We start from the raw sequence: 57,671 nt of genomic DNA, 5'->3' as shown, positions 1-57,671 counted from the left end.
CAGCGTCATCGACGGTTCCGGTTACCTGAACCTGCGAGGCACCTACCCGTCCGGGCAGGGCGCGTTCGGCTTCGAGGGCGTCACCCGGGTCGTCGCCACCGGTGGCACGGTAGCCGCGAACGGGTCGAGCATCGTCGTCACCGCAGCAACCAGACTCCTCCTGCTGACCAAACTCGATCGGTACGAGTCACCCACGGCCTGGGACAGCAGGCCGCTGCACGCGGCGCTGGCCGCGGTGCGCGCCGACTATGCCGAGCTGCGGACCCGGCACGTCACCCTGCACTCGGCGATGTTCGACCGCTCCCGCCTGGACCTGAACGTCTCCGCCGCCGACCGGCAACTGTCGACCACCGCGCTGATCGCCCGGCAGAACGCCAACCGCAACACCATCGATGTGGCCCTGCTGGAGCGCCTCTACGACAGCGGCCGTTACCTGTTCATCAGCTCCAGCGGCGTACTGCCGCCGCGGCTGACCGGAATCTGGACCGGCACCTGGAATGGCGCCTGGGCCGACGACTTCACCACCGATGCCAACATCAACCTCCAGGTCGCCGGCGGCAACATTCTCGACCTCACCGATGCCATGCAGGGCTACTTCAACCTGATCCTCGGCCAGCTCGCTCACTGGCGCACGAACGCTCGCAACCTGTACGGTGCCCGCGGCTTCCTGGCCCCATCGCGAACCGACGGCGAGTACGGCTACATGCTGCACTTCGACCCCGGCTTCCCCGGCCAGTGCTGGACCGGTGGCGCGGACTGGTTGCTCTATCCGCTTTTGGAGTACTACCAGGTCACCGGGGACCGGACGTTTCTGGCCGAGAAGCTGGGACCGGCGCTGATGGAGCTGGCGCTGTTCTACGAGGACTTCCTGAGCCGCACCGATTCGGCCGGCCGTGTGGTGTTCGTGCCGTCGTTCTCGATGGAGAACTCGCCGGCCAGCACGAACGTCCTGCTGGCGATCAACGCCACCGGCGACATCCAGGCCGGCAGACACGCCCTGCGGGCGGCCGTCGAGGCTGCCAACGCGCTCGGTGTCGAACAGGGCGCCGGTCGAGGTGTCGCGCGCTGGACGGCCCTGCTGGCAAAGCTCCCGCCCTACACGGTCAACGGCAGCGGCGCCCTCGCCGAATGGTCCTGGCCGGGCCTCACGGACCGCTACAACCATCGGCACGTCCATCACCTGTACGGCGCGTGGCCCCTGCACGAGATCAATCCCGAGGAGGCGCCCGGGCTGGTCACCGCCGCGCTCAGGGCCCTGGCGCTGCGCGGTGACGAGAACACCTCCGCGCACGGCAGCCTGCATCGAGCCCTCGCCTACGCTCGACTCAAGGACGGTGCCGGCGTCTACAGCAACCTGCGGAAGATCATCGGCAACAACATGATCTTCCGATCGCTGATGACAGCACACAACCCGAACCTGGAGACCTACAACGCCGATGCGGCCAACGCGCTGCCGGCCGTGCTCAGCGAAGCGCTTGTCTACACCAGGCCCGGCGTCATCGAGTTGCTGCCCGCCGTGCCCGGCCAGCTCGCCAGGGGCACCATCACCGGTGTCCGCGGACGCAATCAGGTCCGCATTCACACCCTCTCCTGGGATCTTCCTGGTCGCTCGGTAACCGTGGTACTCACCTCGACGATCACCCAGGCGATCACCCTGCTCAGCCGGCGCGGGATGGCATCCATCACCACTTCCGCGACGGTCACCCCCTCGCCGCTCGGCCCGAATGCCCGGGTGATCTCGTTGACGGCCGGGCAACAGATACAGGTCGTCGTAGGCCTGCCAGCCGCCGCCGGCGGCGTCGTTCGAATTGTCAACCGGCGCAGCGCAAAGGTGTTGGACGTCAACGGCGGCGCCACCACGGACGGGGCAACCGTCATCCAGTGGCCGTGGACTGGCGCGACCAACCAGCAGTGGCGGCTGCTGTCCAACAGCGATGGCTCATTCCGGCTGGTCGGTGTCAAGAGCGGGAAGGTCCTGGACAGTCCAGGTGGCTCGGGCCAGGGCGCGGCACTCGTTCAATGGGCCGACAACGGTGGACGTAACCAGTGGTGGAATCTCGTCCCGGCGACGACCAGCGGAAACTACCGGTTGGTCAACGTGAGCAATGGCTGGTGTGTCGGTGTCGAAGGCGGCTCCACTGCGGACGGCGCCAGGGCGGTCCAGCAACCGGTCAGCGGCGAGATCAGTCAGGAATGGCAGATTCTTGATGCCTGAGACAGCAGGTCAGAGGCACCGGTCGCAGCGGCTCCGGCGATTGGCCGCCAGACTTCCGGCTAAAGCCCTCCTGTCTTCGACCTCGTCGACGTCTGACCTTTAGGGGAGCACCCGTCAGTCGATCGCCTCTTGCGCGCCGACTCCGCAGGGCGATGGCGCGAACGGTGTGGGCTGGCTTACGAGCCCTTGGCCGTCGGACGACAGCATCGCAGGTGGTCCCGTGGCAACGCATTGACCATCTTTTATGTCGGTTGTTAACATGTGACGTCTGATGAATGTCGGACGCCGTGACACCCTCGAAGGACTCAGGCGACGTCCTCGTCAACGTTCCGCTTCTCCTGCCCTGCGATCGGCACGACCGGGCGGCTGGGGCCGCCGCTGCGTCACTCGGGCTGGATGAAGGAGACAAGATGTCTGAAGTGACACGACGGAAACTTCTCGGAGCCGGGGCGGCTGGGGCTGGCGTCATGCTGTTGCCGGCGGGTTGGACCGCAGCCGCTCGGGCCGGGTCGACTGCACCCCCACAGGTGCTGGCAGCCAACGACATGGCGTTGTGGTACGACGAGCCGGCGAGTTCGGATTGGTTACGCGCTCTGCCGATTGGCAACGGCCGGTTGGGCGCGATGGTGTTCGGAAATGTCGACACCGATCGGCTGCAGCTCAACGAGGACACTGTGTGGGCCGGCGGCCCGTATGACTCGGCCAACACCCGTGGTGCGGCCAACCTGGCGGAGATTCAGCGGCGGGTCTTTGCCGATCAGTGGACGCAGGCGCAGGATCTGATCAACCAGACCATGCTGGGCAGTCCGGTCGGGCAGTTGGCCTACCAGCCGGTCGGCGACCTGCGGCTCGCTTTTGGCAGTGCCAGCGGGGCGTCGCAGTACCAGCGGACCCTCGATCTGACCACGGCCATCGCTACCACCAGCTACGTGCTCAACGGGGTGCGGTTTCAGCGTGAGATGTTCGCCAGCGCACCGGACCAGGTGATCGTGATCCGGTTGACCGCCGACCGGGCAAACGCGATCACGTTCACCGCCACGTTCAACAGCCCGCAACGGACGACCGTGTCCAGCCCGGACGCCGCCACGATTGGCCTCGACGGCGTTTCCGGCAACATGGAGGGCATCAACGGGCAGGTCCGGTTCCTTGCTCTGGCCAATGCCACCGCGAGCGGCGGCACGGTCAGCAGCTCCGGCGGCACGCTGCGGGTCTCCGGCGCGACCAGCGTCACCCTGTTGGTGTCGATCGGCTCCAGTTACGTCAACTACCGGACCGTCAACGGCGACTACCAGGGCATCGCGCGACGGCACCTCGACGCGGCCCGCACCATCGGCTTCGACCAGTTGCGCGGCCGCCACGTGGCCGACTATCAGGCGCTGTTCAACCGGGTGTCGATCGATCTGGGACGCACGACGGCGGCCGACCAGACCACCGACGTGCGGATCGCGCAGCACGCGAGCGTCAACGATCCGCAGTTTTCCGCGCTGCTGTTCCAGTACGGTCGCTACCTGCTGATCTCCTCCTCGCGGCCGGGCAGCCAGCCGGCGAACCTGCAGGGGATCTGGAATGACCAGATGGCTCCCTCCTGGGACTCGAAGTACACCATCAACGCGAACCTGCCGATGAACTACTGGCCGGCCGACACCACCAACCTGGCCGAGTGCTACCTGCCGGTCTTCGACATGATCAAAGATCTGACGGTGACCGGCGCCCGCACTGCTCAGGTGCAGTACGGCGCAGGGGGTTGGGTCACCCACCACAACACCGACGCGTGGCGCGGCTCCTCGGTGGTCGACGAAGCCCTGTGGGGAATGTGGCAAACCGGCGGCGCCTGGCTGGCCACCATGATCTGGGACCACTACCAGTTCACCGGAGACGTCGAGTTCCTGCGCGCCAACTACCCGGCCATGAAAGGCGCTGCCCAGTTCTTCCTCGACACGCTGGTCAGCCACCCGACGCTCGGCTACCTCGTCACCAATCCGTCAAACTCGCCCGAGCTGCGTCATCACACGAACGCCAGCGTCTGCGCGGGGCCGACGATGGACAACCAGATCCTGCGTGACCTGTTCAACGGCGTCGCACGGGCCGCCGAAGTCCTCAATGTGGATGCCAACTACCGCACCCAGATACTGACTGCCCGGGACCGGCTGCCGCCGACGCGGGTCGGGTCCCGCGGCAACATCCAGGAATGGCTCGCCGACTGGGTGGAGACCGAGCGGACTCACCGGCACGTCTCCCACCTGTACGGGCTGCACCCCAGCAACCAGATCACCAAACGCGGCACACCACAGCTGCACCAGGCCGCACGACAGACCCTGGAACTGCGCGGCGACGACGGCACCGGCTGGTCACTCGCCTGGAAGATCAACTATTGGGCTCGACTGGAAGAGGCCACCCGCGCCCACAAGCTCCTCCGCGACCTGGTACGCACCGACCGGCTCGCACCGAACATGTTCGACCTGCACCCGCCATTCCAGATCGACGGCAACTTCGGCGCCACCTCCGGCATCGCCGAAATGCTGCTACAAAGCCACAACAGCGAACTACACCTCCTGCCCGCACTACCATCCGCCTGGCCAACCGGGCAGGTCACCGGGCTCCGGGGCCGCGGCGGATACACCGTCGGCGCCGCTTGGAGCAGCAGCCGAGTCGAGCTCCTCGTCACTCCCGACCGCGCCGGCCCCATCCGCGTTCGCAACCGGATCTTCGCCGGCACCTTCGAACTGCGCGACGAGACGAGCGGCAGCGCCGTCCAGCCGACGCGGATCGAGGCCGATCTCGTGCAGTTCACCGGCCAGGCCGGCCACACCTACCGCGCGTCCGGGGTCAACTCGGGGCCGGTCGAGGCTGGTGCGTACTACCGGCTCGTGGCCCAGCACAGCGGCAAGGCCGCCGACATCAACGGTGCGTCCACCGCCGCCGGCGCGTTGCTGATCCAGTGGCAGAGCGGCAGCGGACAGAACCAGCAGTTCGAGTTTCTCCCGGCGGACGGGGGCCACTTCCGGATCAGGGCACGGCACAGCGGCCTGTTCCTACAGGCCGCCAGCAACAGCACTGGCGCCGACATCACCCAGCAACCCGACGCACCCAACGCCGCCAGCCAGCAATGGCGGGTCGACGACCAGGGCGGCGGGGTGGTCAGACTCATCAACCGGCAAAGCGGTCTGGCAATGGACGTTTGGCAGGCTTCGACCGCCGACGGTGCCCGCATCTCCCAGTGGACACCCGGCACCGGCGCCAACCAGCGATTCAAACTTCAACGAATCTAGCGACTGTCTCATAGCTACAGATCGCGCAAGGGCAGGTCGGTCCACTGCGCGCCGGTGTATCGGGTGTGTTGTCAGCGCCGCATCAGTCGCGGCTCTGGCACTCACTCGGCGAGTAATCCTGGTGGTGGTTCACGGTGTGGCGAGGGCGCGTTCTTGGAGGAGGCCGAGGCTCGCGCGGCCGTACATCTATCGCTTGATCATCTTGATGCGGTTGACGTTGCCTCCGAGGGGTCTGAGCTCGCCGAAATCGCTGTCACGCCGCCTGCCCGGTCGAGTCAGCCGAGCAACGCGGTGTCAGCTGGAATCAGGGCCGAGGCGTCGCATCAGCACCGCGTACCCGCGCCCCGAGCCGACGAAGCCGAGCTTGCGGTAGAGCGCGAGAGCGGCCGGATTGGTGTCACTCACCCGGAGGCGCACCTGCTGAAAACCTGCGGACCGAGCCCTGCGGAGGGCGTGTGTGATCATGGCGGTGGCGAGGCCACGGCGGCGCCAGGGAACTCGGCTGCCCAGACAGTGCAGCACTGCGGTGGGTTTCTCCGTGTCGTCGTCGGCGAGCGCAAACAGGAAGCCGGCCACGGGGTTTTCGGCCCCGTCCGCCTCCACGAGCACCAGGCAGGACAGGTCGGGCAGGAATCGGGGGTGCGCGATGGCGTGCGCTGGCCAGGTGCGCTGGTCTGGTCGGATCGCAGACGGGCTGTCGGCGTAGGCCTCGTTGTGGGCCAGCCGCGCCAGTTCCTCGTAGCGCTCGTCGACGGGGCTCGACACCAGGCCAGGCGGCAGCACTTCGGTGGGCAGCGACTCCGGCAGCGCCAGGACCAGGTCCCGCTCGTGCCGGACCAACTCGAAGCCGTGCCGGGCCAGCAGCTCGCGTCCGACGCGATCGTTCTCAGCGCACCGGGTGCCGAGAACGGCTGCCTGCGCGGATCCGCGGGCCTGCCGCACCTGCTCGGCCTGTCCGAGGAGCCACTGGTACAACTCCGCACGGACGTCGTTCGCGGTGTCGGGACGGACCACGTTGGCCAGCCGGATCCGGAGGACATCATCGACCTCGCCCATCTCCGCGACCTCCCCGTACGCGGCGACGTCCCCGTCGTCATCGCGGCCGACCCGGGCACCCGACCCGAGATCCGGCCCGAGAGCCGCCAGCCGTGTCGTGACGTCGTCAGCGTGCTGCTCAAGGCCGACGGGCGCAGCCGCCTCGACTCGCCGGAACAGGGCTGCCAACGACCCCGCATCGGCCAGCGTGGCGGGTTCCCAAGGCGCGATCTCCATCGACGGTCATCCTATTGGGTCGACGCCTCGCACGGGGGGCCGGTCGCGCAGCATCGGGTTGTCAGGGTGGCGGCTGGACACCGAACAGGCATGTCCACAGTCAAGACAGGAACGGCTGGATGGTGTGGTCGCCGGCTTCCAACCCCTGGCGGCTCAGCATTTACCTCGACCTTTGTCGAACCGGCTGGCACCAGGTGCGAACACGCTGAAGAACCCGACCAGTTTCTCGCGCCCCTCGGCCCCGGTAAAGTGGCCGGTCTGTGGAACTCAGGACCAGCACGCGGGCCATAAGATCCGCTTCTATGGTCCGCACCACGCCTCCGCGTCCCCTAGACATCACCGCGCTCTTCCCCGAACTGCGGGAACATTCCCTCACGGCTACCCGCCTGCATCCCCGACCCGGCGCTCCGACCGTTACGGACAGCTCGGTCGGTGGACCGCTGCTGTGGCCGGCCGACGAGGTATGGCCGGTCTGCGACGACGCCGGAGCGCACGAGCCATACAACCTGACCACCCCGGCCGCCCTGCTCCGCAGGCGGGAGATCCTCGCGACCGCAGAAACCCGGGAGCCGCTGCCGGGCGGGGACTTCTTGACTGCGGAGGAGCGGGCCGAGCTCGATGCGGCCGACGCTCTGAACCTCGACGACCTGATCGAGGATCCCATCCCGCTGGTCCCGGTCGCGCAGCTGTACCGACAAGATGTCCCGGACTACGCCGGTCCGGACGGCACCGACCTGCTCCAGGTGCTGTGGTGCCCGGTGGACCACTCGGACCGGCACTACAGCCCTCGCGTCTTTCTCTACTGGCGCGACAGTTCTGCCGTCGGCCCGCTGCTCGAGGCGCCTCCCGAGCCGCCCGCGATCAGCGACACGTACCTGCCGGTTCCGTGCGTCGTGCACCCCGAACAGGTCCGCGAGTACCAATACGCCGACCTGCTCCCCGATGACCTACGCGAGCGGCTCGACGAGTGGGATGACGACGAAGACAAGAGCCGTCCCCACTATCAGAGCGACCTGTCGCTGGCGCCGGGATGGAAGGTCGGCGGGTACGCGAACTGGTCACTGACCGATCCGTACCCAATGGATTGTGCCGTCTGCGGCGCCACGATGACCTTGACTTTCACCGTGGACTCGGGCGACTGGAACGGCATGAATTGCAGCTGGCGCCCATCCGAGGAGAACCCGGCCGCGTCCCCAGACTTCGTCGGCGTGCAGATCGGGCGTGGCTATTCGCTGTACACCTTCCGCTGCCCCGAATCATTCGGTCACCCCCCTGCCACCGCTATGCAGTGACGCGGTCGCCCTCCACTGCCCGCCGGCCTCCGAAACGCATTCGACTCGACGTGAGCAGACGGGGCCTGCTCCGGCCCCTCCACGCCGGATCAACCTCGTCAGCGCGGTCGCGTTGATGGTTGCTCGCCGGTCCAGCTTTGCCTCAGGCTGTCGATCAGGCCGATGAAGACAGAGAAGGCATGGTCGACGCGTTCGCGGTCGTTGGTGGCCAGGAGATCGAGCTGCAGGCCGCGCGCCTGGGCCACGATCATCGATGCGATCAAGGGCGCTTGCTCGCTGGGGCATCCTTCTGCCAAAACTAGCCGCTGTATGAGCCCAAGCGCGTCGTGCATTGCTTGCTGAAGGAAACGCTCATAGCGCTCCGGCTCTCGTGTGGCCTGAGCGAAGACCTCGAACAACAAGCGATAGACCGGCAGGCGGTCTGCGGTCGTCGACCTCCGCCACCACGAGCCGAGGTCGGCCAGGCTGCCGGATGAGCTGGCTAGGCCGGCCGCGTCGGCCAACCGCTGGCGAAGCACATCGGTCACCTCGATGAGGAGGGCCTCCTTTGTGCCGAAGTGGTGCAGCAGGGCCCCGTGGCTGACCCCTACTGCCTCGGCCAACGGTCGCATCGCCAGATTCGCCAACCCATGCGCGAGAACGTAGTCGACCACGGCATCGAGCAGTTCGGGCCGCCGGTGCTGGTAACGCAGACGCCTACCGTCTACGTGCTGCGCGCTCATTGGTCTGAGGGTACCCACTTCCATAGTAGATTGACCATATGGTCAAGCTACTTCTAGCGTGGTCGACATGACCCCTGAGATCACCCGCCTGCACCACGTCGGTCACGTGGTCCGCGAAATGCCAGCCGCGCTCAAGCTGTATCGACGGTTAGGGTTCGCGCTGCCCACGCCGAGTTATCCCGCGATGGTGCCGCAGGACGGAGGCACACTCGAGCCGTTCGGCGCGGCCAACACCCACGCCGACTTTTCTCAGGACTTCGTCGAACTGGTGACCGTCGTCGACGGCGGAGGTAGTCGGGTGCCGGCCGACGCGCGACTGGTCCCGCTGGACGCCCCGCCCAGCGTGCTGCCATCGCTGCTGGAGCGGATCATCGCCACCAGCGCGAATCTGTCCGACTGCCTGGACCGGTACGAGGGCCTGCACATCCTGATGCTGTCCTCCTCCGATATCGAGGCGACGGCAGCTCGCCTGACGAACTCCGGGATACGACACGGCGGGGTTGACACTGTGCGACGCCCAGCAGTCCCCCGAGTCGAAACAGTCCGATATCTCGAGATCGACGGCGTCCGACCTGGCGTGGAGGCAGAAGGCAGGATCGGTGTCGCCGCGGATCTGGATCCCGGAATCCAGAGCTCCCGCGCAACCGACCATCCCAACGGTGCCGTCGGTCTCGTCGACGCAACGCTCTGCATCGCCGACTCCGAGTTGGACGCTGTCCGGACACGCTACGAGGCTTACCTTGACCACACACCCAGGGCCAACGCGCGTGGGTGGGTGTTCGATCTCGGTGCGGCAACACTGACCCTCGTGCGGGCATCCCGCCTCGCCGAGGCTCTGCCCGGACAGCAACCACCGGCACTGCCCGCCCTCGTTGCCTACACGGTCGAAGTCCGCGACCTGACCGCGACGAAGGAACTCCTCCGGACCAACGAGGTTCCGCTCTGTCGAGCAGCATCCGGAGAGCTTTTCGTGCCAGCCACCGCCGCGTTCGGAACGGTGATCGCCTTTCGTTGAATCAACAGAAACAGCCCTACACCGTTCGGAAACCAACGCACTGGTGTGCGGTCTGCGACTCGCGATCGTGGGCAGCGCCGCGCGTACACCACCTGGCTCCCCCGCCGTCGCGTCGCTTGCCTCCAGCATCCGTCGTTGCGATCCGTCGTGGGCCGCCGCGCGCTCCGTGCCCAACCCCCGGGCTCCCGCTTCCGCAAAGTGTTGCCAACCCGGCGCACGGCAGCGGTAGTCCAAGGACGATCCGGCGCACTGTCGTGGGCGAAGCCGCGGGCGGTGGCTGTCGTACCCGTGTGCAAGGCTCCAGGGCGTGGCGACGTTCGTTCTGGTCCACGGCGGCCGGGGCAGCGCCACCCCCGGCAGTACGTTCGAGTACTCGAACACCAACTACATCGTGCTCGGACTGCTGATCAGGGCGGTTACCGGTCGCAGCTACGCCGAGGAGATCCGGGCCCGGATCATCGAGCCGCTCGGGCTCACCGACACCGTCCTGCCCGGCGACGACCCGAACATCCCGGGCGTACACGCTCGGGGCTACATGAAGATCAAGGGCAAGTCGGTGGACGTGACGGAGATGAACCCGTCCGAAGCGTGCTCGGCCGGCGAGATGATCTCGACGACCAAGGATCTGGACAGGTTCCTGGTCGACTTTTCCGGTGTCTTCGAGGACGCGGTGGTGGACGCCTTCAACGCCGCCGCTGACTGCCTCTGATCCGTACCACGACCAGGTGCGGCGGGTGTCGTCGCGGCCTATCCGGCGTCGGCCGGGCCTTCCCCGGCCCGGCCGACGTCGGCGCGAGCCGGTCCGGCCGAACGCTCGGCGACGATCACCGCGATGCCGTCGAGCACACGCTGGAGGCCGAACTCGAACGCATACTCCGGCCCGTACGCCGCGCCGTGCGCTTCGCCGGCCGCCGTGCCCACCCGGGCGGCCGTCGGGTAACTGCCCGACTTCATGAACTTCTCCAGCCAGGGGGCGTGCGACTGCCACCACTGGTTGTCCGTCATGCCGGTCTCGCGCTCCAGGTTGACCATGTCCAGTGCGACCCGGGCGGCGCTCCGAACGTGCCCGAGGACCAGGGTGAGCACGGAGTCCATCTCCACGTCGTCGAGGCCGATGCCGGCCACGGCAGCCAACTCGTAGTCGTACTTGGCGAGCAGGTTGGGGCCGAGCACGGGCCGGCTGGTTTCGGCGCGCAGGAGCCACGGGTGGGCCTGGTAGAGCTTCAGGTTCTCCCGGGCGATCTGCTCGAGCCGGGCTCGCCAACCGCCGGGGATCTCCGCCGGGCGCGCCATCCCGCCGTAGAGCACGTCGACCATGACGTCGAGCAGCTCGGCTTTGCCGGGGACGTACGTGTAGACCGACATCGTTCCGACGCTCAGCGCCTCACTGACCCGACGCATGGTGAGTGCGTCGATGCCCTCGACGTCAGCGATCTCGACGGCCGCCCGGACGATCCGGTCGACGCTGAGCCCCGGCCCGGCGCTACGGCTGGTCGGCTCGCGAGTTCGCCAGAGGATGGCCAGGCTGCGGGCGGGGTCGAACTTGCCCCGTTGCTCCTTCGACATAGTGCGGCCATCCTACCGGGTGACATACCGTACCGCGTACGGGCCGACCGGCGCGGAAACGCCGGCCGACCCGGCTCGGCTCGGCTCGGATCAGGCGGCTACGACCTCATCGGGAGGATCGTCGAGGTAGGACCGGGGGTCGATAACTGGCGGGCCGACGATCGCGTGGTGTCCATGCCACGCATCGGCGCCTGGCAGGAGTACGCGGAGGTGAGCGTGCGGTCGCTGGCCCCGGTCCCGGAAGACCTCGACGCGGTAGGCCCGGGACTGACCCGCCGTACCAGCGGCCGGACGGGCCGGAAACACCCGGCCGGCCGCGGCGACGGACGGGTCAGTCCCGGGACAGATCGAGCAGGGCGTCCGCCGGTTCGGGGCTTGGCGGCCCCGCCGGCCACCAGTCCCCCGACCGTTTCCGAAAGGGGTACCAGCGGCCGTCCCGGCCGTACCGCACCTGGACGTCGCGGCCAACGGTCCACCGGTTACGCCAGCTCTTCACCTCGGGCGCGGCGCCGCCACCCTCGACCGCCTCGCGCAACGCGTCGGTGGCCCGGGCGACCAACTCCTTCGGCGGATTGAACACCGCGTCGACGGCGTCCACCCCGGCAGCGCCCGCGTACTCCCATGCGTTGATGGCGCGCGGCAGCTCGGCCGCCCGGCCGCTGGCCTCGCCGATCCGCTTCGCCGCCCGCGAGCGCGGCATCCGGGCAGCCAGCCGGACGGCGTCCGGCCAGGCGCCTGGCTCCGGCGCGAGTATCTCCTCCGGGGTCGCGGCGAGCAGGTGCCGGGCTCGGTCAGCCGCATCGGCGGCGAGCACACCGAGCGCCTCGGCGTCGATGCCGGGAGCCTCGTGCTCGGCGAGCAACGGGGCCAGCGCCATCGGCGCGCCAGACGCCGGACCGGGCGGGTCGGGCAACGGGACCGACGGGGCGGCGTACGCCTCGGCGGCCAGCGTGCCGGCGGCGCCGTCGTCCGCGGTGGCGATGGACCGGCGGGCGTTGCGCTCGCGCAGCTCCTCGATCAGCTCGGCCTCGCCGCGCCCGCGCAGCAGAAGCAACACGAACGGGTCGCGGTCGAGCAGCCAGGACGCCTGGTACGACAGCGCGGCGGCGTGTCGGCACGGATGGTCCCAGGCTGGGCAGTCGCACCGCGGTTCGAGGTCGCCGTAGCCGGGCAACAGGCGCACACCGGCGTCGTCGGCGGTGTTGACCAGGTCGCGCGGCATGTCCCGGTCGAGCAGGGCCGCGATGTGCCCTGCCTTCGCGGCGACCTTGTCGAGCAGCCGGTCCCACTCCGCCTCGCTGAGCGTGCCGATGCGCACCACGGTGTCGTGCGGGGTGTACTGGTCGCCGTCGTGGACCGGCGCGGAGAGCCGGCCCGGGGAGACCGTGATCGACCCGACCTGCCCGGCGAAAGCGTATCGGCGGCCCTTCTTGAGCTGCTCCGGGTCCAGCGCGGTGTGCTCCATCGCCTCGATCCAGGCGTTGCCCCACCAGGTGTCGGCGAACTTCCTGCCGATCCGTTTACCCGGCCCGAACGCCGGAAAGCTGCGCGCACGCCGGTCGTCCCCGGAGAGCCCCGGGTCGTCCTGCTCCAACTCGTCGTCGGAGTCGTCGAAATCGACGTCGAAGTCCACGTTGCCTTCCCTCATCCCTCGCCGCGCAGCTGCACGAGCCGGAGCAGTTCGGCGTCGGACAGTTCGGTCAGGGCGGTCTCACCGCCGGTGAGAACCGCGTCGGCCAGCCCCTGCTTGGACTCCAGCAGAGCCGCGATCCGATCCTCCAGGGTGCCCTGTGCGATCAGCCGGTGCACCTGCACCGGCTTGGTCTGCCCGATCCGATAGGCACGATCGGTGGCCTGCTCCTCCACCGCCGGGTTCCACCAGCGGTCGTAGTGAATGACGTGATCCGCCCGGGTCAGGTTGAGGCCGGTGCCCGCCGCCTTGAGCGACAGCAGGAACACCGGCACCTCGCCAGCCTGGAACCGGCGCACCATCTCCTCGCGCTGGTGCACCGGCACGCCACCGTGCAGCAACTGCGCCGGCACGCCCCGTTCGCCGAGATGGCGTTCCAGCAGCCGGGCCATCTGGACGTACTGGGTGAAGACGAGCGCACCGCCGCCCTCGGCCAGGATGATCTCCAGCAGGTCGTCGAGGAGCTGGAGCTTCTCCGACCGGCCGGTGAGCTTGCCCTGCGGCTCCTTGAGGTAGTGCGCTGGGTGGTTGCAGACCTGTTTGAGGCCGACCAGCAGCTTGAGCACCAGACCACGACGGGCGATGCCGGTGCCGCTGGCCCGGATCTCGGCCATGACCTCGGTGACCACCCGATGGTAGAGCGTGGCCTGCTCGTCGCTGAGCGAGACGAGGTGATCGGTGATGGTCTTCGGCGGCAGCTCGGGGGCGATGCCGGGGTCGGACTTGCGGCGGCGCATCAGGAAGGGTCGGACCAACCGGGACAGACGCTCGACCGTCGGGCTGTCCCGATCCACCTCGATGGGCCGGGCCCACCGCGAGCGGAACGTGCCGACCTTGTCGAGCAGCCCAGGGGTCGTCCAGTCGAGAATCGCCCACAGCTCGGAGAGGTTGTTCTCCACCGGGGTGCCGGTGAGCGCCACACGGGCCCGGGCCGGAATGTCGCGCAGCGCCTTCGCCGTGCCGCTGAGCCGGTTCTTGACGTACTGCGCCTCGTCGGCGACCACCAACCCCCAGGAATGTCCGGCGAGGGCCTCGGCGTCGACTCGCATGGTGCCGTAGCTGGTCAGCACGAACCCGCCGGTCAGGCCGTCGAGGGAGCGGGCGCTGCCGTGGAACCGGCGGACCGGTTCACCGGGGGCGAACCGCCGGATCTCACGCTCCCAGTTGCCGAGCACCGACGCCGGCAGATCACCAGGGTCGCCCCCGCGGTCGCCGGCTCGGCCTGGCGACGCAGGTGCAGCGAGATGACGGTGACCGTCTTGCCCAGGCCCATGTCGTCGGCAAGGCAGCCGCCGAAGCCGAGCGAGGTCATCCGGTCCAGCCAACGCAGCCCGCGCACCTGATAATCGCGCAGTGTGCCGTGCAGCGCGGCCGGCGGCGCCACCACCTCGGGCCCACCATCGGGCTCGGCGACCCGCTCGCACAGTTGGCTCAGCCAGCCATCGGCCACCACCTCGACCCGCTCACCCTCGACGTCGGTGCTGCCGATCAGCACCGCCGCCAGAGCGTCGTACGCCTTGAGTGGCCTGAGCTGGCGTTCCCGGGCCTTGCGCGCCAGCTCAGGCTCGACAGCCACCCACCTGTCGCGCAGTCGGACGATCGGCCTTGACTTGGCGAGCAGGTCCATCTCGGCGTCGGTCAGCGGGGCACCGGCCAGAGTGAGCTGCCAACTCAGCGGCATCGGCGCCGCCGAGCGGAAGAACCCGGCCACCTCGGTGGGCTGCTCCGGCGGCGAGCTGACCAGCACCTGTGCGTCCAGTTCGCGGGAGATCTGCGGCGGCCACTCGATGTCGATGCCGGCCTCGGTCAGCCGCGCATCGGCGCCGCCGAGCAGATCTGCCAGATCCTCGTCGAGCAGTTCCAGCTCGACCGGCGCGGCATCGTCGAGCAGCCGCTCCAGCGGCGGCCACACGGCGGCGGCACGCCGGACGGCGAGCATCGCCTCGAACGTGGCGCCATCGCCGAGCCCATGCTCGTCGCCCTCCCACAGCGCCGCCGCGTCGCTCACCAGCGTGGGGTCGGCGAGGCTGCGCAGCCGCACCACGCCGGAAACCGGCGTGCTGTCGAAGTCGCCCCGGCCCTCGAGGCGCAGCGCCACCCGCAGACCCGTGTCGACGCCGGCGGAGACCTCTCCCGCCCAGTCGCGCAGGTCGGCCGCCGGCTCGGGCTTCAGGCCGGTGAACCGGACGTCGCCGGTCAGCCAGGTGGCGGCGGGGATACGCGGCAGGGTGTCGGCTACCGCGTCGAGGAAGGCGTAGACCAGGCCCTCCGGCTCGGGCAGCACGAGTTGCTCGGCTCCCATGTCGACCGGCACGGCGCGGGCCTCGGGCGGCATCGCCGCGGCAAGGGTTCGAATGCGCTGCACGTCGGCGATGTCGAAGGGCCCCGCCCGCCAGGCGTCCCAGCCCTCCGGGGAGACCCCGGGTAGCAGTCGCCCACGGGCGGCCAGGTGCAGACCGGTAACCGCCACCGCCGACCAGAACGCGGCGGCGGGGGTGACGTCGTCGGCGTCGCGCAGCGCGAGGAGCTGACGGACCGCATCGCCGACCGGGACGGCACAGACCTGAGTCGTCGACAGCGTCACCACGCCATCGCGGGGAAGGGCGAGCTCCAGCTCCCCGCGCTCCCCCAAATCGTCGAATTCCGCCGGCAACGCTTGGCCGGTCGGGTCGTAGAAGCTGACCGCGCCGGTCCGGGGCGGGTCTCCCGGCTCGAAGACGACCGCGAACGGCCCGAGTCGCACGTGGCCTCCAGGGGTGGTTCGGGCGGGCGACGACTGCCCGCGAACGACGTGACAACACTAGCGTACAACGTACCGTATATTCCACGACGCGGCCGGCCGGTCCGGTGCCCTGCTGGCCGACCTGTCGGCCATCGGCGTGCCGCCAACCGAGACGCCCATCGATGCGGAACGGGCGCACGGCCTCCGTGGGGCCTGCGGCCGGGGGCCTCGCGACGTACCGGGGCGGGCCGCGACCCGACGACACCGCTTCCCTACGCGCCGCCGGGCTGTTTCGCCTCGTCGGCGGTGTCGGTGACCGCGATGCTTCCGCACCTCGTTAGAGAAGCCCTCGCGGATCGGAGGGACGGTTCGGCGTCAGCGCCGCCTGGATGCGGAGATCGACCGCGGGCTGCGCCTGGCAGGGGGTACGCCTCTTCTGCCCACGGTTTCTTTCGGCGGCTCACCGACAAAGCCAGCGTCACGGCCGGAACGCGGACAAGACGAGGCCGCCCCCGGCGACTCTCGTCGGCCGGGGGCAGCAGCTGCGCCTCATCGTCCCAGGCGGTGCTGGCGCGTTTCGTCAGCGGCTCAAGGACCGGTACTTGCTCATCGACAACGGCAGGAAGATCACCACCAGCACGATCGGCCAGACCACCGCCATCGTCGGGTAGTGCTGGACCGCCCAGGAGTCGCCACCCCAGCCAGGGTTGCCGAACAGCTCCCGGATCGCGCCGACGGTCGCCGACAGGGGATTCCACTCGGCGATCGCGCCCAGCCAGCCGGGCATGGTGGCGGGAGAAACGAACGCGTTCGACAGGAAGCCGAGCGGGAACTCGAGAGTCTGCACGCCGGCCACCGCCTCCTGACCTTTCATGACCAGGCCGAGGAAGATGCCCACCCAGACCAGGGCGAAGCGCAACAGCAGGATCAACCCGAACGCGGCGAGGGTGTCGCCGACGCCGCCATGCGCGCGCCAGCCGACGGCGAGGCCGGCCAGCAGCATCACCGCGAGGGTGACCACCGCGAAGAGCATGTCGGCCACCGCCCGCCCGACCAACGGGGCCAGGGGGGAGACCGGCATCGACCGGAGTCGGTCGGTGACGCCGCGGTCCAAATCGGCGGAGACGGCGAGCGTGGTGAGACTGATGCCGAACACCATGGTCATGGCGAACATACCCGGCATCAGGAACTCGCGGTAACTGCCGCCCCCGGGCACCTGCAACGCGCCGCCGAACAGGTACCCGAACATCAACACCATCACGATGTTGAACCCGAGGGAGGCGATCAGCGGCCCCGGATTACGACGCCAGTGAGCCAGGCTGCGCTGGGTCAGGGTGATGCTGTCGCCCAGCAGTGAGGGGCGGCCGTGCACCACGTCCGGCGACGCGGTGCCGGGCAGGGTCGCACTGGTCACGCGGGAACCTCCTCGACGTTCTCCGAGCGGGCCGGGCCGGCGTTCTGCTCGTCGCCCTTACCCTTCTTTCCCTTGCCCTTCTTCGCCTTCCCAGCCGCCTCGGCTTCCTCGACGGTCTGCGGGCGACGGCCGGTCAAGTGCAGGAAGACCTCGTCCAAGGTCGGGCGACGCAGCGCCACGTCCTCGACGGCAACGCCCGCGGCGTCGAGCCCTCGCAGCACCTCGGTGAGCGCCGCGGCGCGGTGCCCGACCTGGGCGCTGACGAACCGCCGATCCGCGTCGACCTCGGGCTCGGCCCCGGCCACCTGACGAAGCTGCGCGCTGGCCGCCGCAAGGTCGGCAGCGTCGTGCACAACCAGATCGATCCGGTCGCCTCCGAGCCGGGCTTTCAGGTCGTCGGGCGTGCCCTCGGCGATGACCTTCCCGGTGTCGATCACCGAGATCTGGTCGGCGAGCTGGTCGGCCTCGTCCAGGTACTGAGTGGTCAGCAGAACGGTGGTCCCCGAGCGGACCAGCTCCCGGACCGACACCCACACCTCGTTGCGGCCACGCGGGTCGAGCCCGGTGGTCGGCTCGTCGAGGAAGAGCACCGACGGCGTGAGGATCATCCCCGCGGCCAGGTCGAGCCGGCGCCGCATGCCGCCCGAGTATGCCTTGACCGGCTTGTCGCCGGCCTCGGCGAGCCCGAACCGCTCCAGCAGTTCGTCGGCGCGCTGCCGAGCATGTTTCGTACCGAGGTGGAACAGCCGACCGAAGATGACGAGGTTCTGATAGCCGCTGAGAACCTCGTCCACCGCGGCGTTCTGTCCGACCAGGCCAATGCGGTAACGGACCTGGTCGGCCTGGCGCGCCACGTCGAAGCCGGCGACCTCGGCCCGGCCCTCGTCAAAGCCCAGCAGCGTGGACAGGATCCGCACGGAGGTGGTCTTTCCGGCCCCGTTGGGGCCGAGCAGGCCGCACACCGAGCCCGGCCGGACCTGTAGATCGAAGCCGTCCAGGGCGTACTTGTCCCCGTACCGCTTGCGCAGTCCCTCCGCGACAATCGCGTAATTACCCGCTGTCACGTCGCTCCTCCCTGAGCACCACAACACCTGTCGAAGACATTTAACGTACACCATACGGTAGCGCATACGGCAGCGGTGCGCGTCGTCGGCGCGGCGACGACACCGAAGAGGGAGAACGCCCGGCGGGATCCGGTCAGCCGGGAAAGACCTGGGCCTGCGTCGTCCGGCTCGCGACGAAGACCTCGATGCCGTCGAGCATCCGCTCCAGCCCGAACTCGAAGGCGTGCTCCGGCGAGTAGGAACCACCGTGAGCGGCCCCGGCGGCGGAGCCGACGCGAGTGGCGACGGGGTAGCGCGCACCATCCACGAACGCACCGAGCAGCGGACCGCAGACCCGCCACCACTGCTCGTCCGTTAGCCCGCTCTCCCGCTCCAACACGGATGCCTCGACGGCCCGCCGGGCGGCCCCCTCGGCGTAGTCGGTGACCAGGCGCACGACCGAGTCCATCTCGACCTCGGTGAGACCGAGTCCCTCCACGGCCCGCAGCTCGTACTCGTATTTGGCTGTGGCGTGCGGACCGAGCGATGGGCGGCCCACCGGGATGCGCAGCACCCAGGGGTGCCGGCGGTAGAGCGCCCAGTTGGCCCGTGCCACCTGCTCCAGCGCCGCCCGCCACCCGGCCGGCAACTCCCCGGCGGCCAAGGTCTCCCCGTACACGGTGTCGATCATCAGCTCGATCAGCTCGGCCTTACCGGGCACGTACGTGTAGAGCGACATCACGCCCACCCCGAGCGCCTGGGCGAGCCGGCGCATGGACAGCTCGCCCAGCCCGTCCGTGTCGACCATGTCGATGGCCTCCCGGACGATCTTCTCCACGCCGAGATTGGACCTGCTGCGGGCGTCCGGGCCGCGCGCGCCCCACAGCAGGGCCAGGCTCCGGGCCGGATCGGCGACACCCCTGCCCCGGTCGTCCGGACTCATCGTCCCTCCATGGTCGGCCAAGCCGTATGACGTACGATACAACTTACGCAGACGTGCGTGTCCATCGAAAGAGCCCGACCCGCGGCCCGGCCGGCTCATCCCGCGGCGGGCATCGGCGGGCGCCAACCAATCGTCCGCAGCCAGTCGGCGAACGTGCGCAGGCCCGGGTGTCGGGCCCGCAGTGGCCCTGGACACCCTCGGCACCACCTCCACGGCAGACGCGACCATGGCCGCCTACGACAGCTTGCGGAGGCACGGCACCCTTGTGCTCATCGGCGGCGTACGACAGAACCTCACGATTCCGTACGGCGACCTGATGCACCCCCGACTCACTCTGCGCGGCTCCTGGATGAGCGACGACCAAACGGTGACCACAGTGTGGAACCAGGTCCGCTCCGGTCTGCTGGATCTCTCCGCGGTGGAGCTGTTGACGGTCGACCTAGACGACCCACCCGCCGCCCTCGACCTTGCAGAACGGACGACCGTTCGTGCACTCAGCCGCGACGCCCCGGGCCTGGCTCACGTACGGGTAGCGAGCGGACCGGATCCGCGTCTCTCCGGATCGCGGTAGCTCGTGTCCCACCGTGATTGGATCGCGGCCGACTCGGGCGCACAAACCGTGCCCCCGAGTCGGCGCGACAATCGGCAGCCCGTTACCGGCGGCCGAACTTGACACTCACCTCTGCTACTGGTCAGGCGGGTACGAACTGCCACTGCTGGTTGGTCCCGCCGTTGGCGGTCCACTGCACGACCTGCGCCCCGTCGCTGGTCGAGGCACCGGAGACGTCGGCTGCCAGTCCGCTGCTGCGGGCGACGATGGTGTAGTAGCCGTTACCGGTGGGCCGCAGGTACCACATCTGGTTGGTGCCGCCGTTTGCCGACCACTGCTGTAGTTGCAGGCCCGTCGTGGTGCTGCCGGCGTTGACGTCGAGCATCTTTCCGGAGGCGGTGTAGCGCAGGGTGTAGGCGTCCTGGGTGGTGCTGATGGTCCAGGTGGGGGTGCCGCTCTGCTGGACCGCCTTGGCACCATCGGCGGTGGAGTTGCCGGCGATGGCGAGAGGCTTGCCGCTGTTGCGGTTGACGATGCGGTAGGTGCCGGGAGTGGGCCCGGTTCCGCCGCTTCCACCGAGGTTCAGGTATTCGACCGAGTCGGTGAAGACGGTGCTGCCGGACTTGGCGGTCGACAGCTGCAGGTACACGCGGCTGCCGGTGGCGGGGGCGGTGAAGGACACCGGCTGGGTCACCCGCGAGCCGAGCGGGACGGTCAGGGTGCTGCTGCCGGACGCGACGACCGCGCCAGTCGGGCTGTCGAGCCGGGCAGTCCAGGCGAAGCCCACCGAGGTGTTGGTGAAGTCGTCGTTGAACACGGTGATGTTGCGGGTCACCGTGGAGTTACGGGCGTAGCTGGGTACCGCCTGCGCCAGCGGGAAGCTGCCGTTGGAGTCGGAATTGCCGGAGGCGGACCAGTACGGGAGATCGATCGCGGCCACCGGGTTGAACGCCGCCTGCACGCGCTGGATCTGCGGGTTGCTCCACGGGTCGGGCAGGTTGTCGACGCCGTAGATCGGGTGGCCGCCCTCCTCCGGGGTGAAGTCGGTGGACCGCACGCCCGGCACGACGCTGGCCCAGGCGGACAGCAGCGTGTACGGACGCAGGTCGGTGGCGCCCTTGCCGCGCTTGGCAGCAGTTGCGGTGGCGAACCACTCGAAGCCCTGCTTGTTGTTGCATGCCGGCCAGATGAACTCGCCCTCGCCGTCGGGCCGCCCGTTCACGCTGACCAGGCCCTCCCCGTACCTGCCGAAGCCGTCGACGTAGTGCGGGATCACCGCGAAGTTGGCGTACGTCATCCCGGGATACAGGCTGACATTGTTGCCGACGCCCACCTCGACAATGATCGGCCGGGTGCCGTCGGCGCCGTTCATCGCCGCGTACAGGTCCTTCTCGAACTGTTCGGAATCCTGGCCGCTCTGGTTCGGCTCGTTGTTCTGACTCCAGCGGACGATCGCGGGGTGGTTGCGGTCGCGCAGGACCAGCGCACGGGCGTGGTTGATCATGTTGTCGCGCCCGACGGAGTTCTGCCACTCCTGCGAGGATTGGGAGCCGCGAATCGCGACCTCGTCGATGATCATCAGGCCCATCTCGTCGGCGACATCCAACATGTACGGGCTCCCGGGCTCCTGGTGGATCCGCACCACGTTGTAGTTCAGCCGCTGGTAGTTGTCCACCGCCTGCGGCCAGCCGCCGTTGCCGGAGGACGGGGGCAGGAAGCCGGGCAGGGTGTGGTACGCGTCGCCCTTGCCGCCGTTGTTGATCCGGTCATAGTCGGCACCCTGGAGGTTGTCGCCGCGGAAGTTCACGCGCACGCCGTTGAGGTAGTAGTAGTCACCGTTCTGGGTGGCCTCCCGGAACCCGAACCGGTACTCGGCGTCGCTCGTGCGGCCGTCGTCGGTGACGGCATGCACCGTCAGCCCGTGCAGCTGCGCCCGGTACCCCGACCGGTACGGCACGTTGGGCCACCAGTACGAGGTGCTGCCGAGGTTCCACGCGACCGGCCCGACGGTCACGGTCACGGTCGAGCGGGCCGCCACGGTGACCGTACGGCTGGGCAGTGCCGGGTAGCTGAAAGCCGCTCCGTTCTTGGACGACAGCGACCCGGTCAACGTCACCGACCGGGAACTGCCCGACGTGTTCCGCACCGTCACGTCGTAGGTCAGCGTCTTGTTCGCCACCGACGTACGCACGAATGTGTCGCTGACGTACACCGCCGGGTACACCCGCAGGAACGCGGACCCGAAGATCCCCTGCGGGATCGCCTCGGACCACGTGGCGGCGTCGGGCACCAGGTACCGGCCGTTGGACGCCTTCAACGCGCCGCGGCCCTTCACGTTCACCGTGATCGTGTGGGTGGTGCCGGGCGCCGCGTATGCGCTGATGTCGAAGTTCGACGGGGTGAACGCCGTCGTCTGGGTGGCGACCACGCGGCCGTCGACCGACAGTGTCGCCTGGTGGTTGACGGCGCCGAACTCGATCCAGGTCGACTGCGGCTGCCCCGAGTCCGGCACGGTGATGCTGCGCGAGTAGACCGCCTCATTCACGTCGGTGAAGCCCTGCTTGTACCAGCCGCCACCGGGCACCGCGATCGAGGTCGTTCCCCGACCCGAGGGCGTGAAGTTCCACGTCCCGGCCAGGTCGACCGAGGTGATCGCGGCGTTGCCGGCCGCCACACCGTCAAGTCCGGCGGCCGCGACGCTCTGCGTCTCGACCGGCGCGGCCAGGGCCGATCCGGGGGTCGCCAGGGTCAGACCACCCAGCGTCAGGGGCAGGGCTAGCGCCACGGTCGCGGCCAGCCCTCTGGCCAACGCCGACAATCGGCCACCCCAGTGGACGTTCGTACGATGCACGGTAACCCTCCTGTGACTCACCCGACAGCTCCGCAACACCGGTTCAGGGCACAGCCTCAAGGCCGATACTCGAATCGATTCGACAAACCTGCCGGCGTCGCCGCCACCCGGGAAGGGTGGCTGCGGCCTAGATGCATACGTATGCATTAATGGGCGTATCGCGCGTGAAGTCAAGGTTTCAAGACGGTTACTTCCTGCTCCTGACGCCTCGCAAGCTTCGAGTGGCCGCCGATGGGTACGACCCTTCCGGAGCGCCAGGGCATCGCGCTCAGGCATCCCGTGTCGCCGGCTCACCGACGCGGCGCCGATCGAGTAGCGAATCGATTGTACGGGCCGGCGTCGTGGCTCATGGGCATCGAGCGGGCGGTCCGGGAGGTGGGCTACACGCTGCGGGTGGTCGCCACGATCGAGGGCGACCCGGGCGGCATCGCGAGCGCCCTGGCGTCGCTGCTGGACCAGGGCGTGGACGGCGTCATCATCTCCGAGCCGATCGACGAGGGCGTCGGCCTCATCAGCGTCGACGTGCCGGTCCTGGTCCTCGGCGCGCCGCCCACCTTCGCCGCGCCGCAGGTGGTGACCGCCAGGGTCGGCTCGCGCGGGCCGCGACCGAGCACCTGCTGGTGCTGGGGCACGCGACCGTCCATCACCTGGCCGGCCCGCAGCGGTGGTATTCGGCACGGGACCGTCTCGCCGGCTGGCGCGAGGCGCTGCGAGCCCACGGCGCGGACGAGCCGCCGGTCGTCGAGGGCGACTGGTCGGCCGCGTCCGGCTACGCGGCGGGCCGGGAACTAGCCGGCGACGGCAACCGGCGGCCGACCAACCGGTCGAGGTCGTCGTCCGCGCCTCGACGGCGCCACCACCGCCCCGGCCGATCCCGGGACGTGGCCGCCGAGCGATCCCCCATGCCCACGGTGGCCCGCACGGTCAGCCCGCCGGCAGCGAAGTCCCATCCACCAAGCCCTGATCAGCGTCGATCCGTCCACCTGCGGCGGCACGTCACCCGAGGCCCGCACCGGCCGTCGCTGACGAGCGGCGGTAGCACCCGCACGGACGCACACCGCTCTCGATACCCCCGTCCCCAGCACTTCGTTGACCGGCGCGCATGGGAATTCGGTGCAACAGCCGTCCCCGCGCGGGCGTGCCGCCGATGGCGGGACTCCCACGGGCAGCCACCGACGGCGGTAACCGGTATCGTCAGCGACAGCTCACCCGGCTCGTGCCGATAGTCGCGCATGAGCCGGAACTCGTTATGCCCCAACGGTTTTACGGCCGCGCACCTCGGCGCCGACGTCGATGCCGAGCTCCTCCCGGACGAACGTCTCGTACCGCTGGTGGTGCCCTCACCACACCAGAACGGAGAACACATGCGACGAATCATCACCGCGCTGCTGACGGCTGCGGCCGCAGTCATCCTGGTCCCAAGTGCAGCGTCCGCGGCGCCAACCGAGGCGACGCAGTCGTGCGGTGCGATCCAGCTGACCGGCAGCCTGACGATGCCGGAACCCGGCAAGGTGATCCGTCAGTCGATCTCCATCGGCGACGACTGCCAGGTCGTCACCGGTCCGGTCCAGGTCTCCACCGCGCCGACCGGCCGGACGCGGCTCGCCGCAGCGCCCTACCACACCTACTCCGAGATGTACGACTGCTGCGGCATCGTCATGTCGGCGCTCTACACCGACAGCACCAGGACCACGGCCGGCGGACAGGTGACCTCGTCGTCCACCACCTTCTCGACGCATGCCAACCGCGAGCCGTGGAACGCCGGCTGGTCGGTGCGCACGGCGACGAGCACCGGCGGGTGCGCCGCCTCCTGCCCGTCTGCCGAGTACGACCACCACGCCGAGTTCTCCTACCAGGGGATTTTCGACACCACCGGTGAGTGGTACTACAACGTCCACGACTCCGAGGTCGTCCTCAACGGCAATGGCACGGCCACCTGTCAGCAGAGCGTGAACCTGCGACACAGCTTCATCGGTTGGAACTGGGTGCACGGCTGCGGCTGACCACCGCCGGACCTGCGAGTAACCATCATGGAACTGCCCGGGCCGGCACTCCGATGACTTCGACATAGGACGCACGGCGCGCACGGCCGCTGGCTCATTCGGTGCCGCCGTGGCGCCAATCCCGCCGAAAACACCCACGCCCGACAATGGCGATCCCCCGTATACCCGAATGGACAGACTGGAAAGCGGTGCCTGCTCGAAACACCCCTACGGCGCTAACCCAGCCGGTGATGCCGACGGTCGCGACCGTCGGCATCACCGTCAGCAGGCGCTTTCTGTCCCGTCTCCGCGCCTCCCGGGCGTACCGTCCTGCTACCTCGGTTGGCCGACGTCGGCGTGTGCGACCTCTGCCCTCCTCTCACCGATGCCCTGGATCGGTGAGGGCTGCCTGTTCGGCGGTGATCTGGCCCAGCAAGGCCTGCGCGGCAGCGCGACCCGTTCCCTGACCGTGTCGCTCGCACACGGCGATCGCCTGGCAGCACGTCTGCGCCTCGGCGACCAGCGCCCGGATCTGGTGGAGATCGACATGCTCGCGGTCGACCGCAAACCGGTAACCGTTGGCCGTCGTCGCGATAACCTCCTCACTGAGGAGCCGCCGTAGACGCCGAACGTAATGCACCGCGGCCTTCGGATCGACGGGAAGGTCCTCATCCCAGAGCGCCGCGTACAACTCGGCCAGCGACACCGCACCCCCGGCCCGCAGGGCCAACAGAGCGATGAGCGCACGCTGCTTCGAAGCCCGGACGAAGATCAGCTCGCCGCCGTCGCGGATCTCGAGCGGACCCAAGACCCCGAATCGCACATCCATATTCCCCCGCCGTCGGCGCCGTCTAAGGCTGCGGATGGACGACTACGCGATCTTACCCACTCGGGTTGGGTACCGGGTGCCCATGGCGGGCATAATCAACGGCGGACCGGCACCACCGGGTCGAAAAGGTTGGATCGAATGCTCGGATCCACGCTGGACAATCGAGCGACGGACGGTTCTCCTCATATACGTGAAGTTTCGCCGTATATTGTTCCGGGATGACTCGCATGGCTGTGCGATGCCGCCGACCGTCCTGTGGCGAATTGTGATGGACGAAGCGCCTCAGGTCGGACAACTCGACGAGCGCCCAGTGGCCATCGGCGCTGTGGGGCAGGTGCACCGAGCGGTCTGGTCAGACGGCCGTGCGGTGGCGGTCAAGGTGCAGCGCCCGGACGCCCACGCGGTGTTACGCGACGAGCTCGAGCGGGTACGGCTCAGCCTCCGCACACTCCGCCTGGCGCTTCCCGGTCACCCGATCGAGTCGGTGTGGGAGGAGTACCACCGGCACGCGCTGACCGAACTGGACTATACCGGCGAGGCGGCACACCAGGGTGCCTTCACTGCGGCCTACCGCGGGGACCGGGAAATCATGGTCCCCGAGGTCCGACTCGCCAGCCGACGACTGCTCGTGACGGACTGGGTGGAGGGCGAGCCGGTAACGGACATCATCGCGGTCGGCACCCGTCAGCAGCGCGACGAGGTCGCGGGCCTGGTGACGACCTTCCAGCTCGGCGCACCGGCCCGGACCGGCCTCATCCACGCGGATCCCGCCAGCGACAACTTCCGAATGCTCCCGGACGGCAGGCTCGCGGTGCTCGACTTCGGCGCTGTCGCACCGTACCCCGATGGGCTCCCCCGAGAATTCGGACACCTGCTGCGAGCGATGCTTGACCGCGACGCGGAGCAGCTGGACGAGACTCTGCGTGTGCTGGGCGCGGTGGGTGCGCGCGGCCGGATCGCCCCGCGCCGACTGCTGTCCCTCGCCGAATCCGCGGTGTCGCCGGTGCTCGCGCCCGGTTTCCGATTCGACCGACACTGGCTGCGCCGGCAGGTCGGGGCACTGGCTCTCGGTGGCGGCCTGGCCGTTGCCCGCGGTTTACGCCTCCCGCCGGGGCACCTGCCGTTGCTGCGCATGGTCGTGGGGACCGTACACCTGTTCTGTCGGCTCAACGCCCAGGCGGACTATGCCGGGGCACTCGCCACCTGGCTGCCCGGTTTCACCGAAAGGTGACGCGTTCGCGAGGGCGTCCGCGGGGGGACGAGCCGACCGCGATAGCGGAACGATAGCGATCGGATTACCACCCTGGAACAAGCTCGGGGAGCGAGGCGGTCAGCAAGGCCAAGTTTGGCCGACCCGCACCCACACAACCGGGGGGATTGATCGATGCACGAGCGGGAGTTGAGAGCATTCGTCGCCATCGTTGAGGCCGGTCGCATGGACTACGCCGCCACCTCACTCGGCTACTCACAGCCGGCGATCAGCTATCAGATCAAGTGCCTGGAGCAGCAACTGGGCGCACGACTGTTTTTCCGGCACCCAGACGGCGCTCAGCTGACTCCAGAAGGTGCCATGGTACTACCGTCCGCACGGGCAGTCCTGGCTCTACTGGACGGAATCAAAGAGGTGGCGGGCCGGCAGAGCCGAACGGTCACCGTAGAGAAACTCCGGGTCGCCGGATGACGCGCACGTCCGTTCTGCCCGCCGGTGGCAGGGTCGCCACCGACCCCGCGCCGACGAAGCACCTGGACGTGCGGGCCTGCATCGGTTCCTTCGACGCGGCCCTGGCCTCGGCGGTCCGCTCGGCACTGGCCGAGGTGGAGACCGAGTTGCACCGACGCGTTGTCACGCCCGGTGACCCGTGGCTGAGCGAGGCGGCCGGGCACCTGATCCGGGCCGGCGGTAAGCGGCTGCGACCCCTGCTGGTCATTCTCGCCGCACAAACGGGGCGTCCGGACCCATTCCGGATCCTCCGGGCCGCCACCGCTGTCGAGCTAATGCACGTGGCCACACTGCATCACGACGACGTGATGGACAACGCGATACTCCGGCACGGCGTGCCGAGCGCCAACGCGCGCTGGGGTAACCGACTGGCTGTCCTGGTCGGCGACCACCTCATGGCCATCGCCTGCATGACGGCGCTGGAGGTCGACACGGAACTGGTGCGTCGGCAGGGCTGGACGCTCACCAGGCTGGTGCATGGTCAGGCCACCGAGGGGTCGGCGTTGCGCGCCGGCGAGGACGCCGTGGAGCAGTATCTACAGGTGGCTTCGGACAAGTCGGCGTCCCTCTTCGCGCTCTGCGGCTGGGCTGGGGCCGCCTGCGGCGGCGCCGACGAGGCGGTGGCGGAGGCAATCGCCCAGTACGGCGAGGCGCTTGGCGTCGCCTTCCAGATCTCCGACGATCTGCTCGACATCGTGGCCGACTCGGCCGCGTCGGGTAAGACCCGCGGGATCGACCTGCAGAAGGGGGTACGCACTCTGCCGATCCTGCATGCGCTCGCCGCCGGTGATCAGCACGCGGAACGGCTCAGCGAGATTCTGGCCAACGGCGCGGTCGACGATTACGCACTGCGCCAGGAAGCATTGGAGCTGTTGCGGACGTCGCCCGGACTGGAGCGCAGCTACGACGAGCTGCACCGGCACGCCGCCACTGCGGCGAACAGCCTGGCTGGCGTTCCGGAGGGTCCCGCCAGGGACGCGCTGCTGAGCCTGTCCGACTTCGTGGTGAGGCGCACGTACTGAGGCCGACCACATCACCACCCAGTGGAGTGACGTAGATCACATCAGGTCGAATGTGCCTATTCGCGACTCATGTCCACCCTGAGCACAGTTAAAAATGCTGAATAACGTCAGCCCGACACACAGACACCGGGGCTCATTGGCGTGACACGTGGCCGCTCAGGCCGCCCGGGTGACCGGGCGGCCTGGAATGCGTCGCAGGTTGTTGCGGAGCCCGCGCCGACCAACGCTGGAGAGCCTGTTGGGCGTCTGAGGGCAGACGCCGCGACGGCCACGGGACGGGCACCTACAGCGATTTCGATACGAGTACGTTTCGGTGGACCATCCGTTGCTACGGTGATCTCCATCCCGCCATCGGCGCGGTGGCGAGAGTAGCCGAAACGCTGAGGGGGCCTTCCTCTGAACGCGCGAACGACAGGTTCTCTGTACGCGATCAGTGACCTACACGTGTCGTATGCCGACAACCGGGATCTGGTGGATCGACTGGAACCGGAGTCCGACGACGACTGGCTCCTCGTCGGTGGAGACGTCGCCGACCTGTTCGGTGACGTCGAGCGCACGCTGAAGTTGCTGCGCGGCCGATTCGGCACGGTCGTCTGGGCACCTGGCAACCACGAACTCTGGTCCCACCCCAGCGATCCAGTGCAACTGCGTGGCACGCGACGCTATGAGGCGCTCGTTCGGATGTGCCAGGACAACGGCGTACTCACTCCCGAGGACCCGTACCCGGTCTGGACCGGCCCGGACGGTCCGGTGGTGGTGGCGTCGCTCTTCCTGTTGTACGACTACTCGTTCCGCGCCCCGGGCACGCGCACGAAGGAGGAGTCGCTGAGCAAGGCGTACGACGCTGGTGTGGTCTGCACCGATGAGATGTTGCTGCACCCCGACCCGTACCCGGACCGCGAATCGTGGTGCTGGGACCGGGTCGCCCGGACCGAGACCAAGCTCGCCGCGATCGACCCGGCGCTGCCCACTGTCCTGCTCAGTCACTGGCCGCTGCTCCGCCAGCCGACCGACGTGCTGTGGTATCCGGAGTTCGCGCAGTGGTGCGGCACCGAGCGTACCGCCGACTGGCATCTGCGCTTCCGGGCCGCGGCAGCGGTCTACGGGCACCTGCACATCCCCCGCACCACGCACTACGACGGGGTGCGGTTCGAAGAGGTGTCGCTCGGCTATCCCCGCGAGTGGGGCCGGCGCGGCGGCCCTCCGCTGATGCCGCGCCGCATCCTCGCTGGAGCACCATGATTCACCAACTGCTGCCCCGAACGGTCGTGGCCGTCGAGGCTTTCACCGACCGCGCCGGAGAGACGGTCTTCCCCGGCGAGGCGGATCTGGTCGCCAACGCCGTGGAAGGGCGACGCCGGGAGTTCATCACCGCCCGCCGGTGCGCCCGGGAGGCCCTGCAGCAGTTCGGCTACCCGCCGGCCCCAATTCGTCCCGGCTCGCACCGCGAACCGTTGTGGCCGCCGGGCGTCGTGGGCAGCATCACGCACTGCGCCGGTTACCGCGCCGCCGCCGTCGGGCTCGCCAAGGACGTCGCCGCCCTGGGCATCGACGCCGAGCCGCACGGTCCCCTACCGGACGGCGTACTGGACTCGGTAACGGCGATCGGCGACGCCGGCCTGCTGACCGAACTGGCACGGCGGGATCCCACGACGCACTGGGATCGCCTCCTGTTCAGCGCGAAGGAGTCGATCTACAAGGCGTGGTATCCGCTCACGCACCGCTGGCTCGGGTTCGAGGACGCGAGCCTGATGATCGACCCGGCCGCCGCGACGTTTTCCGGTCGGCTGCACGTGTCCGGCACACGCCACGACGGCGGGTTCGACCTCAAGGAACTGCACGGCCGGTACGTCGTCGCCGAGGGCCTCGTGCTGACGGCGGTGACGGTGCCCGACTGAGACCAGCACGACCCACGCGCAGGAGATAATCGGCACGCTCGCCGACCAGGTCGCCGACGTGCTGGCGGGACAGCTCACATCCCATGTCCGGCTTCGCCCTGCGGGTCGTTCCCGGCGGCCACGTCCACCTGACCGATGCCGCGCCGGAGATAGCAGCGCACCTGGTCGACCGGTTGCGGCTCACGCCGACAGCGTCGTCATGCCGGCCCGGGGGGCGTTGATGAGAACCGCGAGGTTGCCCGGCGGGTGCTCGTTGTCACGCATCAACTGGTGCGCCCGGCCGAGGTCGTCCATCGTCCCCGTCCAGGCCAGGCAGGGATCGACGCGGCCGGCGGCCACCAGCGCGGTGATCGCGCGGCACTCGGCGACGTTGGCGAAGTGCGAGCCCTGCAGGCGCTTCTGCCGCATCCAGAGGAAACGCAGGTCGACATCGGCGTGGTACCCGCTCGTGCCACCGCAGATGACGACCATGCCCGCGGTGTCGCACAGGTACATGGAGGTCGGGATGGTGTCCTGACCGGGATGCTCCAGCACGATGCGGGGAGCGCGCCGCTCGCCGAGAACCTCCCAGAACCGCTGCCCGAAGCCTCGCACCTGCTTGAGCCAGCCCTCGAACGCCGACGGGTCGTCGAGGCTCGGCAGACGGCCCCAGTGATCGAACTCCCGCCGGTCGATGACACCGGCCGCCCCAAGACGCAGGCAGTGCTCCCGGCGGTCGTCGTTGGAGACGACGGCGACCGGAACGCCGCCGTGCTCGCGGACGATCTGGATCGCCATTGAGCCGAGCCCACCGGCCCCGCCCCAGATCAGGACCGGGTCGCCGGGGCGGACCACGTGCGGCGGCCAGCCGCAGAGCTGCCGGTAGGCGGTCGCCCCGGTCAGCAGGTACGCTGCCGCCTCCTCCCACGTCAGCCGCGCCGGCTTGGGATGACACTGGTACTCGTCGACCACGGTGAACTGCGCGAAGGCGCCGTAGTTCTCCTCGTACCCCCAGACTCGCTGAGTGGACGAGGTCATCGGATCCGCGCCGGCACGGATGTCGGGGGCCGACTCATCCCACTGGCAGCCGGAGAGGACGACGTGGTCGCCCGGCCTGACCTGACGGGTTCCCTCGCCGACTGCCCACACCACGCCGGCGCCCTCGGAGCCGCCGATGTGGAACCCGCTGGCGTCGCGTCGACTGCGCGCGGCGATCACGTCGAGCGGCTTGCCCAGGGCGGCCCAGACGTTGTTGTAGTTCACGCCCGCGGCCATCATCATCACCAGCACCTGCCCCGGCCCCAGTGGTGGGACGTCCACCACCTCGGTGCGGAACGCCTCGGTCGGCGGGCCGTAGCGTTCCGGCCGGATGACGGAGGCGTACATCCGGGCCGGCACCTCGCCCAGCGGCGGTATGTCCCCGATCTCGTAGCAACTGGTGGTCATCGTGATCCTCCCCGTTCGGTGAGCCAGTCGTGCACGGTCTGTGCCGTGCCCGCGGCGTGGGTCTCGAGCATCGTGAAGTGGTCGCCCGCGACCGTGAGCGTGGTCTCGGCCGACGGCCAGTCGGCCTGCCACTCGCCGTCGGCGGAGCGGCCGGTCATCGGTGTCGCGGCCCGAATCAGCAGGGTCGGCGCGTGGACCGGCGTCGGCGTCCAGTCGAACTGCAGGTAGCGCGCCATCGCGGTGAGCCACGCGTCGCCCCGGGAGTCCTCGCCCTCGCCGGTCATCCGGGCCTGTCGTTCGAGCAGCCCGTGCAGCACCTGCGGGATCAGCTCCTCGATGAGCTCCGTGGCGTCCGGCCGGTAGGTGTCCAGCAGCACCAGCGCGGCGCACCGCTCGCCGCGCCGCTCCAGCTCGGCGGCGACCGCGTGCGCCACCAGACCACCCGACGAGTAGCCGGCGAGCGCGAACGGCTGCCCCGCCGCGTGCCGCAGGACGGTCTCGGCGTGCGCCCGTACCGCCGCCTCGTGCGTGGCCGGCAACGGCTCGCCTGCGCGAAAGCCGCTGTGCGGCAGGGCCGATACGGCGCGGACCCCGCGCAGCCCGGCCGCGAAGCGGGCGTACTGGTGCGGTCCGGAGCGACCGACGATCGGCGGCAGACAGATCAGGACGGGACCGTCGCCGTGGGCGAGGCGCAGCGGACCGGGCCCGTCCACGAGGTCGGCCGCGTCCGTGAACGCGGGCCGGAAGTCCGCCAGCAGGCGCAGGGAGGACACGAACTCCGGCGTCCGGCCGGCCTCGACGGCCGACTGGAGAAGCCCCGAGAGGCCGGCGCCGGACCGCCGGGCGACCTCCGGACCGGCTGGCGCGCCGTCCGGTAGCAGCAGCTCGGCGAGGACGAAGGCGGCGAGCGCGCTGGGGGTGGGGTGGTCGAAGACGAGGGCCGGTGGCAGCCGCAGCCCGGTCACCGCGGACAGCCGGTTCCGCAGCTCCACAGCGGTCAGCGAGTCGAAACCGAGCTCCAGGAAGGCAGCCGTGGCGGTGACCGCCTCCGCGTCGCCGTGCCCGAGCGCCGTCGCGGCCTGCGTGCGTACCAGCGAGAGCATGACCTCTGCCCGCTCGGCGGGTGGCAGCCCGGCCAGCCGCTGGCGCAGGGCGGTCCCGCCGTCGGCGGCGACGGCACCGGGCTGGCTCACTCGGCGGCGGGCGGCGGCGCCGGTCAGACCACTCAGGAGCGGCGGCAGGGCCGGCCCCTGCGCCCGCAGGGCGGCGCGGTCGAAACGCACAGGCAGCAGGACCGGCTCGTCCCTGCTCAGCGCGGCGTCGAGCAGGGCGAGCCCCCGCTCGGCAGCGAGGGGCAGGATGCCACCGCGGGCCATCCGGTTCAGGTCGGCGTCGCTCAGCTCGGCCATCCCGCTGGCTGGCCCCCACAGGCCCCAGGCGAGGGACGTGCCGCTGAGGCCCCGGGCGCGTCGGTGCCAGGCGAGCGCGTCGAGGAAGGTGTTGGCGGCTGCGTAGTTGGCCTGCCCCGGTCCGCCGAGCACCCCGGACGCCGCCGAGAACAGCACGAACGCCCGCAGCCCCGTGGTGAGCTCGTGCAGGTTGACCGCCCCGTCGACCTTGGGGCGCAACACCCGGTCGACCTGTTCGGCGGTGAGCGTGTCGGCCAGGCCGTCGTCCAGGACGCCGGCCACGTGGAACACCGCGTCCACCGGGTGCTCGGCGAGCACCGCGGCCAGAGCCGCGCGGTCGGCCACGTCGCAGGCCAGCAGCGTCACGTCTGCGCCGAGCGCGGTCAACTCGGTCACGAGGTCGTCCGCCTCGCCGCCACGGCTCAGGAGCACCAGGCGACGCACACCGTGCGCGGTGACGAGGTGCCGCGCCACGAGCCGGCCCAGCGCGCCCGTCGCGCCGGTGACCAGGACAGTGCCGTCCAGATCCAGCGCCGGCACGGTCAGTACGACCTTGCCGACGTGCCGCGCCTGGCTCAGGTGGCGCAGCGCGGCCGACGCCCGTCGGACGTCCCACCGGGTCACCGGCAGCGGTCGCAGCACGCCACTCACGAACAAGACGAGCAGCTTCCGCAGCATCGCGCCCAGCACGTCCGGGCCGGCCTCGTTGAGGTCGAACGCCCGGTACGTGACGCCGACCGGCATCGTCGCCTGGTCACGCAGGTCCGTCTTGCCCATCTCGAGGAACCGTCCGCCGCGCGGCAGCAGCCGCAGGGACGCGTCGACGAAGTCGCCGGCAAGCGCGTTGAGCACGACGTCGACGCCCTGCCCATCGCTTGCCCGCCGGAACGTCTCGGTGAAGTCGAGCGTGCGCGAGGAGGCGATCCGCTCGTCCGGCAACCCGGCCGCACGCAGGGCCTGCCACTTCGGCGGACTGGCCGTGCCATAGACCTCGGCCCCGAGGTGCTCGGCGATCTGCACGGCGGCCATGCCCACCCCGCCGGTGGCGGCATGGATCAGCACCGACTCACCGGCACGCAGGTCGGCCAGCTCCACCAGCCCCCGGTAGGCGGTGAGGAACGCGACGGGCACGGTGGCCGCCTCGGTGAAGGACCACCCGCTCGGCATGGGCACCACCAACCGGTGGTCGGTGACGGCCACCGGGCCGAAGCCGCCACACGCGGCGAACAGTCCCATCACCCGGTCGCCGGGAGTCAGGCCGGTCACGCCGGGGCCCACCTCCAGCAGGATGCCGGCGCCCTCGCCACCGAGGAGAGACTTCTGCGGATACATGCCGAGGGTGATGAGCACGTCGCGGAAGTTGACCCCGGCGGCGTGCACGGCGATCCGGACCTGCCCCGGGGCGAGCGGTGCATCCGCCTCGGGAGCGGGCACGAGCGCCAGGTCCTCGACGCCGGTGCCGCCCGCCGCGGCCACGTCGAGCCGCCAGGCGCCGGCCCCCGTGGGAGGTTCGAGCAGACCGTCGGTGCCGGCCTGCACCACGCGCGGGACGTACGCGGTGCCGTCCCGGAGCGCCACCTGCGGCTCGCCCGCGGTCAGCGCGGCGACCAGGGCGCCGGGGAGCGCGGCCCAGGAGTCGTCGTCCACGTCGAGGACTGTGAGACGTCCCGGATTCTCGGTCTGCGCCGAGCGCAGCAGGCCCCACACCGGCGCGTAGGCGAGGTCGGTGGCCGCCCGATCGCGAACCGGCACCGCTCCTCGGGTGACGATCACCAGGTGCGAGTCGGCACCGCGAACAGCACCGAGCCAGGTTTGCACGATGCCGAGGACCCGCTGCACGGCCGCGTGCGTCGCCGCCGCGTCCGGGGCAGCGCCTCCGGCGGCGTCGCCGAGCGCGGCGAGGGTGACGGCGGGCCCCGGGTCGTCGGCAGCGGCGAGGCGTACGCCAGCGCCAAACAGGGCGGCGCCGAGGCCGAGGTCGTCGTCCGCGACCGCCCACGGCCGGTCGGGGCCGGCCGGGGCGGCCGGCATCGCGATCCAGTCGAGCCGGTGCAGGAGATTCCGTCGGGCCGCCCCGGTGGCGGTCAGCAGGTCGGCGGAGATCACCCGGGTGGTCAGCGCCTCGACCGAGGCGACCGGGCGGCCGCCCTCGTCCGCGACCTGCACGGCAAGCTGCTCAGCCCCGGTCGGCACCAGCCGGACCCGGAGCGCGGCGGCGCCTGCCGCGTGCAAATGAACGCCGGTCCAGGCGAACGGCAGCCGGGGCGGTCCCGGGTCGTCGGCCACCGCCGCCGCGGCGTGCAGGGCGGCGTCGAGCAGCGCGGGGTGCAGACCGTACCGGGCGGCGTCGGCGTGCAGGGCGGTCGGGAGCCGAACCTCGGCGAAGATCTCACCGGCACGCCGCCAGACCGCCTGGAGCCCGCGGAACGCCGGTCCGTACGCGTGGCCGGCTTCGGCCAGCCGCTCGTAGAGGCCGTCGATCGGCACCGGCTCGGCGTCGGGCGGCGGCCAGGTGGCGAGGTCGAAGGCAGGCGCGGGGTCACCGGAGCGTAGGACCCCTGTGGCGTGCGTGGTCCATTCGTCATCCCCGTCCGCGGGCCGGGAGTGCACGGACAGGGGGCACTCCCCCGATCCACCAGGGGACCCGACGACGACCTGCACCTGGACGGCACCGGGTCCCGGCGTCAGCGGTGTCCGCAGGACCAGTTCCTCGACCTGGTCGCAGCCGACCTCGTCGGCGGCGCGCAAGGCCAGTTCGAGCAGTGCCGTGCCGGGGACGAGCACGGTGTCGCGGACCGCATGGTCGGCGAGCCACGGCACGTCACGTACCCCGAGCCGGCCGGTCAGCACCAGATCGTCGCCGACGGCGGAGGCGACCACCGCTCCCAGCAGGGGGTGGTCGGCCGCGGTCAGACCTGCCGAGGCCACGTCGGCGGCGCCGGTGGACCCGGCCGCGAGCCAGTACCGCCGGCCCTGGAAGGGATAGGTGGGCAGCGCGGTCCGGCGCGCACCGGTGCCCTCGAAGACCCGTTCCCAGTCGACGTCGACGCCATGCGCGTACGCCTCACCGACCGACCTCAGGTAGCGCTCCGTACCACCTTCGTCCCGGCGTAGCGTTCCGAGCACGGCGGCCTCGTGGCCGGCCGCCGTGGCGGTCGCGTTCAGGCCGAGCGCCAGCACGGGGTGCGGGCTCATCTCGATGAAGACGCTGTGCCCCGCCTCCATCAGGGCGCGGGCAGCGGGTTCGAAGCGGACGGTGTGGCGTACGTTGCGCCACCAGTAGCTCGCGTCGAGCCGGGTCGTGTCGAGGCGTTCGCCGATGACTGTGGAATAGAAGTCCACGGTGCTGGACGCCGGCTCGACTCCCTCGAACGCCGCCTCGAAGCGCGACCGCAGCGGGTCCAGGTGTGCGGAGTGACCGGCGGCGCTGGCCTCGATGCCGCGGGTCCGTACGCCCTCACCGGCCAGCCGGTCGAGCAGGTCCTCGACAGCGTCCACGTCGCCGGAGACCACCACCGACTCCGGCCCGTTGACGGCGGCGACGGTGACCCGTCCGCCCCACTCGGGCAGCCGGGCGGACACGTCGCCGTGGGACATCAGCACCGAGCCCATCGCGCCGGTGCCGGACAACTCGGCGAGTGCCGCGCTGCGCAGGGCCACCATCCGGGCGGCCTCGGTCAGCGTGATGGCACCCGCCACACAGGCCGCGGCGAGTTCGCCCTGGCTGTGCCCCACCACCGCGGCGGGCTTGACGCCGTGGCTGCGCCACAACTCGGCGAGGGACACCATCACGGCGAACAGCACCGGCTGGACGACGTCGGTCCGCGTCATCGAGGGCGCGTCCGGCTCGCCGCGCAGGACGGCGAACAACGACCAGTCCAGGTACGGGGACAACGCGTCGGCGCACTGGAGCATCCGGGCGGCGAACACCGGCTCGGTGTCCAGCAGGTCCAGGGCCATGCCGGGCCACTGCGCACCCTGCCCGGGGAAGACGAACACCGGCCGATCGGCGTTGTGCAGCACGGTTCCGCGTACGAGCCCGGGCCAGGCCTCGCCGTGGGCCAGCGCGTGCAGAGCGGCCGGTACCCGGCCCGGGTCGGCCGTCACGAGGACGGCCCGGTGCGGCAGGTGGGCACGAGTGGTCGCCAGCGAGTACGCCAGGTCCGCGCCGGTCCGCCCGCTCGCCGACACGTGTGCACCCACCCGGTTGGCCCAGGCGTCCAGCGCCTCCGGGGTGCGGGCCGACAACACCAAGGGCAGGGGGCGGCCGGGGGCGGCCGGCACCCGTGGCTCGAAGTCCGATTCCGCGACGGTTTCGACGATGGCGTGCGCGTTGGTGCCGCTGGCACCGAACGACGAGATCGCGGCGCGGCGCGCGCGGCCGGTGTCCGGCCACGCGACTGTTTCGGTCAGCAGCCGTACGGTTCCCGCCGACCAGTCGACGTGCGGGGTGGGCTCGTCGACGTGCAGGGTGGACGGCAGGATGCCGCGCCGCATCGCCTCGATCATCTTGAGCAGCCCGGCCATGCCGGAGGCCGCCTGGGTGTGCCCGATGTTGGACTTCACCGACCCCAACCACAGTGGCCGGTCGACCGGCCGGTCGTGCCCGTACACGGCCAGCAGCGCCTGCGCCTCGATCGGGTCGCCGAGCCGGGTGCCGGTGCCGTGTGCCTCCACCGCGTCGACGTCGACGGGGGCCAGTCCGGCGTTCTCCAACGCCTGCCGGATCACCCGCTGCTGGGCCGGACCGCTCGGCGCGGTCAGGCCGTTGCTGGCACCGTCGGAGTTGACGGCCGAGCCGCTCAACCGGGCGAGGACCGGGTGGCCGTGCCGCCGGGCCACCGAAAGCCGCTCCAGGAGCACCATGCCAGCCCCCTCGGACCAGCCGGTGCCGTCGGCCGCGGCGGCGAACGGTTTGCACCGGCCGTCCGGCGCGAGGCCTCGCTGGCGGCTGAACTCGATGAACGGCAGCGGTGTCGGCATCACCATGACGCCACCCACGAGGGCCGCCTCGCACTCGCCTTGCCGCAGCGACTGGGCGGCGAGGTGCAGCGCAACCAGCGACGACGAGCAGGCGGTGTCGATGGTCAGCGCCGGGCCCTCCAGCCCGTACGTGTAGGCGAGCCGCCCGGAGATGATGCTGGTGGCGTTGCCGGTGAGCAGGTATCCGCCGACGCCGTCGGGTACCTCGGTCAGGCCGGTGCCGTAACCCTGCCCGGCCGCGCCCACGAAGACGCCGACCCGGCAGCCGCGCAGGGCCGTCGGGTCGATCCCGGCCCGCTCGAAGACCTCCCAGGATGTCTCGAGCAGCAGTCGCTGCTGCGGATCCATGGCCAACGCCTCGCGCGGATTGATGCCGAACAGCGCCGCGTCGAAACGGTCGGCGTCGGCGAGGAAGCCGCCCTGGTTCGCGTACGTGGTGCCGCCATGGTCCGGGTCCGGGTGGTAGATGCCGTCGAGGTCCCAACCACGGTCGGTGGGGAAGGGGCCGATCGCGTCGACGCCGTCGGCGACGAGCCGCCACAGGTCGTCCCCGGAGCGGACGCCGCCCGGGAACCGGCAGCCGGTGGCCACGATGACAATCGGGTCGTTGTCGTCCGCCGCCGACGCGACGGGCAGCACGCCTGGCCGGTCGCCGCTGTCGCCCAGTTCCTCGCCGAGGTGCCGGGCAAGGGCGGCCGCGGTCGGATGGTCGAAGACGACGGTGGCCGGCAGCGGCAGACCGGTCGCCGTGGACAGGGCGTCCCGCAGCTCCACAGCGGTCAGCGACTCCAGGCCCAACTCCCGGAACGGCCGATCGGCGGCGACGACGGCCGCCGACGACAGATCCAACACTGCCGCGACCTGCTCGCGGACGAGGTCGAGCAGCGGGCGGGCGCGACGGGCGACGGGCGCCGCGGGGGCGGGCGCGGGCGGCGAGGCCGCCACGAGGTTTTCGATAAGCGGGCGGGGTCGGGCCAGCGTGTACGAGGCGGCGAACCGGTCCCAGTCGACGTCGGCGACCACACGGGTGGCCGCGCCGGACTCGACGCAACGGCGCATCGCCTCCAACGCCGTCCGGGGCGCCATCGGGGACAGACCGGCGCGGCGCAGCATCGGCTCCGCCCCGTCCGCCATGCCGCCGCCTGCCCACGGCCCCCAGGCGATCGACGTCGCGGCGAGACCCCGGGCGCATCGACGCTCGGCGAGGGCGTCGAGGTGGGCGTTGGCGGCGGCGTACCCGGCCTGGCCGGCGCTGCCCCACGTGCCGGCGACGGACGAGAACAGCACGAACGCGTCCAGCGCGACCCCGTCAAGCAGGTCGTCGAGCAGGTCGGCACCGGCCACTTTGGCGCCCCGGGCGTCCGCCAGCACGTCGAGACCCGGGTCGGCGAGCGGGGTCGGATGACTGGTGCCGGCGGTGTGCACGACGGCGGTCGGCGGGTGGTCCCGGAGCAGGCCGGCGAGAAACTCCCGATCAGTGACGTCACCGGCCGCGATGGTCACGGCGACCCCCTGCGCGGTGAGGTCGTCGCGAAGGGCGTCGGCCCCCTGGGCCTCGGCGCCGGACCGGCTGGTCAGCACCAGATGTCCCGCCCCGTTGGCGGCGAGCCAGCGGGCCACGCGCGCGCCGAGGGCACCCGTGCCGCCGGTCACCACCACGGTGCCCCGCGGCGTCCAGGGTCGGGTGACGCGGTCACCGGCGACCCGGCTCAGGCGTGGCACGAACACGCCACCGGGGCGCACCGCGTACTGGTCGTCATGGCCCGGGGTGGCCAGGATGGCGGGCAGCCGGTCCCAGTCGTCGCCGGACAGGTCGACCAGCCCGCCCCACCGGTCCGGATGCTCCAGACCGATGACCCGACCCAGTCCCCAAAGTTGCGCACCGACCGGATTCGGCGGCGGGTCACCCGGCGCGGCGGACACCGCGCCCGTGGTCAGAACCCACAGCGGCGCGTCGAGGTCACTGGCCAGGGCGGCCGTGCCAGCCGCGTCGAGCAGGGACAGCACCGCCTGCGGACGCTCGCCGGGGCACAGGCCCCGGTCGACCGAGCGGGCCTCTGCGCCAGCGGCGGCCAGCGCCCGGATCACCGGCTCGGCGGCCTCCGCGCTGGGCGCGGCGACGAGCCAGATGCCGTCGAGCGACGCCGGTTCGGGTTCGGGCACTGCCTGCCAGGTGACGCGGTAGTGCCACCCGGCGTCCGGGGCGTCGCCGCCAGGTCCCGGTTCGAGCCAGTGGCGCTCACGCTGGAACGCGTACGTCGGCAGCGGCACCGCACGGCCGCCGGTCAGCACCGTGGGCCAGTTCACGCGTACACCGGCGAGGTGGACCCGGGCGAGCGCGGACAGCGCCGTGTCGGCCTCGTCCCGGTCGCGCCGCGACGACGGCACGAACAGCCCGTCGCGCCCCTGGCCGGACAGCACCCCGTCCGGGCCGACCTCGACAAAGACCGAGACACCGCGGCTGATGAGCAGGTCCAGGCCCGCGCCGAACCGCACCGTCGCCCGGACGTGGCGCACCCAGTAGTCCGCGCTGAACTCGCGGACCGGCTCACCGGTCACGTTGGAGATCACCGCGAGCGCCGGGCGCTCGTACCGGACTGTGGCGGCCACCTCGCCGAACTCCGCCAGCATCGGCTCCATGTGCGCCGAGTGGAACGCGTGCGAGACGTTCAGCCGCTGTACCCGGCGGCCGCGGGCCCGCCACTGCGCCGCGACGTCCTCGATGAGCTGCACCGGACCCGAGATCACGACCGACTCCGGGCCGTTGACCGCCGCGACGGGCAGGCCGGCGACCTCGGCCTCGGAGGCCTCCACGGCGACCATCGCGCCGCCGGCGGGCAGTGCCTCCATCAACCGGCCGCGCGCGGACACCAGGCGGCAGGCGTCGCTCAGCGACATCGCACCGGCGACGTGCGCGGCAGCCAGCTCACCGATCGAGTGCCCCAGCACGTACTCCGGTCGCACGCCCCAGGACTCCCACAGCCGGCACATGGCGACCTCGAACGCGAACAGCGCCTTCTGCGCCGACGAGGTGCGGGCCAGTGCCGCCTCGTCGGCCGTGCGAACCTCCTCGCCGTCCAGCAACGCCAGCGCCTCGTCCCACACCTCGGCGAAGACCGGGAACGCCGCCGCCAGCTCGCGGCCCATGCCGGCCCGCTGGGCGCCCTGACCGGTGAACAGAAACGCGGTCCGGGGGCGGCCGGCGACACCGCGCAGCACGCCTGGGGACGGGCGGTCCCCGGCCAGCGCGGCGAGCCGCTCGCGCAGCTCCTCGCGACTGCGGCCGAGCACGGCGGCGCGCTGTGGCAGCGCGGCCCGGGCACAGGCGAGGGTGTACGCCACGTCGAGCGGCGACAGCTCCAGTCGTGCGTCGACCCGCTCCAGCAGTCGTTCCGCCTGCGCCCGCAGCGCCTGGTCGGTGTGGCCGGAGAGGAGCCACGGCAGGACCGTGTCGACCACCGGGGCCTCCCACGGCTCCTGCTCCGCGGCCTCCTCGATGATGACGTGAGCGTTGGTGCCGCTGACGCCGAACGACGACACCCCCGCCCGTCGAGGACGCGCGGACCGCGGCCACGGCTCCGCCTCGGTGAGCAGCCGGACCGAACCGGCCGTCCAGTCCACATGTGGCGTCGGTTGCGCGGCGTGCAGCGTGCGCGGCAGCAGGCCATGCCGCAGGGCGAGCACCATCTTGACGACGCCACCGACACCCGCGGCGGCCTGGGTGTGGCCGATGTTCGATTTCAGCGAGCCGAGCCACAGCGGGCGGTCACGGTCCGCGCCGAATACACCGATCAGCGCGTCCGCCTCGATGGGGTCGCCGAGGGCGGTGCCGGTGCCGTGCGCCTCGACCGCGTCCACGTCCTGCGGTTCGAGCCGGGCGGCGGCCAGCGCGTCGCGGATCACCCGTTGCTGGGCCAGGCCGTTCGGTGCGGTCAGGCCGTTGCTGGCACCGTCGGAGTTGACCGCACTGCCGCGCAGCAGAGCCAGCACGGGGTGGCCGAGACGGCGGGCCTCGGAGAGCCGCTCCAGCAGCACCAGCCCGACGCCCTCGCCCCAGGAGGTGCCGTCGGCGTCGGCGGCGAACGCCTTGCAACGGGCGTCCGATGCCAGGCCGCCCTGCCGGCTGAACTCGGTGAACGCGGTCGAGGTGGCCATCACCGTGGCACCGCCGGCCAGCGCGAGGTGGCACTCGCCCTGCCGCAGCGACTGCGCCGCGAGATGCAGCGCGACCAGCGACGCCGAGCAGGCAGTGTCCACGGTGACCGCGGGGCCTTCGAACCCGAACGTGTACGACACCCGCCCGGACACGACACTTGCCGCGTTGCCGGTGATCAGGTAGCCCTCGGCACCGGGGTCGGCCTGTGCCAGCGCGCCGTAGTCCTGGCCGTTCGTGCCAACGAACACCCCGGTACGGCTGCCGCGCAGCCCGGCCGGGTCGAGGCCACCGTTTTCCAGCGTCTCCCAGGCCACCTCGAGCAGCAACCGCTGCTGCGGGTCCATCGACTGGGCCTCCCGGGGGCTGATGCCGAAGAAGCCGGGGTCGAAGTCGCCGGCGTCGGCGAGGAACCCGCCCTCGGTGGTGCGGCCGGCGGCCGGGAACCCCCACCCGCGATCGGCCGGGACCGGCCCGATGGCATCCCCGCCCCGGGCCAGCAGATCCCAGAACTCGTCGGGCCCCGTGACGCCGCCCGGGAAACGGCATCCCACCGCGACGATCGCGATGGGTTCGGTCGCGGCCTCGGCCAGGCGCTGGTTGTCGTCCTTGAGGCGTTTGTTGTCCCGCAGAGCGGCACGAAGTGCCTTTACCAGTTCGGCGTCGTCGCTCACCGATCTCCGCCTTCCAGGGCCAGGCGGACCAGGGCCGCGGCGGTCATCGTGTCGAACTCGTCAGTGCCGGCGGTCTCCGCGTCGGCCGGGGCGAGCAGGTCGTGCAGGTGTTCGGCGAGCGCCGCCGGTGTCGGATGGTCGTACAGAGCGGTCGCCGGCAACCGCACTCCGGTGGCTGCGGCCAGCCGGTTGCGAAGCTCCATCAGGGTCAGGGAGTCGAAGCCCAGTTCCCGGAAGACGACGTGCGGGCTGACGGTCTGGGCCGAGTCGTGGCGCAACACCGTCGCGGTGTGCGCGCAGACGACGTCGAGGACCAGGTCGGCGCGTTCGGTCGGGGAGCACGCCGCGAGCTGGTCCGCGAGTTGGTCCGCGAGTTCCACGCCGGCCGGTGCCTCGGCACCGGGCGTCACGAGATCGCGAAGCAGCGGGCTGGGGCGGACCTCGGTGAAGGCCGTACCGAAGCGGGTCCAGTCGATGTCGGCCACCGCGACGCAGGTCTCGTCCGCGTCAAGAGCCGCCCGCAGCGCCGACAGCGCGCGGTCCGGCGACATCGGCTCGATCCCGCGCCGACGCAGCCGCTCGCCGACCTCCCCGTCCGCGAGGCCACCGTCGGCCCAGGCACCCCAGGCCACGGAGGTCGCGGTGCGACCCTCGGCGCGCCGGTGCCGGGCCAGAGCGTCCAGGTAGGCGTTGGCGGCCGCGTAGTTCGCCTGGCCGGCGTTGCCGACCAGGCCGGCGAACGAGGAAAACAGGACGAAGGCGTCCAGGTCGTGGCCGGCGGTCAGTTCGTGCAGGTGGCGTGCCCCGGCAGCCTTCGGCGCGTCCACGGCGGCGAACCGCTCCGGCGTCAGGTCGGCGATGAAGCCGTCGTCGAGCACACCGGCGGTGTGGAAGACGGCGGTCAGCGGGACCTCGGCGGGCACGTCGTCGAGCACCCGAGCCAGTGCCGCCCGGTCGCCCGCGTCGGCGGCGCACACGGTGACCCGACTGCCGAGCGCGGTGAGCTCGTCGGTCAAAGTCACCGCGCCAGGCGCGCCGAGGCCGCGCCGGCTCAGCAGGATCAGGTGGGGTGCACCGGCCCGGGCCAGCCATCGGGCTACGTGGGCGCCGAGCGCGCCGGTGCCGCCGGTGACGAGCACCGTGCCGCGCGGTGTCCACCGGCGTCGGGTGGCAGGCGGCGGGGCGGCGCGGAGGCGCCGGCCGTACGTGCCGGTGCGGCGCACCGCGATCTGGTCCTCGGGACCGCCCAGTACGGCGACGAGGGCGGCCGGGTCGACGCCATCGGTGATGTCGACGAGGCCGCCCCACCGCCCTTCGAGGGCCGCTACCCGGCCGAGTCCCCAGAGCCGCGCTCGGTCCGGGTCGGTGAGCGCATCGTCCGGTCCGATCGACACGGCGCGGCGGGTGACGCACCAGAGCGGAGCGCCGCCGAGCAGCGCGATGGTCTTCTGGACGCTGGCATGCAGCGAGAGGATGCCGTCGAGTCGGGTACCGGCCGGGGCATCGCGTACGGCGTCGCCGCCGGCCGCCCGGATCGCGGCGACGCAGGCGTCGGCGAGGCCGTGCCCGTCGTCGCCGGCCACCAGCCAGGTGCCGGTCAGGGCCGTCGGTGGTGCGGTCAGCGGCTCCCAGCGCTCCTGGTAGCGCCAGCTGGAGACGGCGGAGCGCTCGCGCCAGGTGGCGAGGGAGGGCAACAGTCGCCGCCAAGCGTCCCGGTCGGCGGCATCCCCGGCGCCCAGGGCATCGACGTCGCCCGCCTCCACGGCTGCCCAGAAGGCGGTGTCGGAGGCGGCGCGGGGCGGCGCGTCCAGCCAGTAGCGGCGGTGTTGGAACCGGTACGTCGGAAGCACCACCCGTCGGGCGTCGCGGCCGGCGAACACCGCCGGCCAGTCGACACCCACGCCCCGCGCCCAGGCCCGTGCCACCGAGTCCAGGAACCGTTGCAACCCGCCATCAGCGCGCCGCACCGACCCCAGCTCACGGGCCAGGATCGGATGGGGACTGACCTCCACCAGCGCGGCATCCCCCACCGCCTCGACGACCTGCCCGTACCGGACCGTCTCGCGTACGTTGCGGAACCAGTACTCGGCATCCAGGCCCGCCGTGTCCAGCAACTCGCCGGTCACCGTCGAGTAGAACGGCACTTCTGCCGAGCGGGGCTCGATGTCCTTCACCGCCGCCAGGATGTCCTCGCGGACCGCCTCGACGTGCGGGGAGTGTGACGCGTAGTCGACAGCGATCCGCCGGGCCCGTGGCTCGGCCGCCAGGAACCGTTCGACCGCGTCGACGTCCCCGGAGAGCACCGTCGAGTCCGGGCCGTTCACCGCCGCCACGGACAGGTCCCCGGGATCCACGTCTGCGAACGGCACCGACACCATCCCGCCGCGCCCAGCGAGGGCTGCCAAACAACGGCTGCGCAGCGCCACCACCCGCGCCGCGTCGTCCAACGACAACGCACCGGCCACGTACGCGGCGGCGATCTCACCCTGCGAGTGGCCCACGACCGCCGACGGCTGCACACCGTAGGAGCGCCACAACGCGGCGAGCGAGACCATCACCGCGAACAGCGCCGGCTGCACCACGTCGACCCGGTCCAGCGGCCCGGCCAGTTCCTCCCGCAACGACCACCCGGTGTGCGGGCGCAGGGCCTCCTCGCACGCCCGCATCGACGCGGCGAACACCGGCGAGGAGTCCCACAACTCCAGACCCATCCCGGTCCACTGCGAACCCTGACCGGGGAAGACGAACACCACCCGGCCGTCACCGGCACGGACCGGCAGGTCCTCCCCCACCACCCACCGCCACGGCAGGGCCGCTCGGCCCACCGCCAACGTGAAAGCCACGTCCACCGGCCTCAGCGCCGAAGAGCCCGATCCGCTTCGAGCTGCCGACCGCAACTCCGACAGACCCGACAACGAACGAACCTGCTCGCCCAGGGCCTCCCGTGAAGCCGCCGACACCACCCACGGCACCTCCGCACCGGCATCGACACCCGGCTCCACCACCGCGGGCGCCGCTTCCACGATCACGTGCGCGTTGGTGCCACTCATCCCGAACGCGGAGACACCCGCCCGCCGCGTGTCACCGTCCCAGGGCACCTCATCGGTCAACAGGCGCACCGCACCCGACGACCAATCCACCGCCGACGACGGCCGATCCACATGCAACGTCCGCGGCAACACCCCATGGGCCATCGCCAACACCGTCTTGATGACCCCGCCGACCCCGGCCGCTGCCTGCGTATGCCCCAGGTTGGATTTCAGCGACCCCAACCACAACGGCCGATCTCGACCTTGCCCGTACGCGGCGATCACCGCCTGCGCCTCGATCGGATCCCCGAGCCGCGTGCCCGTACCGTGCGCCTCCACCACATCGATGTCCGCCGGCCGCAGACCCGCGTCCGCCAACGCGTCCGCGATCACCCGCTCCTGCGCCGGCCCCGACGGTGCCGTCAACCCATTCGACGCACCGTCCTGATTCACCGCCGAACCCCGCACCACCGCAAGCACCGGATGGCCGTGCCGTTGCGCATCGGAGAGCCGCTCCACCACCAACCAACCCACACCCTCGGACCAGCCCGTACCGTCCGCCGCCTCGGCGAAGGCTTTACACCGCCCATCGGCCGCCAGCCCCCGCTGCCGACTGAACTCCACGAAGAGGCTGGGCATGGACATCACCGTCACGCCTCCGGCCAACGCCAGGTCGCACTCGCCCTGCCGCAACGCCCGGCTCGCCAGATGGATCGCCACCAACGACGACGAACACGCCGTATCAACCGTGACCGCCGGCCCTTCCAGCCCAAGCACGTACGCGATCCGCCCGGTCGCCACACTCCCGGCGCTGCCACTGCCCAGATAGCCCTCGAACTCCTCGGGGATCTCGTGCAGGCGGGCAGCGTAGTCGTGATGCATGATCCCGGCGAAGACGCCGGTCCGGCTGCCGCGCAACGACCGTGGATCGATCCCAGCCCGCTCCACCACCTCCCAGGACGTCTCCAGCAGCAACCGCTGCTGCGGATCCATCGCCGTCGCCTCCCGGGGACTGATCCCGAAGAACCCCGCATCGAAGTCGGCGACGCCCTCCAGGAACCCGCCCTGCCGTACCTGACTGCGGTCCACGGCGTCCTGGTCCCAGCCACGGTCCACCGGGAACGGGCCGAGCACCTCCCCGCCCTCGGCCAGCAACCGCCACAGATCCTCCGGCGAGGTGATCCCGCCCGGGTATCGGCAGGCCATGGCGACGATCGCGATCGGCTCGGCTGCGGACGGTCGCGCCGCGACGGCGCGGGCCGGTTCCGGCGCTCCGGTCAGGCGGGACCGGAGGTGGGCGGCGAGCGCGGCCGGGCTCGGGTGATCGAAGACGGCGGTGACCGGCAGGCGTACACCGGTCGCGACGGCCAGCCGGTTGCGCAGCTCGACCGCGGTCAGCGAGTCGAAGCCCAGCTCCTTGAACGCCCGATCGGCGTCGACGGGGGTGTCCCGCCGCAGGACCGCGGCGACGTGCCGACGGACCAGGTCCAGCAGGAGGCGTGCACTGTCCTCGGCGGGCAGCCGGCCCAGTCGGTCGGCAAGGTCGGGGTCGGCTGCGGACGCGACGGCAGCCCGGCGGGGACGGGCGGGCGCGAGGGCACGCAGCAGGGCCGGCGGTTCGTCGCCGAAGGCGGCCGGCGTCAGGCGTACGGGCACCAGCGCCGCGTCCTCGGCGCCGGCCGCCGCGTCGAACAGGGTCAGCCCTTCGGCCGTGGTCAGCGGCTCCAGACCGGATCGGCGCAGCCGGGCCAGGTCGGCGTCGGTGAGGTGACCGGTGAGCCCGCTCGACTCCGCCCAGAGTCCCCAGGCCAACGAGGTGGCCGGTAGGCCCGCCGCGCGACGGTGGCTGGCGAGGGCGTCGAGGAACGCGTTCGCTGCGGCGTAGTTTGCCTGCCCAGGGCTGCCCAGGACACCGGCGGTGGAGGAGAACAGCACGAACGCGGTGAGGCCGAGGTCGCGGGTCAACTCGTGCAGGTACCAGGCCGCGTCGATCTTCGGCCGCGCGACCCGGCGGAGGCGGTCCGGGGTCATCGCCTCGATCAGCCCGTCGTCGACCGCCCCGGCGGCGTGCACCACGGCACTGAGCGGACGGTCGGCCGGGATCGCGGCGAGCAGCGCCTCCAGGGCCGCACGGTCGGCCACGTCGCAGGCCGCGACCGTGACCTCGGCGCCCAGGGCGGTCAGGCCGTCCGGTACCGCGCCACCGTTGCGCGAGACCAGCAGCAGGTGGCGGACGCCATGCTCGGTCACCAGGTGCCGGGCCAGCCGGCGGCCCAAGGTGCCGGTGCCGCCGGTGATCAGTACCGTGCCAACCTCGATCGGCGCTGGCGTGCCGGTGCCCCGGTGCCGGACCAGGCGCGGCGCGTGCCAGGTGTCGCCGCGCATCGCAAGCTCGGGCTCGTCCGGCGGGACCGCAGCTGGCAGCGGCGCGCCGGCGGGGAGGTCGAGCAGGAGGAACCGGCCGGGATGTTCCCGTTGCGCCGACCGGACCAGTCCCCACACCGGCGCGGCGGCCAGATCGGTGAGCGGGCCCGGGCCGGCGGCCCCGCGCGTGACGACGACCAGTCGGCTGTCGCCGGCCTGGGCGTCGGCGAGCCAGCGCTGGATGCCGTCGAGGGCCTGCCGGGTCGTGGCGGCGGCACGCTCGGGCAGCGGTGTACGGGGGTCACCCTCGGCAATGGACAGGAATTCGAGCCCGGGTCCGGTCGCGGCCGGGGTGACGAGTTCCGGCCAGGAGACCCGGAACAGGTGGTTGCTGTCGGGTGCGGGCCGGAACTCCCGGGTGACCAGGGCGTCGACCGAGACGACGGGCGCACCGGCGATGTCGGTGGCAAGCAGAGACACGGACTCGTCGGCGTGCACGGTGGCTCGTACCCGCAGGGTGTCCGCTCCGGTGGCGTGCAGCCGTACGCCGCTCCAGCTGAACGGCAGCCGGCCGGGACCGGCGGCACCGCGGTCCGGGATCAGGGCGACGGCGTGCAGGGCGGCGTCGAGCAGCGCGGGATGCAGCCCGAAGTGGTGGCCGTCGAGGCCGTCGGGGAGCGTCACCTCGGCGAGGATCTCGTCACCGTGCCGCCACACCGCCCGCAGGCCCCGGAAGGCCTGCCCGTAGTGGAAGCCGGCGGCTGCCGCCCGCTCGTAGATGCCGTCGAGGGACACCGGTTCCGCGTCGGCGGGTGGCCAGGGGGTGTCATCGACTGCCGGAACGGGTGCGGTGTCGGGCAGCAGGGTGCCGGAGGCGTGCAGGGTCCACTCACTTCCGGTACGCGAGTGCACCGACACACTGCGCCGGCCGCTGTCGTCGGGATGCCCGACGACCATCTGGACTCTGGCCGGTGGGTGCAGCGGAGCGTGCAGGGTCAACTCCTCCACCTGACCGCCCGCGCGCAGCACCATCTCCAGCAGCCCGGTACCGGGCACCAGCGGTGTCCCGCCAACGGCGTGATCGGCCAGCCAATCCCCGCCGACCTCGCCCTCGAACAGGGCGCCCTGCGCCCCCTCGACGGGTTCGCCGAGCCAGCCCGTGCCGGTCAGCCAGTAGCGGTGGCGTTGGAACCGGTACGTCGGAAGCACCACCCGTCGGGCGTCGCGGCCGGCGAACACCGCGTCCCAGTCGACGTTCACGCCGCGCGCCCAGGCCCGCGCCACCGAATCCAGGAAACGCGGCAACCCACCATCATCGCGCCGCACCGACCCCAACTCGCGGGCCAGAATCGGATGCGGACTGACCTCCACCAACGCGGCGTCGCCCACCGCATCGACAACCTGGCCGTAGCGCACCGTCTCCCGCACGTTGCGGAACCAGTACTCGGCATCAAGGCCAGCCGTGTCCAGCAACCCGCCGGTCACCGTCGAGTAGAACGACACCTTTGCCGAACGAGGCTCGATGCCCTGCAACGCCGCGACGATCTCGTCCCGCACCGCCTCGACGTGCGGAGAGTGCGACGCGTAGTCCACCGCGACCCGCCGCGCCCGCGGCTCGGCCGCCAAGAACCGCTCCACCGCCTCAACATCACCCGAGAGCACCGTCGAATCCAGACCGTTCACCGCCGCCACCGACAGATCCCCCGGGTCGACGTCGGCGAACGGCACCGACACCATTCCGCCCCGGCCCGCGATGGCCCGCAACGCCCGACTGCGCAGCGCAACAATCCGCGCCGCGTCGTCCAACGACAGAGCACCCGCCACATACGCCGCCGCGATCTCACCCTGCGAGTGGCCCACGACAGCCGACGGCTGCACGCCGTACGACCGCCAGAGCGCCGCCAGCGACACCATCACGGCGAACAGGGCCGGCTGCACCACGTCGACCCGGTCCAGCGGGCCGGCCAGTACCTCCCGCAACGACCAACCCGTATGCGGCCGCAGGGCCTCCTCGCACGCCTGCATCTCGGCTGCGAACACCGGCGAGGTGTCCCACAGCTCCAGACCCATCCCCGTCCACTGCGAGCCCTGGCCGGGGAACACGAACACCACCCGGCCGTCACCAGCACGGACCGGCAGGTCCTCCCCCACCACCCACCGCCACGCCAACGCCGTCCGACCTGACGCCAACGTGAACGCCACATCCACCGACCGCAGCCCCGACAGACCCGACAAGGCGGCGACCTGCGTGTCCAGGGCCTCCCGCGACGCCGCCGACACCACCCACGGCACCTCCGGACCGACATCCGCACCCGGCTCCACGACCACCGGCGGCGCTTCCACGATCACGTGCGCGTTGGTCCCACTCATCCCGAACGCCGACACACCCGCCCGCCGCGTGTCCCCGTCCCAGCGCACCTCATCGGTCAACAACCGCACCGCACCCGACGACCAATCCACCGCCGACGACGGCCGATCCACATGCAACGTCCTCGGCAACACCCCACGACCCATCGCCAGGACCATCTTCATCACCCCGGCCACACCCGCCGCAGCCTGTGTGTGCCCCAGGTTCGACTTCACCGACCCCAACCACAACGGCCGATCCCGACCCCGCCCATATGCGGCGATCAGCGCCTGCGCCTCGATCGGATCCCCGAGCCGCGTGCCCGTCCCGTGTGCCTCCACCACATCCACGTCCGCAGGCGTGAGCCGCGCGTCGGCCAACGCCCGTTCGATGACCCGCTGCTGCGCCGGGCCGTTGGGTGCGGTCAGGCCACTGCTGGCGCCGTCCTGGTTGACCGCCGAGCCCCGCACCACGGCGAGGACCGGGTGGCCGTGCCGCTGCGCGTCGGAGAGCCGTTCCAGCAGCAGCATGCCGGCCCCCTCGGACCAGCCAGTGCCGTCCGCCGCCTCCGCGAACGGCTTGCACCGCCCATCGACCGCGAGGCCCCGCTGCCGGCTGAACTCCACGAACATGCCGGGGGTCGCCATCACCGTCACGCCACCGGCCAACGCCAGATCGCACTCGCCCTGCCGCAACGCCCGGCTCGCCAGATGGATCGCCACCAACGACGACGAACACGCGGTGTCCACAGTGACCGCCGGCCCCTCCAGACCCAGCACGTACGCGACCCGCCCGGTCGCCACACTCCCGGCGCTGCCACTGCCCAGATAGCCCTCCAGCTCCGGGTCCGGACGGGCCACCGAGGTGTAGTCGCTGTAGGCGACACCTGCGTACACGCCCACCGGGCGGCCCCGCAGCTCGGTCGGGTCGATGCCGGCCCGCTCGATCGCCTCCCACGACGTCTCCAGCAGCAACCGCTGCTGCGGATCCATCGCCTGCGCCTCGCGCGGGCTGATCCCGAAGAATTCAGCGTCGAAGAGGTCGACACGGTCGAGGAAGCCGCCGTGTCGGGTGTACGACGTGCCGGCGCGCTCCGGGTCCGGGTCGTGGATCGCCTCCAGGTCCCAGCCCCGGTCCGTCGGGAAGTCGCCGATGGCATCCCGGCCGTCGGAGAGCAGGCGCCAAAGATCCTCCGGGGTGTCCACGCCGCCGGGCAGCCGGCAGCTCATCGCGACGATTGCGATGGGCTCGGGCTCCTCCAGCTGGCGGATGCGTTGCCGGCTCCGGCGCAGGTCGTCGGTGACCAGCCGCAGGTACTCGCGAAGCTTGTCTTCGTTGGACATTCCGGTGGCTCCCTGCTTCACGACAGTCCGAGCTCGTGGTCGATGAGGGCGAACAACTCGTCGTCGTCGACGGGCGCTGGTTCCGGCCCAGCTGTCTCCGGTTCGGTGCGCCGTACCTTCGACAGCAGCGCCTCCAGGCGCGCGGCGATCCGGCGCTGCGTGTCGGCGTCGTCGGCGGCCGACGCGACGACCGCTGCCAGCTGGTCCAGTTCGGCGAGCACGTCGACGCCGTCCGTGCCGCCCAGTTCGGCGTCGAGGTGCCGGGCGAGCGCGCTGGGCGCCGGATGGTCGAACAGCACCGTGGCCGGCAGCGGCAGGCCGGTGCTCTCGATGAGCTGGTTGCGCAGTTCGACGGCGGTCAGCGAGTCGAAGCCGGCGTCGAGGAAACCCTTGCCCGGGTCGATGACGCTCGCGTCGGGATGGCCGAGCACGGCGGCCGCGTTCACCCGCACCAGATCGAGCAGAACCTCAAGGCGGGCGGCGGGGGGCAGTCCGGTCAGGCGCCGGCGCAGCGCGGTGCCGCCCGGCTCCGTGTCGGCGGCGGCGGTCCGGCGTGCCGGGCGGACAAGACGGCGCAGTACGGCCGGCAGGGTGTCGCCGCGCGAGCGCCAGGCGTCCAGGTCGAGGCGGGCCGGCAGCAGGCAGGCCGGAGCGTCCGCGGCGGTGGCCGCGTCGAACAGGGCGAGGGCGGTGTCGAGGTCGAGCGGCAACACGCCGGATCGGGCGAGGCGGGCCCGGGCGGCGTCGTCGAGGCGGCCGGCCATGCCGTCCGGCGCCTCCCAGGCACCCCAGGCGAGGGAGTGGGCGGGCAGCCCGGCCGCCCGGCGGTGCTCGGCGAGCGCGTCGAGGTAGGCGTTGCCCGCCGCGTAGGGCGACTGACCGGCTGCACCCAGCACCGCGGCGGCGGAGGAGAACAGCACGAACGCGGTGAGGGGCAGGTCGCGGGTCAGCTCGTGCAGGTGCCGGGCACCGTCCACCTTGGCCCGCAGGACCCGGTCCAGGTGGCCGGGGGTGACGTTGGCCAGCACCGCGTCCTCCACCACCCCGGCGGCGTGCACGACGCCGCGCAGCGGGCGGTCCGGCGTGATGCCCTGGATCAGCGCGGCGAGCGCGGCGCGGTCCCCCACGTCGCACGCGGCCACCGTCACCTCCGCGCCGAGCGCGGTCAGCTCCGCGATGACCTCGCCGCCGTCGCCGGAACGGCTGAGCAACAGCAGGCGGCGTATGCCGTGCCGAGTGACGAGGTGCCGGGCGACGTGCCTACCGAGCGCGCCGACGCCACCGGTGACGAGGACGGTGCCGTCCGGATCCCACGGCGGCGTGTCGGATCCGCCCTCGTGCACGGGGGCCAGGCGGGGCACGAGGACGACGCCGTCGCGGATCGCGAGCTGATCCTCCCCGGTCACGGAGAGCAGTCGATCGAGCGGACCGGGGGCGATCCCGCCGTCGATGTCGGCGAGCACGAATCGGCCAGGGTGCTCGGCCTGCGCGGCGCGCAGAAGTCCCCAGACCGGGGCCGCGTCGAGCCCGTCGACCGGATCGCCGGCCCGGGCCGCCACCGCGTCGCGGGTCACGAAGGCCAGGCGGGCCCCGGGATCGCGCTGCACGATCTCCAGCGCCGTGCGCACGTCGTCGACCCGGTGCACCTCCACGGGCGGTTCGTCGCCGGAGCCGGCGGGCAGCGGCACCCACTCCAGGCGGTACAGCGCGCCCGCCCGCCAACCCGGGCCGCCTGCGCGGAGTGCCCGGGTGACCAGCCGGTCGATGTCCGCGACGGGCGTGCCCGCCGGGTCGGTCATCGAGACAGCCATGCCGTCGCCGGACGCGTCCGGGGTGAGGCGTACGCGCAACGCGGTCGCCCCGGTCGCGTACAGGCGTACGCCGCTCCAGGCGAACGGCACCCGGCCCCGGACGGCGTCGGTCCCCTCGGCCAGCGCGGTGAGCCCGCCAGCGTGCAGGGCGGCATCGAGCAGGGCGGGATGGATACCGAAGCGGGCAGCGTCGGGGTGCTGCGGCTGCGGGAGAGCGACCTCGGCGTAGGTGTGCCCGCCGTGCCGCCAGGCCGCGCGTAGTCCCTGGAAGGCCCCGCCCAGCGCGAAGCCGGCCGCAGCGAAACGCGGGTAGTAGTCGCTCACGTCGATCGGTTCGGCGCCCTCCGGAGGCCACACCGGGCCCAGCGCGGCAGGCGCGTCGGTCGTTCCGGCCAGACGGCCGGTGGCGTGCCGGGTCCAGGGTCCGCCGGGCGGGCGTGCGTGGATGCTGAACGGGCGTCCGCCGTCCGGATCGGCCGGCCCGACCCGCAGTTGCAGGGCGATCCGGGCGTCGGCTGGCACCGTCAGCGGCACGTCGTGGGTTAGCTCGGCGAGACCCTCGGCGGCAGCACCGTCGGCGGCGTGCAGCGCCAGCTCGGCCAGGGCGGTGCCGGGCACGATGACCGTGCCCTGCACGACGTGGTCGCCCAGCCAGGGCTGGTCCCGCGTCGACAGGTGCCCGGTGAGCAGCAGGCCGCCATCGTCGGCGAGCTCGGCGACGCCGGTGACCAGGGGGTGACCGGTGCGCGTCACGGGGGCGGCGGACAGCCAGTAGCGCTCGCGCTGGAAGGCGTAGGTCGGCAACGCCACCGGCGGGCCGGCCGGCAACGCCCTGGTCCAGTCCACGTCCGCACCGGCTACGTGCGCCCCGGCCAGCGCCGCCACCACGGTCTCCACCTCGTCGCGTCCTCGGCGCGACGAGGGCACGTACCGGCCGTCGCGGCCCTGCCCGGACAACACACCGTCGGGGCCGACCTCCACGAAGGTGGACACGCCACGCGCGGTCAGCAGGTCGAGCCCGTCGCCGAAGCGGACGGTTTCGCGGACGTGCCGCACCCAGTACTCGGCGCTGAACTCCCGGATCAGGTCGCCGGTCACGTTGGACACGACGGCGATGCGCGGGCGATCGTAGGTGATCCCGGCCGCCACCTCGCCGAACTCGGCCAGCATCGGCTCCATGGCGGCGGAGTGGAAGGCGTGCGAGACGTTCAGCCGGCGGACCCGGCGACCCCGGGCGCGCCACTGTTCGGCGGCTTCGACGACCAGGTCCGCGGGCCCGCTCAGCACCACCGAGTTCGGGCCGTTGACCGCGGCCACCGGCAGGCCCGCCACCTCGGCCTCGGACGCCTCGATCGCCACCATCGCGCCGCCGGCCGGAAGCGCCTGCATCAACCGGCCACGGGCCGACACGAGGCGGCACGCGTCGCGCAGCGACAGCACGCCCGCGACGTGCGCGGCGGCCAGCTCACCGATCGAATGGCCGAGCAGGTAGGCGGGCGCCACGCCCCACGACTCCCAGAGGCGGCACATGGCGACCTCGAACGCGAACAGGGCCGCCTGCGCGAGCTCGGTGCGGGCCAGGGTCTCGTCGTCGGCGGTACGCACGGCGTCGGCGTCCAGCAGGGACAGCGCCTCGTCCCAGACCCGCGCGAAGACCGGGAAAGCGGCCGCCAGCTCGTGGCCCATTCCGGCCCGCTGCGCGCCCTGGCCGGTGAACAGGAAGGCGAGGTCGCCGCTGGCGCGGTCCGGTCGGATGACGCCGGGTGCCGTGCCGCCGTCGACGAGGGCGTCGAGGCCCCGCCGCAGAACTGCCGGGTCGCGGGAAACGACTGCGGCGCGATGGTCGAGCGCGGCCCGGCCGGTCGCCAGCGTGGACGCGATCTCGAGCGGTGTCAGATCGCCCGCGTCGTCGAGGAACGACCGTAGCCGGGCCGCCTGGGCGCGCAACGCCACCTCGGAGTGGCCGGACAGCAGCCAGGGCGCCGGCAGTTCACGGTCGGGCGCGGGCTGCTGCGGCCCGGCCGGAGCCTCCTCTACAACGACGTGCGCGTTTGTGCCGCTCACCCCGAACGACGAGACGCCGGCCCGCCGGGGACGGCCGCCGCCGGGCCACGGCGTCGCCTCGGTCAGCAGACGGACGGCGCCGGCGGACCAGTCCACGTGCGGTGACGGGCGGTCCGCGTGCAGGGTGCGTGGCAGCATGCCGTGCTGCAGGGCGAGGACCATCTTGATGACGCCACCCACGCCGGCGGCGGCCTGGGCGTGCCCGATGTTCGATTTCAGCGAACCCAGCAGCAGCGGCTCGGTGCGGTCCGCGCCGTAGGTGGCGAGGATGGCGTCCGCCTCGATCGGGTCGCCCAGCGTGGTGCCGGTGCCGTGCGCCTCGACGGCGTCCACGTCAACGGGCTTCAGGCCGGCGTTCGCCAGTGCCTCCCGGATGACCCGCTGCTGGGCGAGGCCGTTGGGCGCGGTGAGGCCGTTGCTGGCGCCGTCCTGGTTTACCGCGCTGCCGCGCAGCACGGCGAGCACTGGCTGCCCGTCGCGGCGGGCGTCGGCGAGGCGGCGCAGCAGCAGGATGCCCGCGCCCTCGGCCCAGGCCGTGCCGTCCGCGTCCGCCCCGAACGCCTTGCACCGCCCGTCCGGTGCCAGCCCGCGCTGGCGGCTGAACTCGACGAACGCGCCCGGCGTGGCCATCACGGTGACGCCACCGGCCAGGGCCGCGTCGCACTCGCCCTGGCGCAGCGACTGCATGGCCAGGTGCAGCGCGACCAGCGACGACGAGCAGGCGGTGTCGATGGTGACCGCCGGGCCCTCCAGACCCAACGTGTAGGCCACCCGACCGGAGGCGACGCTGCCGGCGCTGCCCTGGCCGAGGTAGCCCTCGACGTCCCCGGGCACGGCACCGGCGTGGGTGGCGTACCCGCCGGGGATCAGCCCGGTGAAGACGCCGGTGCGGCTGCCGCGCGCCGAGGTGGGGTCGATGCCGGCCCGTTCGAAGGCCTCCCAGGCCACCTCCAGGAAGAGCCGTTGCTGCGGATCCATCGCGACCGCCTCGCGTGGGCTGATGCCGAAGAATCCCGGGTCGAACAGCGCCGCGTCGTGCAGGAATCCCCCTTCGCGGGTGTACGTGGTGCCGGCCCGGCTGGGATCCGGGTCGTAGAGCGCGTCCAGGTCCCAGCCACGGTCGGCGGGGAATCCGCTGATCGCGTCCCGGCCGTCGGACACCAGCCGCCAGAGGGCCTCGGGGCTGTCCACTCCGCCCGGGTAGCGGCAGGCCATCGCCACGATGGCGATGTCGGTGCCGTCGGCTTCCGTGCCGGCCGGCCGGTCGGCAGTCGGTTCGGGGGCCGACGCGCCGACGAGCAGGGTCGCCAGGTGGGCGGCGAGCCGGGCCGGGGTCGGCTGGTCGAAAACGACGGTGGCCGGCAGCCGCAGCCCGGTGGCGGCGGCGACCCGGTTGCGCAGCTCCAGGGCGGTGAGGGAGTCGAAGCCGAGGTTCTTGAACGGGCGGTCACCGAGGCCGTCCGCGGTGGGGTGCCCGAGGACGGCAGCGGCCTGCGCGCGGACCAGGTCGGTGAGGACCCGCATGCGTTCCGCCCCGGTCAGCGGACCCAACCGGGTGGCGAGGTCGCCGGTCGCCGCAGCCGCCGCGCGAGGCAGCTCCCGACGCCGGGCGGCGAAGCGGGCCGGCACGAGCAGCGCGTCCGGCGCGGCGCTGCCCGCGTCGAACAACCGCAGCCCGTCCGCCACGGACAGCGGACTGACATCGGCACGAGCGAGTCGGCCGCGGTCCAGGTGGCCGGTCATCTCGCTGGGCGGTTCCCACAGGCCCCACGCCAGCGACACGGCCGGCAGACCGAGGGTACGGCGGTGACCGGCGAGCGCGTCGAGGTAGGTGTTCGCCGCGGCGTAGTCGGCCTGCCCCGGACCGCCCAGCACGCCGGCCGCGGAGGAGAACAGCACGAACGCCGACAGGTCCGCGTCGCGGGTGAGCTCGTCCAGGTGCCGGGCCCCGTCCACCTTGGGCCGTAGCACCCGATCCAGCCGGTCGGCTGTGAGTTCGGTGACGAGCCCGTCGTCGAGGACGCCAGCCGCGTGCACGACGATCCGCAGCGGGT

26 protein-coding genes and 2 pseudogenes (2 of these 28 running past the window's edge) are annotated in these 57,671 nt (G+C 71.4%); 13 read left to right on the top strand and 15 right to left on the bottom strand.

Annotation, left to right across the window (positions count from 1 at the left end; all coding sequences use genetic code 11):
* On the top strand, positions 1-2,215 hold the 3' portion of the coding sequence (locus ACLQ28_RS15350; RefSeq protein WP_425686939.1) for a glycosyl hydrolase family 95 catalytic domain-containing protein. Its footprint begins 674 nt before the window's first position; the window shows 2,215 of its 2,889 coding nt (coding positions 675-2,889); its start codon lies off the left edge, out of view; its stop codon occupies positions 2,213-2,215.
* A gap of 410 nt (positions 2,216-2,625) precedes the next feature.
* Positions 2,626-5,484 (top strand): glycosyl hydrolase family 95 catalytic domain-containing protein, encoded by a 2,859-nt coding sequence (locus ACLQ28_RS15345; protein WP_425686938.1) that lies wholly within the window; start codon positions 2,626-2,628, stop codon positions 5,482-5,484.
* Positions 5,485-5,778: 294 nt separating this feature from the next.
* Here the strand turns inward: ACLQ28_RS15345 and ACLQ28_RS15340 are convergent, their stop codons facing one another.
* Positions 5,779-6,756, bottom strand: a complete 978-nt coding sequence (locus tag ACLQ28_RS15340; protein WP_425686937.1) for a GNAT family N-acetyltransferase — start codon at positions 6,754-6,756, stop codon at positions 5,779-5,781.
* A 260-nt stretch (positions 6,757-7,016) separates the two neighbouring features.
* Between ACLQ28_RS15340 and ACLQ28_RS15335 the strand changes: the two genes are divergently transcribed.
* Entirely contained in the window at positions 7,017-8,048 is a 1,032-nt protein-coding gene (locus tag ACLQ28_RS15335; protein WP_425686936.1) for a hypothetical protein, read from the top strand.
* Between the two features lie 98 nt (positions 8,049-8,146).
* On the opposite strand, the gene ACLQ28_RS15330 is transcribed toward ACLQ28_RS15335, so the two are convergent.
* Positions 8,147-8,770, bottom strand: coding sequence for a TetR/AcrR family transcriptional regulator (locus ACLQ28_RS15330; RefSeq protein ID WP_425686935.1), 624 nt, complete (start codon positions 8,768-8,770; stop codon positions 8,147-8,149).
* A 67-nt stretch (positions 8,771-8,837) separates the two neighbouring features.
* Between ACLQ28_RS15330 and ACLQ28_RS15325 the strand changes: the two genes are divergently transcribed.
* Together ACLQ28_RS15325 and ACLQ28_RS15320 are read left to right on the top strand one after the other, a co-directional pair.
* Positions 8,838-9,785, top strand: a complete 948-nt coding sequence (locus tag ACLQ28_RS15325; protein ID WP_425686934.1) for a VOC family protein — start codon at positions 8,838-8,840, stop codon at positions 9,783-9,785.
* A 307-nt stretch (positions 9,786-10,092) separates the two neighbouring features.
* On the top strand, positions 10,093-10,494 hold the full coding sequence (locus tag ACLQ28_RS15320) for a serine hydrolase domain-containing protein (RefSeq protein ID WP_425686933.1): 402 nt from the start codon (positions 10,093-10,095) through the stop codon (positions 10,492-10,494).
* 38 nt (positions 10,495-10,532) lie between these two features.
* Here the strand turns inward: ACLQ28_RS15320 and ACLQ28_RS15315 are convergent, their stop codons facing one another.
* The 7 genes and pseudogenes from ACLQ28_RS15315 to ACLQ28_RS15285 form a co-directional block, all read right to left on the bottom strand.
* Complete coding sequence (locus ACLQ28_RS15315; RefSeq protein ID WP_425686932.1) at positions 10,533-11,351, bottom strand: TetR/AcrR family transcriptional regulator; 819 nt, start codon at positions 11,349-11,351, stop codon at positions 10,533-10,535.
* A 331-nt stretch (positions 11,352-11,682) separates the two neighbouring features.
* On the bottom strand, positions 11,683-12,984 hold the full coding sequence (locus ACLQ28_RS15310; protein ID WP_425686931.1) for an SWIM zinc finger family protein: 1,302 nt from the start codon (positions 12,982-12,984) through the stop codon (positions 11,683-11,685).
* Between the two features lie 11 nt (positions 12,985-12,995).
* Positions 12,996-13,607 (bottom strand): DEAD/DEAH box helicase, encoded by a 612-nt coding sequence (locus tag ACLQ28_RS15305; RefSeq protein ID WP_425686985.1) that lies wholly within the window; start codon positions 13,605-13,607, stop codon positions 12,996-12,998.
* Positions 13,608-13,619: 12 nt separating this feature from the next.
* A pseudogene (locus ACLQ28_RS15300) lies at positions 13,620-14,980 on the bottom strand (DEAD/DEAH box helicase); the annotation flags it as partial.
* Positions 14,981-16,343: 1,363 nt separating this feature from the next.
* Positions 16,344-17,177 carry an ABC transporter permease gene (locus ACLQ28_RS15295; RefSeq protein WP_425686930.1) on the bottom strand — a complete coding sequence of 278 codons (834 nt, stop codon included), beginning with the start codon at positions 17,175-17,177 and terminating at the stop codon, positions 16,344-16,346.
* Positions 17,174-18,241, bottom strand: coding sequence for an ATP-binding cassette domain-containing protein (locus ACLQ28_RS15290; RefSeq protein WP_425686929.1), 1,068 nt, complete (start codon positions 18,239-18,241; stop codon positions 17,174-17,176). The genes ACLQ28_RS15295 and ACLQ28_RS15290 overlap by 4 nt, the downstream gene beginning before the upstream one ends.
* Before the next feature lie 133 nt (positions 18,242-18,374).
* The gene (locus ACLQ28_RS15285) at positions 18,375-19,163 is read right to left on the bottom strand and encodes a TetR/AcrR family transcriptional regulator (RefSeq protein ID WP_425686928.1); all 789 of its coding nucleotides are present in this window, start codon (positions 19,161-19,163) and stop codon (positions 18,375-18,377) included.
* A gap of 181 nt (positions 19,164-19,344) precedes the next feature.
* On the opposite strand from ACLQ28_RS15285, the gene ACLQ28_RS15280 reads away from it, so the two are divergent.
* Positions 19,345-19,734, top strand: a complete 390-nt coding sequence (locus tag ACLQ28_RS15280) for a hypothetical protein (RefSeq protein WP_425686927.1) — start codon at positions 19,345-19,347, stop codon at positions 19,732-19,734.
* A 121-nt stretch (positions 19,735-19,855) separates the two neighbouring features.
* Here ACLQ28_RS15280 and ACLQ28_RS15275 read toward each other — a convergent pair whose 3' ends face one another.
* Positions 19,856-22,564, bottom strand: coding sequence for an RICIN domain-containing protein (locus tag ACLQ28_RS15275; RefSeq protein WP_425686926.1), 2,709 nt, complete (start codon positions 22,562-22,564; stop codon positions 19,856-19,858).
* A gap of 348 nt (positions 22,565-22,912) precedes the next feature.
* Between ACLQ28_RS15275 and ACLQ28_RS15270 the strand changes: the two genes are divergently transcribed.
* Both ACLQ28_RS15270 and ACLQ28_RS15265 read left to right on the top strand, forming a co-directional pair.
* Positions 22,913-23,356: a hypothetical protein gene (locus ACLQ28_RS15270; protein WP_425686925.1), complete on the top strand. Its 444-nt coding sequence runs from the start codon at positions 22,913-22,915 to the stop codon at positions 23,354-23,356.
* Positions 23,357-23,928: 572 nt separating this feature from the next.
* A complete protein-coding gene (locus tag ACLQ28_RS15265; RefSeq protein WP_425686924.1) occupies positions 23,929-24,567 on the top strand; it encodes a hypothetical protein in 639 nt (212 codons plus the stop codon).
* A gap of 358 nt (positions 24,568-24,925) precedes the next feature.
* Here the strand turns inward: ACLQ28_RS15265 and ACLQ28_RS15260 are convergent, their stop codons facing one another.
* A complete protein-coding gene (locus ACLQ28_RS15260; RefSeq protein ID WP_425686923.1) occupies positions 24,926-25,354 on the bottom strand; it encodes an AfsR/SARP family transcriptional regulator in 429 nt (142 codons plus the stop codon).
* Positions 25,355-25,643: 289 nt separating this feature from the next.
* On the opposite strand from ACLQ28_RS15260, the gene ACLQ28_RS15255 reads away from it, so the two are divergent.
* The 5 genes from ACLQ28_RS15255 (at position 25,644) to ACLQ28_RS15235 (ending at position 30,015) form a co-directional block, all read left to right on the top strand.
* Positions 25,644-26,606 carry an AarF/UbiB family protein gene (locus tag ACLQ28_RS15255; RefSeq protein ID WP_425686922.1) on the top strand — a complete coding sequence of 321 codons (963 nt, stop codon included), beginning with the start codon at positions 25,644-25,646 and terminating at the stop codon, positions 26,604-26,606.
* A 153-nt stretch (positions 26,607-26,759) separates the two neighbouring features.
* Positions 26,760-27,056 carry a LysR family transcriptional regulator gene (locus ACLQ28_RS15250; protein WP_425686921.1) on the top strand — a complete coding sequence of 99 codons (297 nt, stop codon included), beginning with the start codon at positions 26,760-26,762 and terminating at the stop codon, positions 27,054-27,056.
* Entirely contained in the window at positions 27,053-28,117 is a 1,065-nt protein-coding gene (locus tag ACLQ28_RS15245) for a polyprenyl synthetase family protein (RefSeq protein ID WP_425686920.1), read from the top strand. Before ACLQ28_RS15250 ends, ACLQ28_RS15245 begins: the two co-directional genes overlap by 4 nt.
* A 396-nt stretch (positions 28,118-28,513) precedes the next feature.
* A complete protein-coding gene (locus ACLQ28_RS15240) occupies positions 28,514-29,359 on the top strand; it encodes a metallophosphoesterase family protein (protein ID WP_425686984.1) in 846 nt (281 codons plus the stop codon).
* Positions 29,356-30,015 carry a 4'-phosphopantetheinyl transferase family protein gene (locus ACLQ28_RS15235; protein WP_425686919.1) on the top strand — a complete coding sequence of 220 codons (660 nt, stop codon included), beginning with the start codon at positions 29,356-29,358 and terminating at the stop codon, positions 30,013-30,015. The genes ACLQ28_RS15240 and ACLQ28_RS15235 overlap by 4 nt, the downstream gene beginning before the upstream one ends.
* A 180-nt stretch (positions 30,016-30,195) precedes the next feature.
* Here the strand turns inward: ACLQ28_RS15235 and ccrA are convergent, their stop codons facing one another.
* The 4 genes and pseudogenes from ccrA to ACLQ28_RS15215 form a co-directional block, all read right to left on the bottom strand.
* Positions 30,196-31,440: a crotonyl-CoA carboxylase/reductase gene (ccrA, locus tag ACLQ28_RS15230; RefSeq protein ID WP_425686918.1), complete on the bottom strand. Its 1,245-nt coding sequence runs from the start codon at positions 31,438-31,440 to the stop codon at positions 30,196-30,198.
* A complete protein-coding gene (locus tag ACLQ28_RS15225; RefSeq protein WP_425686917.1) occupies positions 31,437-42,659 on the bottom strand; it encodes an SDR family NAD(P)-dependent oxidoreductase in 11,223 nt (3,740 codons plus the stop codon). Before ACLQ28_RS15225 ends, ccrA begins: the two co-directional genes overlap by 4 nt.
* 164 nt (positions 42,660-42,823) lie before the next feature.
* Positions 42,824-51,703, bottom strand: a pseudogene (locus ACLQ28_RS15220) (SDR family NAD(P)-dependent oxidoreductase); the annotation flags it as partial.
* Between the two features lie 56 nt (positions 51,704-51,759).
* Positions 51,760-57,671, bottom strand: partial view of an SDR family NAD(P)-dependent oxidoreductase gene (locus ACLQ28_RS15215; RefSeq protein ID WP_425686916.1) — the 3' end only. It continues 10,060 nt past the right edge of the window; the window shows 5,912 of its 15,972 coding nt (coding positions 10,061-15,972); its start codon lies off the right edge, out of view; it ends in the stop codon at positions 51,760-51,762.

It is taken from the genome of Micromonospora sp. DT201, assembly GCF_049841575.1.
GTDB lineage: Bacteria > Actinomycetota > Actinomycetes > Mycobacteriales > Micromonosporaceae > Micromonospora.
The sequence above is the reverse complement of the archived record's forward strand: the minus strand, read 5'-3'. Positions and strand labels throughout refer to the sequence as shown.

What these genes read in the sequence shown, in the direction of transcription:
- ACLQ28_RS15345 (WP_425686938.1), top strand. Translation starts at nt 2,626, where the DNA reads ATGTCTGAAGTGACACGACGGAAACTTCTCGGAGCCGGGGCGGCTGGG.
- ACLQ28_RS15340 (WP_425686937.1), bottom strand. Translation starts at nt 6,756, where the DNA reads ATGGAGATCGCGCCTTGGGAACCCGCCACGCTGGCCGATGCGGGGTCG.
- ACLQ28_RS15330 (WP_425686935.1), bottom strand. Translation starts at nt 8,770, where the DNA reads ATGAGCGCGCAGCACGTAGACGGTAGGCGTCTGCGTTACCAGCACCGG.
- ACLQ28_RS15325 (WP_425686934.1), top strand. Translation starts at nt 8,838, where the DNA reads ATGACCCCTGAGATCACCCGCCTGCACCACGTCGGTCACGTGGTCCGC.
- ACLQ28_RS15315 (WP_425686932.1), bottom strand. Translation starts at nt 11,351, where the DNA reads ATGTCGAAGGAGCAACGGGGCAAGTTCGACCCCGCCCGCAGCCTGGCC.
- ACLQ28_RS15285 (WP_425686928.1), bottom strand. Translation starts at nt 19,163, where the DNA reads ATGAGTCCGGACGACCGGGGCAGGGGTGTCGCCGATCCGGCCCGGAGC.
- ACLQ28_RS15270 (WP_425686925.1), top strand. Translation starts at nt 22,913, where the DNA reads ATGGGCATCGAGCGGGCGGTCCGGGAGGTGGGCTACACGCTGCGGGTG.
- ACLQ28_RS15265 (WP_425686924.1), top strand. Translation starts at nt 23,929, where the DNA reads ATGCGACGAATCATCACCGCGCTGCTGACGGCTGCGGCCGCAGTCATC.
- ACLQ28_RS15255 (WP_425686922.1), top strand. Translation starts at nt 25,644, where the DNA reads ATGGACGAAGCGCCTCAGGTCGGACAACTCGACGAGCGCCCAGTGGCC.
- ACLQ28_RS15250 (WP_425686921.1), top strand. Translation starts at nt 26,760, where the DNA reads ATGCACGAGCGGGAGTTGAGAGCATTCGTCGCCATCGTTGAGGCCGGT.
- ACLQ28_RS15245 (WP_425686920.1), top strand. Translation starts at nt 27,053, where the DNA reads ATGACGCGCACGTCCGTTCTGCCCGCCGGTGGCAGGGTCGCCACCGAC.
- ACLQ28_RS15235 (WP_425686919.1), top strand. Translation starts at nt 29,356, where the DNA reads ATGATTCACCAACTGCTGCCCCGAACGGTCGTGGCCGTCGAGGCTTTC.
- ccrA (WP_425686918.1), bottom strand. Translation starts at nt 31,440, where the DNA reads ATGACCACCAGTTGCTACGAGATCGGGGACATACCGCCGCTGGGCGAG.